The following is a 56,090-nucleotide window of genomic DNA, read 5'->3' on the forward strand; positions in this document are numbered from 1 at the left end:
CCACCTCGGGGTTGCTGCCGATGGCGATCACCGGGCCGACGCTGCTGAACGCCACGCCCTGCAGAATCGGCAGGCGCACGCCGAATTTCCAGAAACCGACGGTTTGCAACAGGGTGGCAATGCCGGAACAGAACAGCGTGGTGCTGATCAGCACCACCGTGTCGGCGTGGGACATTTTCAGGGCACTGGCAACAATCAACGGCACGGCGATGGCGCCGATGTACGAGACGGCCATGTGTTGCAGGCCGAGGGTGAGCATCTGTCGTACCGGCAGAATGCGGTCGACGGGATGCACGGTGGATGCGCTGTTCGATGGGGATGTGGCTGACGACATGGGGAAACACCTCTGGCTGTTTTTATGCGGTAGAGAGGGGTATTCGTCTGATGCCTCGGACCTGGGAACACTGAAGATCCCTTGTGGGAGCGAGCCTGCTCGCGAAAGCGTTGTGTCAGTCGACATCACTGTTCAATGGCCCACCGCATTCGCGAGCAGGCTCGCTCCCACAGGTTTTGCAGCGTTTCGCTGATCGGCATCAGTCATTCGTGCTGCGAAGCCGCCATCCACCGGCTCCGATGCCTTGTTTCAGCCTGCCAGGCAGGCGGCGAAGCCCTGGTTCAGCGCCGCGCGATCCAGGTCGCGGCCGATGAACACGATCTTGCTTGAGCGCGGCTCCGTGCCCCATGCGGTCGAGGCACGGAACTCCACCAGGCTGTGCACGCCTTGCAGCACGTAGCGCTGGTCTTCGTTGGCCACCGCGAGTACGCCTTTCATGCGATAAAGATTGTCGGCCTGAGAGGAGCGCAGCTCGCTGATCCAGCGATGGAACGCCATCAGGTTGACCGCGCCGTCCACGGCGATGCCTACCGATGACACGCTTGGGTCGTGTTGGTGATCCTGCTCTTCAATAGAGTGCTCTGCGTGATGCTCATGGTCGTGGTGATCGTGATCATGCTGGTCCGCGCCGATTTCCATCAGCTTCTGCGTGCATTCAAACGCACCGATACCGAGGATTTTGCTCAGGTCGATTTGCGCATGGGTCGAGGTCACCAGATCCGCTGTGGCGTTCAAACCCCTGATCTTGCCGCGCAGGGTTTCCACCTCGTCGCTGCTGACCAGATCGACCTTGTTGATGACAATCCGGTCGGCGCAAACAATCTGATCCACCGCCTGATTGTCGACGCCGTCCAGCTGCAAATCCTCCAGGTGTTGGGCGATGTGCTTGGCGTCGACCATGGTCACGATCGCGTCGAGTTCGACTTCATCGGCGATCGGGTCATTGATGAAAAAACTCTGCGCCACCGGGTACGGATCGGCCAGGCCGCTGGTTTCGATAAGGATGTGATCAAGGCGCACCGGGCGCGCCACCAATTCGCGAACGATGCGCACCAGATCCTCGCGAACCTCGGCGGTGCAGCACACGCAGCCGTTGACCATTTCGTAGATTTCTTCGGTTTCCGAGCTGAGGACGAGGTCGCCGTCGATGCCGACTTCACCGAATTCGTTTTCGATCACAGCGATTTTGCGTCCGTGGTTTTCCTTGAGGATGTAGTTGAGCAGGGTGGTTTTACCGGCACCGAGGAAACCGGTGAGGATGGTCACGGGGATTTTGGTGTTGCGGGTTGGCGCGTTGAAAGGGGTGTTCATGGTGAGGCTCCTTATCTGTGTTTTTTGTCGGAGTACGATCAACTGTGGGAGCGAGCCTGCTCGCGAATGCGGTGTGTCATTGAGCGGTGATGCCGACTGACCCACCGCTTTCGCGAGCAGGCTCGCTCCCACAGGGTTCTGGGTGTTCTTGCCAGCGTCGCGCAGTGCCGGCATCAAGGCCAAACAAGTCGAGCACCCGACCAAGGCTGTGATCGACCATCTGCCCGAGGCTTTCCGGGCGGGCGTAGAAGGCTGGCACCGGCGGGGCGATGATCCCGCCCATCTCGGTGACGGCGGTCATGTTGCGCAGGTGAGCGAGGGTCAGCGGGGTTTCGCGGGCCATCAGCACCAGCGTGCGGCGCTCCTTGAGGGTGACGTCGGCGGCGCGGCCAATCAGCCCCGATGACGTGCCGGTGGCAATCTCCGCCAACGTGCGCATCGAACATGGCGCGACCACCATGCCGAGACAGCGAAACGAGCCGCTGGCGATCCCGGCGGCGACGTCGTCGGCGCGGTGGTAATGACTGGCCAGTGCGGTGACGTCGGCCAGTTTATAGTCGGTTTCGTGGGCCATGGTCAGGAGTGCGGCACGGCTGATGATCAGGTGGCTTTCGATGTCCAGCTCATTCAGCAATTGCAGTAAACGCACGCCGTAGATGAAGCCGGACGCGCCGCTGATGCCGACCACCATCCGTTGCCGGTTCACGATTCAAGCCCTTTGAGCAGAACCCGCGCGCGCTCCAGAACTTCCTGATCAAGCTGCGCCTTGATCCCGTCAAAACCCGAACCACGCGTGGCATCCAGGCCCATCCGCGAAGTCGTGCCATTGACCGAGGACGAAGGATCGAGCGGACTGCCCGGCAAACCATCAATGGTAAAAATATCCAGGTGCGGCTGGAAGTGCGTGGCCAGGGCCCACAGCACCTGACTGTCATCACTGATGTCGATATCGCTGTCTACCGCGATCACGGTTTTCAGGTACGGATCCCAGCCGAGCAGGGCCAGCATGATCTGCCGTGCCTCGCCGTCGCGGCTTTGGTCCAGTGCGACGTAGCAGTGAAAGTGCGTGCCGGAATTGGGGTAATGCACGGCGGTGACGGCGGGGAAGCGTGCCTTGAGTTTTTCGCTCATCTCGGCTTCGCGGGGCAGACGGGCGAGCGTCAGATGCTCGGCGTAGCGCCCGCCCATCACGTCGACCAGCCAGGCGTCTTTGCGCCTTAACAGGGTGTCGACGCGCAGCACATTGTTGGTCGAGCGATCCGAGGAATAACCGCTGAATTCGCCGAACGGGCCTTCCTCGGCATAAGCCGCCGGGTCGATGGCGCCTTCCAGAACGAACTCGGCATACGCTGGCACACCGATGCCGTAGCGCGGCGTTTTCACCAGTTCCAGCGGCGCGCCGAACAGTCCGCCGGCTACGGCGCGTTCATCGCTGCCGTACGGCAAGCGTGCAGCGGCGGCGAGCATGAACAGCGGATGTGCACCAACCACCATCGCCACGCGTAATTCTTCGCCACGTTCGCGGGCGGTTTGCAGCATCCGCCACAGATGACCGCGTGAATGCAGGCTGGTGGCGAGCGCCTGGCGGGCGTGGCGCATCGAGCGGTGGTAGCTCATGTTGGCGATGCCGGTCAGCGGGTCTTCGGCAACGATGATCGCGTTGGTGATGTACGGTCCGCGATCGCTGTCGAAATGCTTGAGCATCGGCAGCAGCGCCAGATCCAGCGCTTCGCCTTCGAACACTTCATCGAGGATCGGGCCGCTTTCCACGTAACGCGGTGCGATGGGCCGGTTGGCGCGGGTTTGAAAGGTTTCGTGCAACTGCGCAGGCGTTACGCCGAACAGGCGGGCGATGCGGGTTCGCGAGGCGAACAGGTTGGTTGCCACCGGTACGCCGAGGTTGCCGACGTGTTCGCAGATCAGCAGCGGATCGCGGCCCTGGGCGGCGAGGGCATCGACCAGGGCGGTGACGTCCTGATCGGCGGAAATGGCTTGGGTGACGGTCAGCACATCGTCCGGGTACTCACGGCGATAGGCGTCGATGAACACGTGGAAGTCCTGAGAATCACCGAGCGTCGAACGGGTCATGGTGTCACCTCGTAAAAAGCAGGCACGCAGGGGTGAGGGGGCATTCGCGCAGCCAGCCGTTGGCCTGCCGGTCGAGCGAAACGCCGGTTCATCTTCGTGCCTGTAAAGTCGCTGTGTTCCGGTCGTAACACTGAGCCCTGTGGGAGCGAGCCTGCTCGCGAATGCGGTAGGTCATTCAAAATTGATGGCGACTGACTCACCGCTTTCGCGAGCAGGCTCGCTCCCACATTGGGTTTTGTGTGTGGCTACAAGTACGTGGTGGTCAGGCGTATGTCGGCCTCGGCCAGATCCTTGGGCGGTGGCGTCGGTTCGATCCCGCACAACCGGGCAATGTTGTTGCCCAGATAGTCCTCGAGATGATCCTCATCAATCCCCAGGCCTTGCGGTGCCGGCGAGCACAACACCTCAAGTTCGCGCAGCCACATCCCCGGCTCGTTCGGCGGTGAGTCCGTGCCGAACACGATCTTGTTGCGCGGCAGTTCCTTGGCGAATTCGACGATCCGCGACTGGAAGCACCAGCCCGATTCGCAGTACACGTTCGGCGTGTCCATAGCCATCCAGAACGCTTCGAACGAGTAGTTGCCGCCGGTCTGGATACCGAAGTGACCGATGATGAAATTGACCATCGGGAATTCGCGGATGATCGGGTAGAACATCGTCGGAATCGTGTACGGGCCGTCGCCGGTGTGGATCAGCACGACAATGTTGTACTTGGCGCAGACCTTCATCGCCGGACGCAGCCAGTCGAGTGCGCGGTCCGGGCGATAGCCGTGCATGTTGGCGTGCAGCTTGAGCATCTTGAAGCCGTATTCCTTGATATGGAATTCCAGCTCCGCCGCACCGTTTTCCGGTCCCCAGCGCGGGTTGAAGTTGAAGTTGCCGATGAAGCGATCCGGGTACTTCACGCAGAGTTCGGCGACGTAGGACATGTAGTCGCGCACGCCCTCACGGCCCCGGCGGTTGCCGTCGCGATAACCGGTGTTGCCCGGTGGCGGCTGGATGAAACCCATGTCGATGCGGCGCGGCTTGCCGTTGATCATGTACGGGCCGTCCATCAACTTGAGCATGCGCTCGCCGGTGAACGGTTCGCCGGTGTGGCGCCAGGCCTCGTCGACCAGGTTGGTGGGGTGCAGATGGGTATCGATAATCATCGGTTCAGCTCCTGGCCAGTTGAGTGGTGACGGGGCGCTTGAGTTGCGCCTCTGCTTCGGAAACGGAACGCGGTGGCGGGGTTGGCTCGAGGCCGATCATCCGCGCGGTGTTGTTGCCCAGATAGTCTTCGAGGGTGTCCTCGTCGAGGTTCAGGCCTTGCGGCGGTTCGTGGCAGAGCACTTCGAGCAGGCGCAACCACATGCCCGGTTCGTTCGGCGGTGTGTCGGTGCCGAAGAGGATCTTGTGCGTCGGCAAGACCTTGGCGAATTCGACGATCCGCGATTGCAGGCACCAGCCGGATTCGCAGTAGACGTTGGGCAACTCCATCGCCCATTGCATCGGTTCGAACACGTAGACTCCGCCGGTCTGCACGCCGAAGTGGGCCATGATGAAATCGACGTTGGGAAACTCCTTGATCATCGGCACCCATTCCGACGGGATGCTGTATGGCCCGTCGCCGGTGTGCAGCTTGACCGGAATGCCCAGCTCGGCGCATTTCTCGAAGCACGGACGCACCCAGTCGAGGGCACGGTCAGGCCGGTAGGCGTGCATGTTGGCCTGCATTTGCACCATCTTGAAGCCGTGTTCCTTGACGTAGCGTTCGATCGCTTCGACGCCGTTTTCAACGCCGCAGCGCGGGTTGTAGACGAAGCAGCCGATGAAGCGATCCGGGTAGGTCTGGACCATTTTCAGGGTGTAGGCCATGTAGGCATCGATGGATTCACGGCCGGTGAGGTCACCGTCGGTCCAGGTGTAGATCGTGTTGCCTTGCGGTGGCTGGATGAAGGCTTTGTCGATACGGCGCGGCTTGCCGTTGACCATGTACGGGCCATCCATCATCTCCAGCAGACGCTCGCCGGTGAACGGGTCACCGTCATGCCTCCAGGCGAGGTCCACGAGATCCGTGGGATAGCAGCTGATATCGATGATCATTGCAGTCGATCTCCTGATAGCGGGGAAGGGAGCCTTGCGGCTCTCGGCATCCACGTCCCGGGCAATCGGCCGTTTCTATGCGCAAGACACGCGCATTCCCTCGCCTGTTCGCATCCGGCCCGGGTGGGTGGTTGCTGAGGGCGAGTATTGGAAAGGGGGGCGGGGTTCGTACAATATTAATTGGGTGGGGTGGTGATACTTCTGGGATATGGGTCTTGGATCAAGAGCCTTGCCCTCACCCCAGCCCTCTCCCGGAGGGAGAGGGAGCCTACGGAGGTGTCTTGCGGTTTACATCGACCTGAAAGACCCAGTCGATTATGGATTCACAGCTGAGCGTTCACGTCGGCGTAATTCGTCAATATTCCCCGATCGGTCCCCTCTACCTCTGGGAGAGGGCTAGGGTGAGGGCAGCATTCTCAAGCGTACTCAGAGCCAACTGTTTGATCGCTTCAACCACCGGCGCGACCCGCTCTGCCTGCCCATGCGGCCACACCGCGTAGAGGTTGTAATGCGCCGCAATCTGCGCCTCGTTCAGCGCCACCAACCGCCCACTGCGCAACGCATCAGCGGCCAGTAATCCACGCACCAGTCCCGCGCCAACCCCGGCCTCAGCCGCGGCAATCAGGTTCGCCGCATTATCAAAAATCACCCGCGCCGGCGGTTCGACGGGCGGCATTCCGGCCGCATCCAGCCACGGAATCCAGGAGCGTCGCGTATAGCCCAACAGCGGCAGTTCGAGGATTTGCGCCGGGCTCAACGGCACCTGTAAACCGTAGCGCTCAAGCAACGCCGGCGAAGCCACCGCCAACACCCGGTCGCCGCAAATCTGCGTCATCTCACAGTCATCCCAATCGCCATAGCCATAACGCAACGCCAGATCGACCCGCTCAAACGTACTGCGATCACTGCGCGGCATCGACAGCAGCGTCACCTCGTAATCCGGCAGTCCATCGAGCAACTGCGGCAAGCGCGGATTGAGCCAGCTCTGCGCCAGTTCACTGTCGACATCCAGGGTCAGGCGTTGCGCCACGCTGCGGTTCTTCACCGAAGAGATCGCCCGGTCGATTTGCGCCAGGCCATCCGACAACACACTGGCAAACAACTGTCCGGCGTCAGTCAGGTTGCTGCCGCCGCCTTCACGGACGAACAGCGGCTGGCCAATGAAATCTTCCAGCGCGCGGATCTGCTGGCTGATCGCGCTGTGCGTGAGGTCGAGCTTGCGCGCCGCACTGGAGAAACTGCCGCTGCGCGCCGCGTGGATAAACGCGCTCATGGACTGCACCGACGGGTATCGCTTGTACATGTTGTTAGTCCTGCTTACAGCGGTTGGCAGAAATCGTCGCTGGCCGCGTGTTGCTCAGGGTTCCAATAATCGGTCACCAGGCCCGCACAAAGACGGGCCGCTCTTTTGGAGCCTGACAATGATTGCATTCACGGTTAACGGCGAACGACGCGAGCTGGATGAAGCGTCCTCCTCCATGCCCTTGTTATGGGTACTGCGTGATCAACTGAAACTCACCGGCACCAAGTTCGGTTGCGGCATGGGCCTGTGCGGTGCCTGCACCGTGCACCTGGACGGTGTCGCGGTACGTTCCTGCCAGTTGCCGGCGGCCGCCGTCGCGGGCCACAGCATCACCACCATCGAAGGCCTGTCGCCGACGGAAAACCATCCGCTGCAACTGGCCTGGGTCGCCGAAGATGTGCCGCAATGCGGCTACTGTCAATCCGGGCAGATCATGTCCGCCGCTGCGTTGCTCAACACCGGTGCGGCGGTGACCGACGATTCGATCCGCAATGCGATGTCCGGGAATATCTGCCGCTGCGGCACCTACGGGCGCATCAACAAAGCGATCAAACGTGCGGCGAATGCGCCGAAGGAGGCGTGATGAGCCTCATCGACGATACCCGCCTCGAACTGCCACGGCGGGTTTTTCTCAAGCAAGCGGCGACGGTTGCTTCAGGCTTGGCGATTGCCCTGTATTTGCCCGGCGGCATGGCGGCCACTGACCCGAAAGCCCCGGCACCGGCCAGAGAATTCGAGCCGAATGCCTGGGTGCGCATCTTTCCCGACGGTACGGTGAAACTGGTGGTGCACAAGCACGATTCCGGCACCGGCACGCAAACGGCGCTGGCCGCGTGCGTGGCGGAAGAGCTGGACGTCAACCCGATGACCGTACAGGTGATCACCCCGGAAGATCCGTTTTTCGAAACCTATATGCATCCGGTCTGGAAGGTCTTTTCCACGGGCGGCAGCACCAGCGTTTCCCTCGAATACGATCGCTTGCGCATGGCCGGTGCTACGGCGCGGGCGCTATTGATTACGGCGGCAGCCAAGCAGTGGAAAGTCAGCCCTGACAGTTGCACCACCGAAGAAGGCCGAGTCGTCCACACCGCGAGCCAGCGCAGCCTCGGTTATGGCGAACTGGTCGGCGTCGCGGCGAATCTGTCCGCCCCGAGCAACGTCACGCTGAAGGATCCGGCGCAGTTCAAATACATCGGCAAACTGCGCCACAAGCGCGATGCGGCGGCCAAGGTCTGCGGGCGGTTCAAGTACAGCATCGACGTGCAATTGCCGGCCATGCTGGTGGCGGTGATCCAGCGCGCGCCGGTGGTCGGGGCAACAGTGCTCAGCGTCGATTCTGCTGCGGCTCTGAAAGTGCCGGGCGTGCGCAAAGTGCTGGCGATTCCGGGGCGGCCCAATGTACTCGGCGGCAATCTGGAAGGTGTCGCCGTGTTGGCAGATACGTTCTGGGCAGCGCAGCAGGGCCGCAAGGTGCTGGAGATCAAATGGAGCGATTCGCCGCTGGCCGGGTTCGACAGTGAGCAATTGTTCAGCGCTCAGGCCCGAGCCATCGGCGATCCTCAAGCGCAAACCGTCAAAGCCATGACCCACGGCGATGTCGCCGGGCAATGGGCGGGCGCGGCGAAGCTGATCGAAGCCGATTACACCATGCCCTACAAGGTGCAAAACCCGCTGGAGCCGATCTGTATCACCGCACAGGTCAAGGACAAGGCAATCACTTACTGGGGCGGCGTGCAGGTGCCGTCCTCGGCGCTGGAGGCAGCGCAAACCGTGTGCGGGATCGACAAGGCCAACGTGACCATTCATGAGCTGGTCTCCGGCGGCAGCTTCGGTGCACGGGAGGCGAAATACTGGTTGTTTGAAGTCGCGTATCTGGCGCAGAAAACCGGTGTGCCGGTGAAGCTGCTCAACAGCCGCGAAGATGAAATGCACGCGCTGTTCAATCATCCGGCGACGCTGCATCGGGTCAAAGGCGCGCTCGACGCCCAGGGCAAACTCAGCGCGCTGCAACTGCACGCGGTGTCACCGGCCTCACCGGAACAGTGGGAGCCGGGCTATTTCGAACGCCCCGACAAGATGGATTACAGCACCACGGAGGCGATCACCGCGTGGGACTTCGCCTACCGTCCGCCGCATCTGGAGCTGAACTGGGTCAAGCACGAAAGCAACGTGCCCAGTGGTTGGTATCGCTCGGTGAGTTTCATCCCGAATGTGTTCGCCGTGGAAAGCTTCATGGATGAACTGGCTCACGCTGCCGGTGAAGATCCATTGGCATTCAGGCTGGCCAATATGCAGGAGCGGCCACGGCACGTGGCAGTGCTGAAGCAAGCGGCCGAGCGCGCCGGTTGGGGCAAACCGTTGCCACCCGGCACGGCCCTGGGGATCGCGACCAATCAGGGTTACACCAGTTTTATCGCGGTGGTTGCGCGAGTGGCGACGGTTGACGGCAAGGCCCAGGTCGAGAAGCTCACCTGCGTGGTCGATTGCGGTTTGGCGGTCTCGCCGGGCGGTGTCGAAGAGCAGATTTATGGCGGCTTGATGTGGGGTTTCGGCCATGCGTTGTTCGACCGCCTCGACATCAAACAAGGCCGGGTGGCGCAGAGCAATTTCCACGACTACCGCGTCACGCGCATGTCCGACATGCCGGCCACCGATATCCTCGTACTGGATGGCGAACCAGACAAACCGGGTGGCGTCGGTGAGTTGGGCAGTCCATCGGTGGTGCCGGCCATCGCCAATGCCCTGTTCGCGCTGACCGGCGTGCGCCAACGTTCGACGCCATTGAACCTGGGGTAAACCGCCATGGATTTGCGTCTGCTGCGGTACTTCATGGCGTTGGCCGATGAGTTGCACTTCGGTCGCGCTGCCGAACGCCTGCACATCTGCCAGCCACCGTTGAGCCAGCAGATTCGCCTGCTGGAGGAGGAACTGGGCACGCCGCTGTTCGAGCGCAGTCATCATCGGGTTGAACTGACGGCGGCGGGGCAGATGCTCAAGGAGCAGGCACCGCTGGTGTTTGAACAGCTTGAGCGGGCGCTGGACCTGACGCGACAGACCGGACGCGGGCAACTGGGCGAGCTGGAAATCGGCATGATCAGTTCGGTAATGGTCGGCGTGCTGCCCAAGGCCCTGCATCTGTTTCGTGAGCGCTATCCGCAGGTCAACTGGCGTCTGCATGAAATGACCCCGGCGGCACAGGTCAAGGCGTTGAAGGAAAAACGCATCGATGCCTGTGTGTTTCGTGTCGGTTACGACGATCCGCAGTTGCGCAATGAACTGCTGATCTACGAGCCGATCCATGTGGTGATGCCGGCGGATCATCCGCTGGCTGATCGCGAGGTGCTGGCGCCGGCGGATCTGGCGCAAGAGCCGTTCGTGGCGCTGGAGTTGAAGCAGTCGCGGTTCGCCCATTTTCTGTATCAGTGCTGCATTCAGGCCGGGTTCACGCCGCAGATCAGGCAGCAGGTGATCGAGGTGCAGACCTTGCTGAGCCTGGTGCGTGCCGGGTTTGGCGTGGCGCTGTTGCCGGCGTCCATCGAGCAATTGGCCCCGGCGGGGTTGGTGTTTCGGCGCTTGACCCCGGCGCTGCCGGAGGTGCCGTTGTATGCCACTTATCGGGCGGACGATGCTTCGCCGGTGCTCAAGCTGTTTCTCGACACCCTCCGAGAACTCAGCGGCAACCCCAAACCCCTGTAGGAGCTGCCGAAGGCTGCGATCTTTCGACTTTGATTTTTTACAGATCAAGATCAAAAGATCGCAGCCTTCGGCAGCTCCTACAGAGGGATTTGGTGTGTGTGAAAAGGGTGGCACGATCACAAACCCGTGCGGTCGTACTCTTCACATGGCGTATCACTTGTGGAGATCCAATGAGCCAGGAAGTCCTGACCACCGAAACCAATCGCCGCCAGTTGCAGCAGATCATTGCCGGGCTGTCCGACGGGGTGATTCTGCTGGAGCTGGATAAGAGCATTCTCTGGGCCAACGAAGCGGCACTGGCCATGCACGGTGTCAGCCGGATCACCGATCTGGGCCACAATGCCGACGAATACGCCAAAAAATTCAATCTGCGCTATCGCAACAATCACTCGATCAGCGCCGAAAACTATCCGATCAGCCGGGTCGCGCGCTGTGAAAGTTTCAGTGACGTACTGATCGAAGTGTCCCCGATCGACGACCCCGAGCGCATCTGGGTGCACAGTGTGCGCAGCATGATCCTCACCGATCGCGAAGGGCAGCCCGAGTCGCTGGTGCTGATCATGAGCGACGTCACTGACTGGGCCAATGCCGAGCAGCGCTTCGAAAGGACGTTCAACGCCAATCCGGCACCGGCGGTGATCTGTCGTCTCAGCGACCTGCGCTACATCAAAGTCAATCCGGGGTTTCTGGAGATGACCGGGTACACCCGTGAGCAAGTGATTGGCACTTCCTCTTATGAAATCGATATTTTTGAGCAGGCCGAACACCGGGATCTGGCGATCCAGCGTCTGCGCGACGTTGCGACCATCCCGCAAATGCAGGCTGAACTGCGCCTGCCCGATGGCAGCAGCAAGCAAGTGATCGTCGCCGGCCAGCCGCTGACGCTCAACGATGAGGATTGCATGCTGTTTTCCTTTGTCGACATGGAGTTGCGGCACAAGGCCGAGGTGGCGCTGCGCCAGAGTGAGGAACGTTTTGCCAAGGCCTTTCGCCTGACGCCGGTACCGATCCTGATCTGCAGTGCCGACGAGCAACAGGTGATCGACGTCAATCAGGCGTTCCTCGAAACCCTGGCCTATGACAGCGAGGACGTGCTCGGCAAAACCGTCACGCAGCTGGATTTCATCGATGACGGCGGCGCGCGCACACGGTTGTTGGCCGCGCTGGCGAAAAACGGTCGGGTGGATCGCGTGGATGTGCGGGTGCGCAGGAAGGATGCGGACCTGCTCGAGTGTGCGCTGTCCGCCGACACCGTGAATATTCAGGATATGCCGTGTTATTTGCTGGTGTTGATGGACATCACCGAGCGCAAGCGCACCGAGCTGGAGCTGGTGGCGGCGATTGAGGAAGTGATGAAAGACGCTTCCTGGTTCAGCCGTACGTTGATCGAGAAACTGGCCAATGTGAAGAAGGTCAATTCGCCGCAACTGCCCAGCGTGTCGTTCACCGATCTGACGGCGCGCGAGCGTGATGTGCTGGGGTTGATCTGTGAAGGGCTGGCGGACAAGGAGATCGCGGCGCGACTGAAACTGGCGCCGAATACGGTGCGCAATCATGTGGCGACGGTGTATTCCAAGCTGGATGTGCACAGCCGCAGTGAGGCGATTGTCTGGGCGCGGGAGCGTGGGCTGTTTTCCGGGGAGCGGGGCGCCAAGGGCCAGCGCTGAGGTGCAAATGCACTAGTTCGACAGGTGCAAATTGAGGTGTTGGCGGTCGACGGCTGTTCTTAGTCTGGCGGGGTGCGATACGAGTCTTTTCGGCTCGGGATCGCGGCCCTTCGCAGTCGTTAAAGGAACAGTCTGATGATAAATCTTGCGCAGTTGCGCGCGCAGCTTGAGCGCAGTTTTTCGCCGCTGGCGTGTGAGTGTCTGGTGGATGGGGATCATTCGCTGACCGTGAAGCTTTATCACCCGGTGTCGGGGCAGGTCGATCTGGTGATCAGTGGGCTGAAACTTAATGCGCTGCGCACGCCGGAGTCGGTGGAGGCGTTGATTGAAGAGTTGCGGTATGAGCTTGAGAGCAATTCTTTGCGTTCTGCTCGGGATCCGGATTTGGCTTAGGCGTTTTAGGCTTGGCGGCCTTTGGGCCGGCCATGCTTTTGGGGGTTTGGGGGTATATCCGTTTCTTCGGGTGTTGCTGAGTAGGGTTCCGCCCTTACGGCGGGTCACTTTTTCCAGACGCCGAAAAAGTAACCAAAAAGGCTTGCTGGTATGACTCACCCACATAGGTAACAAAACAGTTCAAGCACATAGGTAACAGTTTTTAACTGGCACTGGTCGATTCCGAGGATCTGACCATGCCGTGGCGAGAGCTGAAACCTATGGACCTTAAAGTGATGTTCATCGCCGACTATCTGTCCGGTCGGCTCAACTTCAGTCAACTCTGTGCGGCTCACAGCATCAGTCGCAAGACTGGCTACAAGTGGGTGGCCCGCTACAACGCGGACAGCATCAATGGCTTGGCGGAGTGCAGTCGCAAGCGTCATTCTCAAGCACAGGCTGTGCCGTTTGCGGTCAAAGAAGCCATTCTTGAGCTGCGGCGCCAAGGTCAAACCACGCCGGGCCCGAAAAAGATCCAGACAGCCCTGCAAGAGCGGTTTCCAGATCAGCCGCCGCCCTCCAAAACCACGATCTACAACGTGCTTAAAAAAGCGGGGCTAGTGGTGTCTCGACGGTTGCGTCAGCGTGTCGCTGTCTATCCAAAACCACTCCAGAAAGCCGACCTTCCTAATCAGCTCTGGAGCGCTGATTACAAAGGCCAATACCTGACAGGAGACGGTGTCTGGTGTTACCCGTTGACGGTAATGGATCACGCCAGTCGATTTTTACTGGCTTGTGAAAGTATGCCGAGCACGACTTTCAAGGACGCCAAAGCCACCTTCGAACGGTTATTTAAGACGTATGGGATGCCTGAGCGGATCCGCACTGATAACGGTGTCCCTTTTGCCAGCGGCGGGCGTGCGGGGTTATCACAATTATCCATTTGGTGGGCTCGTCTAGGCATCATTCATGAGCGGACTCAACCTGGGCGACCTGAGCAAAACGGACGGCATGAACGCATGCACCGCACGCTTAAAAGTACATTGCCAAGACCGCCGGAAATTGAGTGGGGAGCTCAGCAGAAGCATTTTGATCTGTTCATGCAGCACTATAATCATGAGCGTTTTCATGAGGCATTGGGGCAGAAAACCCCGGCCTCTTGCTACATCAGCTCTTCACGGGTATTTCCGAGAAAGTTGCCGGAGATGAAATACCCCAGCCATGTTGAGGCATACCGAACGGACTCCAACGGCGTAGTGAACAAAGGAAGGCTCAGAATCTATGTGGGCTATGTCCTGAAACATCAGATAGTCGGATTGGAGAGCATCAGCGAGGGTGTTTGGGACATCATCTTTGGGCCTGTTCTACTGGGACGTGTTGATGAACGAGACGCTAAGGATGGTTATCTGACGCTCAAAGTAATCAAAAATAAGTGATCAGGTGTTACCCATGTGCCTGAACTTAACTGTTACCTATGTGGTTGTCCCGTTCATGCTCCTACGTTCGGCCCGCTCGCTGAGGCTCGGGGTTCCTTCGTTCCGGGATTGATCCGGGCGCAGCGCCTACGGTTTGCTTCGCTGCACCTCCTCTCGCTGTGTTTGGCTTCGCCAAACGGTCGCTGCGCTCCCACCCCCGGATCAATCCCTCCACTCAGCCTTCCGATGTCGCCCGTAGATCAAGATCAAAAGCCGCAGCCGAGCTAACGCTCATCCTGTTGAGTGGTGAGGGGCAGAAGCGGTGCGGGGTGGGCGCTGCCTGCTTTTGCTTTTTTGTAGGAGCGAGCTTGCTCGCGAAGGCGGCCTGACAGCCGACCAATGGTCTAGCGGATGTACTCAATCCCAATGTAGGAGTGAGCCTGCTGGCGATTGCGGCTTGGCAGCCAACCCATCTTTGCCAGGTGTACTCAGGTCAACTGTGGGAGCGAGCTTGCTCGCGAAAGCGGTCTTACGGCCAACCAATCCTTTGCTGGATGCACCCAACTCCACTGTAGGAGCTAGCCTGCTGGCGATTGCGGCTTGGCAGCCAACCCATCTTTGCCAAGTGTACTCAGGTCAACTGTGGGAGCGAGCTTGCTCGCGAAAGCGGCCTGACAGCCGACCAATGATCTAGCGGATGTACTCAATCCCAATGTAGGAGGGAGCCTGCTCGCGATTGCGGCTTGGCAGCCAACCCATCTTTGCCAGGTGTACTCAGGTCAACTGTGGGAGCAAGCTTGCTCGCGAAGGCGGTCTTACGGCCAACCAATTCTTTGCTGGATGCACCCAACTCCACTGTAGGAGCTAGCCTGCTGGCGATTGCGGCCTGGCTGGCAAAGCGGATCTCCGTCTGCCAACCCGCTCAAACCGCAACGCAAAATCGACAGCCATAACCACCCAATCCGGCCAATTCACTGGCGCTTGCAGGGGCCTCGGCTATAAAGAATGAGTGGTCAGGTCTTCCGTGGTCGGTTGGGTCGCGGAAGTTGCTCTTCCATTCATCGCGGGTCGTCCTATGAACAATCTTGGGAAACGCGTGTTGCCGTTGGCTTTTTTTGCCGTTTTGCTGGCGGGTTGTGCCAGTCCTCCACCCCCTCCACCGGTTGCGCCACCTCCGCCACCGGAACGTACTTGCCAGGTGCTCGAAAACACTGAAGTCGCCGGTGACGTGTACGCCGACGGGCAGGTTACTCGACACATCACGACCACCCGTTGCGTCACGCAGTAGCGCCTGCGGGGCGTAGGTCTCGGGTTGAGCGGATTGTGCTGGTCGCCGACCTGGCCGGTACGGCGGTGTTTGCCGTGGAAGGTGCCATTGCGGCGATGCGCAGTCAGCTCGACCTGCTCGGGGTGATGGTGATTGCGTTTATCGTCGCCCTCGGCGGCGGGGTCACCCGTGACTTGCTGATTGGTGCGACGCCACCCAATGCCGTGGCCGACTGGCGCTACCCGGCGCTGGCGTTTTTCATGGGCGGGTTGGCGTTTGTCTTTCATGAGCAGGTGCTGGGCTGGTCCGGTTCAACGTTGATTGTGCTGGATGCAGCGGGGTTGGCGCTGTTTGCCGTGGCCGGTGCGCAAAAAGCGCTGAACTTCGGGATTACGCCGTTTGTGGCGATGCTGATGGGTACGATCACTGGCGTTGGTGGCGGGGTGATTCGCGACATTGTGCTGGCGCGGATACCGGTGGTGTTGCAGGTGGATTTGTATGCGAGTTCGGCATTTTTAGGCGCGGCGGTGTTGATCGTTGCTCGCAAGCTGGGCGTTTCACCGGTAGCGGCGGCGTTGCTGGCGGGGGCGGTGTGTTTGACGTTGCGTTTGCTGTCGGTGCATTTCGGCTGGCAACTGCCCAAAGTCATTGCCTGATACACAAATCCCTGTAGGAGCTGCCGAAGGCTGCGATCTTTTGATTTTTAGAAACAAGATCAAAAGATCGCAGCCTTCGGCAGCTCCTACAGGGACAAGATCAGTTCAAGTCCCGAGTGGGATCAGGACAGGAACCCACCGTCCACATTCAGCGCAACCCCGGTGGTGTAGCTCGACGCATCGCTGGCCAGGTACAACACCGCACCGGCCATTTCACTCGGATCCGCCACGCGCTTGAGCGGGATCTGCGTCAGTGCCTGCTTGAGGATCGCATCGTTCTTCACCAGTGCCGAGGCGAACTTGGTGTCGGTCAGGCCCGGTAGCAAGGCATTGCAGCGGATGCCGAACTGCGCGCATTCCTTGGCAAATACCTTGGTCATGTTGATCACCGCCGCCTTGGTCACCGAGTAGATGCCCTGGAAGATCCCCGGCGAAATGCCGTTGATCGAGGCGACGTTGATGATGCTGCCACCACCGTTTTCGCGCATCAGTTTGCCGGCTTCCACCGACATGAAGAAATAGCCACGAATGTTCACATCGACAGTCTTCTGGAAGGCACCGAGGTCAGTGTCCAGCACATTGCAGAACTGCGGATTGGTCGCGGCATTGTTGACCAGAATGTCGAGGCGACCGAACTGTTCCTTGATCCCGGCGAACACTTGGGCAATCTGTTCCATTTCACCGATGTGGCAGGCCACTGCGGTGGCTTTGCCGCCCGCAGCAATGATCGCATCGGCAACGTGTTGGCAGCCGTCGAGTTTACGGCTCGAGACGATCACGTGGGCGCCTTGCTGGGCGAGCAGTTTGGCGATGGCTTCACCGATGCCACGGCTGGCGCCGGAGACGAAAGCGATCTTGCCGTCGAGGTCGAACAACTGAGTCTTGGACATAAGGGTTCCTGGGTGGGGGCCGTCAGAGGCTCGATTTCGCAATGACCTGCAAGCTCATCTGCTCCAGCAGTTTGTTCATGTGAATGAACTGCGCGAAGCGTTTGTCCTGGGTCTGGCCGTGGTAGAAACGGTAGTAGATCTGCTGCACGATGCCGGCCAGGCGAAACAGGCCGTAGGTGTAGTAGAAGTCGAAATTGTCGATCTGGATGCCCGAACGTTCGGCGTAGTAATCGACGAACTCGCGGCGGGTGAGCATGCCCGGCGCATGGCTCGGCTGGCGGCGCATCAGTTGCACCGGCGCCGGGTCGTCCGCCTGAATCCAATAGGCGAGGGTGTTGCCCAGGTCCATCAGCGGGTCGCCGAGGGTGGTCAGTTCCCAATCGAGCACGCCGATGATCTGCATCGGGTTGTGCGGGTCGAGGATGACGTTGTCGAAGCGATAGTCGTTGTGGACGATGCTTGAAGTCGGGTGGTCGGCGGGCATCTTGTCGTTGAGCCAGGCTTTCACGGCTTCCCAATGCGGCGCGTCCGGGGTCAGGGCTTTTTCGTAGCGCTCGCTCCAGCCTTTGATCTGACGGGCGACGTAGCCTTGCGGCTTGCCCAGATCACCGAGGCCACAGGCGCTGTAGTCGACGCGGTGCAGTTCGACGAAGCGGTCGATGAAGCTTTTGCACAAGGCTTCGGTTTTCGCCGAGTCGAGGCCCAGTTCCGGCGGCAGCTCCGAGCGCAGGATGATCCCCTTGACCCGTTCCATCACATAGAACTCGGCACCGATCACTGATTCGTCGGTGCAATGTACGTAGGCTTTCGGGCAATACGGGAAGCCGTCGCGCAATTGATTGAGGATGCGGAATTCGCGGCCCATGTCGTGGGCAGACTTGGCTTTGTGGCCAAACGGTGGGCGGCGCAGGACGAACTCCTGTTCCGGGTATTCCAGCAGGTAGGTCAGGTTCGACGCACCGCCGGGGAACTGGCTGATCGCCGGCAAGCCGCTCAGGCCCGGAATGTGCGCCTTGAGGTACGGATCGATCAGGCTGGCATCGAGTTCTTCGCCAGAGCGGATACGGGTGGACTGGTCAGTAAGCGCCATGCTTATCCCTTCTGCTTATTTTGGAGGCCAGACATCATTGGCTAATCTAATGGTGCACTCGGGCAGTCACAAGCCCAGGTCGGTCTTATAGGTTAGCGTGTTGCCGGATAATCAGCGTTCCGAATAAGCGCGACAGCCCCTGTGCAGGAGCTACCGCAGGACTGGGGTTGTGGTCAGTGCACGCGTTGGTTGTCGAGCCTTGGAGGAAGTGCGATCGGTGTGAGTACCGGTTGCCCGGAGAAAAATGCCGTGAGGTTTTTGCCCACCAGTTCCACGGTGCCCTGAGTCGCTTCCGGAGACAGGCCGGCAACGTGCGGTGTCAGCAGCACATTGCTCAGGGTCTTCAGCGCATCCGGCACTTGCGGCTCGTGATCGAACACATCCAGCGCGGCGCCGGCAATCCGGCGTTGTTCAAGGGCCGTGATCAGATCCGCCGTGGCGATCACACTGGCGCGGGCAATGTTGACGATAAAGCCTTTCGGCCCCAATGCATCGAGTACCGCGCGGGTGATCAGATGCTGTGTACCGATGCCGCCCGGCGTGGCGACGATCAGGAAATCCGAGGCCCGCGCCAGTTCGGTCGGCGTCGAGCAGAACGCGTAAGGCACATCGTTGCGTAGCTGGCGGCTGTGATAGCTGATCTGCATGTCGAAGCCGAGATTTGCGCGTTTGGCAATCGCCATGCCCACCGCGCCCAGCCCGAGAATCCCCAGCCGTTTACCGGCCAGCGATGGCCGCATGATCTTCGGCCATTCACCCCGGCGCACCGCAGCGTCGCAACGCGGAATATCCCGTACCAGCGCCAATAACATGGCCATCGCGTGGTCGGCCACCGACGAGGCATTGACCCCGGCGCCGTTGGTGACGGTGATGCCGCGGTCGCTCGCGGCCTGCAGGTCGACGTGCTCGTAGCCGGCGCCAATGACCGTGATGATTTTCAACGCCGGCAGGGCGGCAATTTCGTCGGCGGTCAGGCCCAGCGGGCCACGGGTCAGCACCGCGTCGATGCGGCTACCGTGGGTAGCGATCGCTTGCGCACGTTCGGCGGGTGTGGGGGCGAGGATCAGGTGAAAGCCCTGATGTTCGAGAATCGGCAAGTAGTCATTGATGGTTTCAACCAGTACCAGAACGGTTGCGGGCATTGCGCGGCTCCTGTGAACGTCGGGGTCGGGGCATCAAATGTGTTTCAGAGTGCTGATTCCAGAGCGGTTTGGCAATGCTGGCCGCTATCCCGCATCAGGCAGTGTAGGAGCTGATGTGGGGAGCGGCCTGGCGCTTCGTCAGAAGCTGACGTCGGCACAGTTGATCAGTCGGGCGAAGGCCGCGCCGAGGGTGGCGTTGTGATGGTCAATGATGGCTTGGGCTGGCAGCGCTGGCGTGTCCATGCAAGTGTGGGCATCGGCGACCAGCAGCGGTTTGAAACCTGAATCGGCGGCGGCGCGGCAGGTGCTGTCGATGCAGAACTGGCTTTTCATGCCGACTATATATAGGTCGTCGACTTGCGCGGCGCTGAGTTGCTGCGCCAGCCCGGTAGCGTGGAAGGCGTTGGGGCGGGATTTATCGAAGAGGGTGTCGATTTCAGCGTCCAGTTCAAGCGCTGGCAGCAATTGCCAGAAGGGGCTGCCGGCGGCGATTGGCGAACCCTGCGGGCCGGTGTGGCGCACGGCGAAGATCGGCACTCGATGCTGGCGAGCCTGAGCGATCAGGTGGCGGATATTGGCGAGCACCCGTTCGCCGTCGTGGGGCGTTTCCGGCCCGTGGAACAGACCGACCTGCATATCGATGATCAACAGTGCTGCGGGCATGGTGGTTCTCCTTGATTGCTGCAGATGCCGCACGGACGGGAGAAACAACAAGGCCCCGTCCATTGCTGGCGGGGCCTTGGGTTTGCTGCGCTGGAGTTACCTCACGCGCCAACACCACGACCCGCCGGTGGCGGTTGTGGTGGTAGGGGTGAGTTGCAGCGCGCAAAGGTTCATGGGCCGATCATGCTGGCGCCGTCGCGCCACTGTCAACTGGCGTATTGAGCGATGCCTTTACCGAATGACCAGTTTTCCTTTTTTACTTCCACCAGGTTGATGAACACGTCTTCGAGGCGGATGCCCAATTGCGTGTTCAGGTTATGGGCGATGGTCTGGTACAGGGCTTTTTTCTGCTCCAGGGTTCGACCTTCGTTGAGGCTGATCTGGATGATCACCAGACGCTCACTGCGCTGGATGCCCAGGTATTGCGGGTCGAAGATGAAATGCTCGCCGTCGTGTTCGGCGAGGATCTGGAAGTTGTCATGCTCCGGGACATTGATCGTGCTGCGCATGGCGGCGTAGATCTGCTCGCCGATGCGTTTGGCGAAAGTGGGATCGGTGTGCTGTTTGATGTCGACGCGGACGAGGGGCATGGGCAGAGACTCCGGGGTTCAGGGGACTCATTGACGCTAGAACATCTCGAGTAAATTGAAAGGATGGGGGATGACCTCGCCGCTGTTTTTGTATGAGGCGACCTACGAAATTCGCGGATTTTGCCTACGAATTCGGCAGATCCATCTGCTATCCGGCGAACCGTTAACGCGAAATCATGGGACAGCAATGGGAGGTGGTCCAGGGTGGAAAAGCTTCCCTTGCGTTAACCGCCAGCAGCCAAGGAAGGTTCATGCATCTTGATGACCACAAAAATGTGGAGCTCGAAAGGCTACAGACGGAAACCCAAAAGCTCGGCGCGGAGAGGCGCAAGTTCCTGGCGGAGGAAGCAAAACTGAAACTTGAGACTTTTTTGTATCCCGTTGTGGTGGGGGCTGGGGCATTGACTGCGATCGCCACCGCCGTAGGGTTGTATTTGAAGCTGTAAGAGTGCGCGGCAGGTTGCCGTTGCGCCTACGCGTTGACCCAGAGCACCAAGAAAAGGGAAGGAGGCAGTATGAGCACAGAGGAAAGCAGAGCCAGGATAGACCGTCTGTATCAAGAGGAGTTTGAGTTCAGAGAAGCCATGAAGCCCTTTCGCAAAGCCGAAAGGCGTGAAACGGTTTTGCTATTTAGTCTTGGAATGTTGATGGGCGCGGTGGGGATCGTTTTCGTGATGATGTTGGCCCGAGCCATCTGAATACCGTTGCACATGCCTGTTAACGACAGCGTGGATACTCATGTACGACAGATGATTTCTCAAAAACGACACCCCTCTGATCTGCTCCGCACAACCATTCCTCAGCTAAGTCTTTGCTTCTGCTCATTTATCGCGGAGAATCGCGCCCCTGTTTCGGCCGGAGCATGTCTGTCGGTTTTTTCCGACGCGTCCTGACCGAGTGGCAAGTGACCGGAATGCGGAGATCCGACCGGATGAATGATCAGGCCAATAGCGTCGAAGAGCGCTTTGACGCAGCAGCACCCGCTGAACTTTCGAGCTGGAATCGCCAGGACACCACCTGGATGTTGGGACTGTTTGGGACGGCCATCGGCGCCGGTACCCTGTTTTTGCCGATCAACGCAGGGCTGGGTGGCTTCTGGCCGCTGGTGATCCTCGCGCTGCTGGCCTTCCCTATGACGTTCTACGCACACCGTGGCCTGACCCGCTTTGTGCTCTCCGGTCGCGAAGGCGCCGACATCACCGACGTGGTCGAGGAGCATTTCGGCATCAAGGCCGGTGCGCTGATCACCTTGCTGTACTTCTTCGCGATCTTCCCGATCCTGCTGATCTACAGCGTCGGTCTGACCAACACGGTCGCCAGTTTCCTCGAACACCAATTGCACATCACACCGCCGCCGCGCATCTGGCTGTCGTTGGTGCTGATCCTCGGCCTGCTGGCCGTGGTGCGTTGCGGCGAGCAGGCGATCGTCAAGGCGATGAGCCTGATGGTGTACCCGTTCATCGTCGCGCTGTTGTTCCTCGCGGTGTACCTGATTCCGCACTGGAACGGCGGCATCCTCGCCACCGCTTCGCAGGTGCCGGCACCGTCGGCGTTGCTGCACACCTTGTGGCTGGCGATTCCGGTGATGGTGTTTTCGTTCAACCACTCGCCGATCATCTCGGCGTTTGCAGTGGATCAGAAGCGTCGTTACGGCGCTAACGCCGACCAGCGCAGCTCGCAGATCCTCTGCCGTGCCCACCTGTTGATGGTGGTGATGGTGCTGTTCTTCGTCTTCAGTTGCGTGCTGACCCTGTCGCCGGAACAACTGGCCGAGGCCAAGGCGCAGAATCTGTCGATCCTGTCGTACCTGGCCAACCACTTCAGCAATCCGACCATCGCTTTCGCCGCGCCGTTGATTGCGTTTGTGGCGATCTCCAAGTCGTTCCTCGGTCACTACATCGGTGCCAGCGAAGGCCTGAAGGGCTTGATCATCAAAAGCGGCAAGCGTCCGGGCGCCAAGGCACTGGATCGCATCGTCGCGGCGTTCATGCTGGTGATCTGCTGGATTGTGGCGACGCTGAACCCGAGCATTCTGGGCATGATCGAAACCATCGGCGGCCCGGTGATCGCGGCGATTCTGTTCCTGATGCCGATGTACGCCATCCGTAAGGTGCCGGCGATGGCCCGCTATCGTGGTCAGGCGTCGAACGTGTTTGTCACCGCCGTGGGCCTGGTGGCAATTTCGGCGTTGATTTATTCCCTGACGGCGTAAGCCAAAGCCTCGGATACTCAGCTACAGTGGCCGCTGTGCGTGATGCGCACAGCGGTTTTTTTTCGTCTGGAGACAGTGGATTGTCGAGCGCCCCGCAACTCGTTGAACAACCCGATCGCTGGCGGGATGTACTCGCCGGTCTGTCGATCGCCGGGCTGTTGCTGCCCGAAGCGGTGGCCTATTCGACCATCGCCGCGCTCGCGCCCCAGGCCGGGGTGATCGCCCTGTTTGCCGGGTTGCTCTGTTATGGGCTGTTTGGCACCAGTCGTTTTGCCATTGTTTCGGCGACATCATCTTCAGCAGCCGTACTGGCGGCGGCTACGGCAACGCTGGCCAATGGTGACCCGCAATTGCGCGCGACGCTGGCGGTCGGCCTGGTATTGGTCACGGGCGCGCTGTTTGTGCTGGCCGGGATCTTTCGTCTGGGCAGCGTTACGGCGTTCATTGCCAAACCGGTGTTGCGCGGGTTTGCCTTCGGCTTGGCGCTGACGATCATTCTCAAGCAGGTCGCCAGTGTGGTCGGCGTGCATCTGACCGACGCCAATCTGGTGCGCTTCGCCCCACAGTTGCTGGCGCAATTGCCGCAGTGGAACTGGCCGGCGGCGGCTGTTGCGGCAGTGGCATTGATTCTGTTGGCGGTGTTTTCGCGGTTGCCACGATTGCCCGGTGGTTTGCTGGTGGTGGTGATCGGCATCGCTGCCGGACAATGGCTGAACCTGCCGGCGTACGGCGTGAAGATGATCGGCATTATCGACCTCAGCCTGGAAGTGCCCAACCTGCCGGTATTACCGTTCGCCGACTGGCTGCGACTGGGGGAGGTGGGGTTTGCGCTGGTGATGATTCTGTACGCGGAGTCTTACGGCTCGATCAGTGCGTACGCGCTCAAACATGGTGACCGCGTGACGTCCAACCGCGATTTGCTGGCGCTGGGCGCGTCGAACCTGTTGTCCGGGTTGTTCCATGGCATGCCGGCGGGGGCGGGCTATTCGGCGACGTCGGCGAATGAAGCGGCGGGCGCCACATCACGTTGGGCCGGCGCGGTGGCGGCATTGGTGGTGCTGATCATCGTGCTGACCGTGTTGCCGTGGATCGCTTTGACCCCTGAGCCGGTATTGGCGGCGATTGTCATGCACGCGTTGGGTCGCGGTTTGAGTCTGCAGCCATTGGGGCGTTACTTCATCTGGCGTCGCGATCGCGTGCTGGTGCTGTGCGCGGTGGCCGCGGTGCTGGTGCTCGGCGTGCTGGACGGTTTGCTGGTGGCGGTGGCGATCAGTGTCTTGCTGATGCTCAAGCAGATGTCCTCGGCGGACATTCAAGTGCTCGGACGAATTGATGGCGGGCATGACTTCGTTGATCAGCAGCGCCATCCGACGGCAATCACCGAGCCGGGGGTGTTGATCGTACGGCCGGGCGAGGCGTTGTTCTTTGCCAATGTCGAGCGGATCCTCGGTGCGGCGTTACGCTTGATTCGGCATGCGGATGCGCCGGTGCACACGGTGATTTTGAGTCTGGAGGAAACGCCGGATCTGGATGGCACCAGTATCGAGGCGATGCAGGAGTTTTTCCTGCGTGTGCATCAGGAGGGCAAGCGGCTGATTCTGGCCCGACTCAAGCATGGGGCGTTGGTGGTGCTGGAGGCGTTGCCCGAAGTGTCGGCCAATGGCGTGACGCTTAGCGGGCTGAGCGTTGATGGCGCGGTCCGGCAAGCCCTCAAACTCAACACATAATCCCTTGTAGGAGTGAGCCTGCTCGCGATAGCGGTGTGTCAGTCGATACAAATGTATCTGACACACCGCTATCGCGAGCAGGCTCACTCCTACAGGGGACGGTATTCCAAGGCATAAAAAACGCCGCACATCTGACGATGGGCGGCGTTTTTCAGCGCGTTGCAGCGTTAGGCTTGAACGACCGGGATGTTGGCGTTCGCAGCAGCTTCACGGAACTCGGCGATCTGGTCGAAGGACAGGTAGCGGTAGATATCGGCCGCCATGCTGTCGATCTTGCCAGCGTATTCCATGTACTCCTCGACGGTCGGCAGGCGACCCAGGATCGAAGCCACGGACGCCAGCTCAGCCGAAGCCAGGTAGACGTTCGCGCCGTCGCCCAGACGGTTCGGGAAGTTACGGGTCGACGTCGACACCACGGTGCTGTTCGGCTCAACGCGTGCCTGGTTACCCATGCACAGCGAGCAGCCTGGCATTTCCATGCGTGCGCCAGCCTTGCCGTAGATGCCGTAGTAGCCTTCTTCGGTCAATTGGTGAGCGTCCATTTTGGTCGGCGGCGACAGCCACAGACGGGTTGGCAGCTGACCCTTGACCTGATCCAGCAGTTTACCGGCAGCGCGGAAGTGACCGATGTTGGTCATGCACGAACCGATGAACACTTCGTCGATCTTCTCGCCAGCAACGCTGGACAGCAGACGGGCGTCGTCCGGATCGTTCGGCGCGCACAATACCGGCTCGCTGATGTCGGCCAGATCGATTTCGATGATTTCGGCGTATTCGGCGTCGGCATCGGCTTCCATCAGCTCAGGGTTGGCAACCCAGGCTTCCATCGCTTGGGCACGACGTTCCAGGGTACGCGCATCGCCGTAACCTTCGCCGATCATCCAGCGCAGCAGGGTGATGTTGGAGTTCAGGTACTCGGTGATCGACTCTTTCGACAGCTTGATGGTGCAACCGGCAGCCGAACGTTCGGCCGAGGCGTCGGACAGTTCGAACGCCTGCTCCAGGGTCAGACCTTCCAGGCCTTCGATTTCCAGGATGCGGCCGGAGAAGGCGTTTTTCTTGCCTTTCTTCTCGACGGTCAGCAGACCGTTCTGGATAGCGAAGTACGGAATGGCATGAACCAGGTCACGCAGGGTGATGCCAGGTTTCATTTTGCCTTTGAAGCGCACCAGGATCGATTCCGGCATGTCCAGCGGCATAACGCCGGTGGCCGCAGCAAACGCAACCAGGCCAGAACCGGCCGGGAACGAAATGCCCATCGGGAAACGGGTGTGCGAGTCACCACCGGTACCGACGGTGTCTGGCAGCAGCATGCGGTTCAGCCACGAGTGGATGATGCCGTCGCCCGGACGCAGGGAAACGCCGCCGCGGGTCATGATGAAGTCAGGCAGGGTGTGGTGGGTGGTCACGTCGATCGGCTTTGGATACGCCGCGGTGTGGCAGAAGGACTGCATCACCAGATCAGCCGAGAAGCCCAGGCACGCCAGGTCTTTCAGTTCGTCACGGGTCATTGGACCGGTGGTGTCCTGAGAACCCACGGTGGTCATTTTCGGTTCGCAGTAGGTGCCAGGACGGATGCCTTTGCCTTCTGCCAGACCGCAAGCCTTGCCGACCATTTTCTGCGCCAGGGTGTAACCCTTGGTGCTTTCAATCGGTGCATCAGGCTTCTTGAACAGGTCGAACGGTGGCAGACCCAGTTCGGCGCGAGCCTTCTCGGTCAGGCCACGGCCGATGATCAGCGGAATACGGCCGCCGGCACGCACTTCGTCCAACAGGACCGGGGTCTTCATTTCGAAGGTGGTCAGGACTTCGTCGGTGCCGTGTTTGCAGACTTTGCCAGCATGCGGATACAGGTCGATCACGTCGCCCATGTTCATGTTGGAAACGTCGAACTCGATTGGCAGTGCGCCAGCATCTTCCATGGTGTTGTAGAAGATCGGAGCGATTTTGCTGCCGAAGCAGAAACCGCCAGCACGCTTGTTCGGCACGTAAGGGACGTCATCGCCGAAGAACCACAGCACCGAGTTGGTGGCCGATTTACGCGACGAACCGGTACCGACCACGTCACCGACGTAGGCGATCGGGAAGCCTTGACCGCGCATTTCTTCGATCTGCTTCATCGGGCCGATGGCGCCCTGCTGATCAGGAACGATGCCGTCACGGGCCATTTTCAGCATGGCCAGGGCGTGCAGCGGGATGTCTGGACGCGACCAGGCATCTGGAGCAGGGGACAGGTCGTCGGTGTTGGTTTCGCCGGTGACCTTGAACACGCGCAGGCTGATCTTGTCGGCCAGGGTCGGACGGTTCTTGAACCACTCGCCATCAGCCCAGGATTGCAGCACGGCTTTAGCGTGAACGTTGCCGTTCTTGGCTTTTTCCGCGACGTCGTGGAACGCATCGAACATCAGCAGGGTGTGCTTGAGTTGCGCGGCAGCGACTGGCGCCAGCTCGGCGTCGTCCAGCAGTTCAACCAGAGTGACGATGTTGTAGCCGCCCTGCATGGTGCCGAGCAGTTCTACAGCGCGCTTTTTGTCCAGCAGAAGGGAGGATACTTCGCCCTTGGCCAGTGCAGACAGGAAGCCGGCTTTGACATAGGCCGCTTCGTCCACGCCTGGTGGAATGCGATTGGTGATCAGGTCAACGAGAAATTCTTCTTCGCCAGCCGGAGGGTTTTTCAGCAGCTCGACCAGGCCTGCTGTTTGTTCGGCGTTAAGCGGCTGGGGAACGATACCCAGGGCTGCACGCTCTTCGATATGTTTGCGGTAGGCTTCAAGCACAGTTATTACCCTCATCAGTGGTCCCAAATGGGTGTCCGGGACGCTCATCCCGAAATTGCCGTACTCATGCTCCTCACGACGTTGTGGGTCGTTTGGCCAGAATTACCGGCAATTCCTTACAGAAGCTGCTTTCAAAGTTTTACGCCTGCAGAACGGGGAGCTGATGAGGGTTGGCGCTGGATTTTTCCCCGCTGGAAAAATCCCTCGCCAACACCGCTCTGAAGGAACGACTGTGCTCGTGACGCTTTGAAAACAGCTTCTAACGGACATTGGCGCCTTAAAAGGCTGGCTGATTCTACGGCAAAAAAAATTTAAAGGTAAGTCGGGCTCTATTGGACTTTCGTGGCAATGCGCGTGGCCGGGTCAAACGCGCGGTGTGTCTGAGACCCTGATGTTTGAGGGGTGATCAATGCCTGACAAAGGGCTAACATGCCGACCTGTTCCGCGTTTCAGTGTTTTGCCTATCTTATGCCCAATCAGACCATCAAGACCCCCTGCGTCGGCCTCTGCTCCACTGTTTACGGTGATCTGGTGTGCCGTGGCTGCAAGCGTTTCCACCACGAAGTGATCCACTGGAATGGGTACAACGAGGAGGAAAAGCGCGCGGTGTGGTTGCGCCTGGAGCAATTGCTGTCACAAGTGATGGCAGGCAAGGTCGAGATTTTCGATTCGGCGCGCCTGCGCGAGCAGCTGGAACAACGCAAGATCCGCTTCGTACCGCATCAGTCGGAATATTGCTGGGCGTATCAGCTCATCGCCCGGGGGGCGCGAGTGATCATTAATCTGGAAGCGTACGGAATGGTGTTGCTGCCGGAGTTTCGCGACTGGAACCTGCCGGAATTGCGCGATGCCATTGATCGGGAATTCTTCCTGCTGTCGGAAGCGCACTACCAGCGCTACATCGCACCGGGCTTTCTCAAAGACGCCTTCGGCGCCTGAACATCAAAAGATCGCAGCCTTCGGCAGCTCCTGCATGGAAATGCGTTCTACCTGTAGGAGCTGCCGAAGGCTGCGATCTTTTGCACCTAATGTTTCACCGCCAACTCCACCAGATGATCCTCAACTTCCTGCGGCTTGAGCACCAGCACATCGCTCTCCAGCGCATCCAGCACCACTTCCGCCGTATTGCCGATCAACGCCCCTGACAGCCCGGTCCGTGCCACCGTGCCAATCACGGTGACTGCCGCCTGCAGCTTGTGCGCCATGAACGGAATCAACACATCCGCCGGGCCTTCTTCGATGTGCAGATGCTCATCATCGACATCGAATTCCGCCTGAAACGCTCGGCATTGCTCGCGATAACGTGCCGCGATGGTTTCGCTCAGTTGCAGCGTCGGGTCGGCAGCCGAGAGCATCGGCGATGGATGCGCCGCGATTACATGCAGATGCGCCTTGGCCAGACTGGCAATGTCATAGCCATGATCAATAATCGTTGTGTGCAAATGCCGGTGTTCACCATCGGCATTGCCCACATCCACCGCCGCCAGAATCACTTTGTCCTTCCAGGAACCTGCGGTTTTCACCAGCAGCACCGGGGTCGGGCAGTGACGCAGCAGTTTCCAGTCCGCCGGGGTCAGCAGGGCTTTTTTCAGTGAGCTGTCGGGGAAGTGCTGCTTGATCACCAGCCCGCAGCCCTCGGCCTGCTGCACATCGATGATGGTTTCGTGCAGGCTCTCATTCCACGCCTGTTCGGTGGTCACGCTGTAGCCGTCGGCCAGCAGCGCGGCTTTGAGTACGCTGAGCATGCCGGCGTGGTCGTGTTTCTTGTCGCACACCAACAGGTGCAGGTGGGCCTGGGTCACGCCGGCGATCAACTTGGCGCGCTTGAGCGCCAGGCTTTCCGGATGTTCGGGTTCAATGACCACCAGAATGCTGCGAATGGCTTGCATGAGCGGAGTCTCCAGCAAAGAAAAGGCACGGCGTTGCACAACTATAGTTGCTGCTCATGAGGCTGCGACTTGATGCATATCAACGGTGGTGGCTGGTGGTCTGCGGGCAGGCCGGTATAATCGGCGCCCTTCGCTCGAACACCTTTACCGTGAGCCCCATGATCCTTCCCGAAATCCACGAATTCCTTGGCTGCCGCACGCCAGACGCCTGGGTCCAGGCCGCCCTGGCCGATCAGGAAACCCTGCTGATCGACCACAAGAACTGCGAGTTCAAGGCTGCCAGCACCGCGCTGAGCCTGATAGCCAAGTACCATTCCCACGTCGACCTGATCAACATGATGTCGCGTCTGGCCCGGGAAGAACTGGTGCACCACGAACAGGTCATGCGCATCATGAAGCGGCGCAAGATCGAACTGCGCCAGCTTCACGCCGGCCGTTATGCCTCGGGCTTGCGCAAGGTGGTGCGTAGCCATGAGCCGGTAAAACTGGTCGATACGCTGGTGGTCGGCGCGTTTATCGAAGCGCGCAGTTGCGAGCGATTCGAAGCCCTGGTGCCGCACCTGGACGAAGAGCTCGGCAAGTTCTACTTCGGCCTGCTGAAAAGCGAGGCACGGCATTTTCAGGGTTATCTGAAACTGGCCTATCAGTATGGCGATGCGAAGGATATTGCTCAGGTCATCGAAAAAGTCCGCGCCGCCGAGCAGGAGCTGATCGAGTCGCCGGATGAAGAATTCCGCTTCCACAGCGGCGTGCCTGCCACCACATGACTCCGTGTAGGAGCTGCCGAAGGCTGCGATCTTTTGCTTTTGAAGAAGCCGGATCAAAAGATCGCAGTCTTCGGCAGCTCCTACAGATGAAGCGATCAGCGTGTGAATGTTAAAAACTCTTAAGAGTATGAAACATCACCGAAAACCGGCCCCTGCGGCCGGTTTTTGCTGCCCGCCATAAACGCCTTGCCCGCGATTGCCGCCATAATGCCGACCACTTTACAGATGGGCGGCAGACGTCGTTATGGATAACCTGGGTTTTGGCAAAGTCCTGCTGGTGGAAGACGATGAGCGTCTGGCGGCGCTGATCGCCCACTTCCTCGAACAACACGGCTACGAGGTGCGCACCGTGCTGCGCGGTGATCTGGCCGTGGCTGCCTTTCTGGAATTCAAGCCGAAAGTCGTGGTACTCGACCTGATGCTGCCGGGGCAGAGCGGTTTGCACGTGTGCCGCGAGATTCGCAGCGTGTCGGACACGCCGATCGTGATTTTGACCGCCAAGGAAGATGATCTCGACCACATTCTCGGTCTGGAGTCCGGTGCCGATGACTACGTGATCAAGCCAATCAAGCCGCCGGTGTTGCTGGCCCGGTTGCGAGCGCTGCAACGGCGACAGGTGCCGGACAGCAACGTGGTGAGTTTTATGGAGTTTGGCCAGTTGAGCGTTGACCGCAGTTGTCGCGAAGTGCGGCTGGCGGGCGAGGTCATCGAAATGACCACCATGGAATTCGAGCTGCTGTGGTTACTGGCCAGCGCCGCCGGCAAGGTGCTGTCGCGTGACGACATCCTCAATCGCATGCGCGGGATTGCCTTCGACGGCCTCAACCGCAGCGTCGACGTGTACATCAGCAAGTTGCGCAACAAGCTCAAGGACAACCCCCGCGAGCCGATGTGTATCAAGACCGTGTGGGGCAAGGGTTATCTGTTCAATCCGTTCGCGTGGGAGCTGTAGATGCTGCGGTTATTTCTCGGGCTGTTTCTGGTCATGACGATTGGTCTGGTGCTGGCCTTGCAGACGGTCGAGCGAACCTTTGATGCCTTGCTCGATTATCAGATGCGGGACTACAACCGCGAAGCCGTGCGGGGGCAGGCGTGGACGTTGGCTCAGCAGTTGCGTGACCTCGACGGCGCGGCCCGGGAAAACCAGCTGGAAACGATTCGCCCGCATTATGGCTTGGGACTGACGCTGGTCGACGCCTCTGAACTGACACTGAGCGAAACGGAAAAAGCCGAGTTGGCCAAAGGGTTGCTGGTGATCCGTGACAAGTACACCCAGTACATTTCCGCGATTGACGATGGCCCGCAATTACTCAGCATCCGCTTGCCGGCAGAGCCGAGTCTGATGCCGTTCTACATCGCCGCTGCCTACCTGATGATTGCCGTGCTGATCGGCATCGTGCTGTTTTTCTGGGTGCGTCCGCACTGGCGCGATCTGGAAAAGCTGCGCCTGGCCGCCGAGCGTTTCGGCGACAACGATCTGGCGGTGCGCATTCAACTGTCGAAACGCTCGAACATCCGCGATCTGGCCGAGCACTTCAATCTGATGGCCGCACGCATTGAAGGGTTGATCGCCAATCAGCGAGAACTGACCAACGCCGTGTCCCATGAACTGCGCACGCCGATTGCGCGGCTGTCGTTTGAGCTCGACCAGCTCAAACAGCAGCCGGACGCCAGCCAGAACCGCGAGCTGATTGCCGACATGTACGCCGACCTCGGCGAGCTCGAGGAAATGGTGTCGGAACTGTTGACCTACGCCAGCCTTGAGCGCGGCGCAACGGTGATCAAGCGTGAAAACATTCAGGCTGCCAATTGGCTCGACAGCGTGGTCGGCAGCGTCGCGCTGGAGGCCGAAGCGGCCGGGGTGCAGTTGCTGATCGGTGATTGCCGGCTCGATACCGTGCGCATTGAGCCGCGATTCATGGCGCGTGCGGTGATCAATCTGCTGCGCAACGCCATTCGTTACGCCGAGCAGCGGGTTGAGGTGACACTGGAGCGCACGGGCGATTATTACCAAGTGCGAGTCAACGACGATGGGCCGGGGGTGCCGGTGGACGGGCGCGAGAAGATCTTTGAACCGTTTTCGCGGCTGGACGCGAGCCGGGATCGCCGCACCGGCGGGTTTGGTTTGGGCCTGGCGTTGGTGCGGCGGGTCTCGCAGTCCCATGGCGGGCAGGTGGAAGTGGGCGATTCGCCTTGGGGTGGAGCGTCGTTCCGGATGACCTGGGCGCACCTGGATTAATGCCGCGATCTGTGCCGGCCCCTTCGCGAGCAAGCTGGCTCCCACATTGGATTTGTGAACAGCACAGATCCTTTTGGGAGCCAGCCTGCTCGCGATGGGGCCATCCGTGGCGCCGCCAATTCAAGGTTTATTAACGATCAGAAATCCCACTTGGTCGTCAGCATCAGATTGCGCGGCTCACCGTAGAACGTGGTGTCGAAGTTGCCCAGACCCGTCAGGTAACGCTTGTCGAACACGTTGTTGGCGTTGACCGTGAAGCTCAGGTGCTCGTTGTACTGATAGCGGCTCATCAGGTCGACGAGGGTGTAGCCGCCTTGTTTGATCCGCGTGTAGTCGCCCGCCGGGGCGCTGTAGATCTTGCCGTAGAACGCACTCTGCCAGCTCACGCCGCCACCGACGGTGACCTTGTCGAGCACGCCTGGCAAGCGGTAGGTGGTGAAGGTGCGCACCGTATGCTCGGGTTTGGTGGTCGACAGCGGATAACCGTACATACGCTGCTCATCGGCATCACGGGTGCGCGCGTAGGTGTAGCCGGCGGAGACGTTCCAGCCTTCGGCCAGTTCGCCGGCCAGTTCGAGCTCCACGCCTTTGGTGGTGGCGCCGTCGGTGGCTTTGTAGATGCCTTCGTTGGTCACCGCGTTGGTGCCGATCGACTCGGCCACGCCGTCCTGCTCGATGCGGAAGAACGCCAGGCTGGCGTTGAGACGACCGTCGAAATACGCCGCTTTCAAACCGGTTTCATAGCTGTCGCCTTCGACCGGGGCCAGGGTCGAGCCGTTGGCGTCCTTGTAGGTTTGCGGCTGATAGATGCGGGTGTAGCTGGCATACAGCGAGTAGGTATCGTCGAGGTCATAGATCGCCCCGGCGTAAGGCGTGACCACGCCATGTTCCTTGTAGCTGGTGTGGGTGTCGTCGAGACCGGCACCCGGGTTGTAACGGTAGTCTTCGTTGTATTTGAAAGTGCTCAGGCGGCTGCCGAGGATCACCGAAAGATCGTCGGTCGGACGCAGGCGCGTGGCCAGATAAATGCCGTTCTGGCTCTGGGTGCGTTCGTATTTGCCGTTCTTCGGGAAGTCCTGTTTCGGCAGATTGCCGTCCCAGTCGTAGATGCTGCCGGGGACTTCGGAAAAAGCGCTGGTGTCGTAGGTCGCGCCGGTCTGGCGCGAGTGCGAGGTCATGACCCCGGCGATCAGTTCATGTTCGCGACCGCCCAGGGTGAACGGGCCGGAGACGTTGACGTCTGCGGTGTTCTGCACGCGGTGACCTTCCCAGCGGCCCCAGTACATGAACATGCCTTCACCGCTGGCGCGGTTCGGATTACCGCCGCTGGCCGAGGCCAGGCGCGTATCGTGATCGGTGGTTTTCTGGTCGAGGCTGACCTTGAATTTCCAGTCATTGGCCAGCGCCTGCTCCAGGGATGCGAAGTAGGTGATGTTGTCGAAATCGCGGCGGCTCCAGTCGGCGGCAGAGTTGAAGTGGCGGCCGAAATCAGTGCGCCCGCCATCGGCGAAATACACCGGGTTGCCGGTCCACGACGAGCCGCGTGGCGTCGTGCTGGATTTGTCGACGCCAAAGGTCAGCAAGGTGTCGTCGCTGAGGTCAGCTTCGAGGATGCCGTAGAACAGGTCTTTGCGCTGGCTGTAGTGATCCAGGTAGGAATTCTGATCGGAATAGGCGCCGACGAAACGTCCGCGCACGTTGCCCGACTCCGTCAGCGAACCGGAAATATCACCCACGGTGCGATAGGCATCCCATGAGCCGACCGTGCCGCTGAGCGACGCTTTGAACGCTTTGGTCGGCTTCTTGCGGATCAGGTTGACCGTGGCCGACGGGTCGCCGGAACCGGTCATCAGGCCGGTCGCGCCCTTGATGATTTCAATGCGGTCGATGCTGGCGGCGTCATCGCCGTTGTTCGGGTTCTCGCCGTAGACGCCATCGTAGGGAATATTGATGCCGTCGTACTGGAAGTTGGTGATCGCCAGGCCGCGCGCGGAAAACTCGGTACGGTCGCTGTCGTACTTCTGCATGGAAATGCCGGGGGTATTGCGCAGTGCATCGCCGATGCTTTGCACGCCGCGATCGTCCATTTGCTGGCGAGTGATGACGGTCACCGACTGCGGGGTTTCGCGGATCGACAGCGGCAAGCCAGTGGCCGAAGACATGGCGCCGGTGGTGTAAGCGCGAGTGTCTTCGGTGGTGGCGCCCAGGCCTTGAGCGGAAATATTGGTGGCGCCCAGTTGCAGGGTCTGGTCGGTTTTTTCAGCGGCGTTGGCAGAAATGCTCAGCAGGGCCAGTGCCAGTGGGCACAAGGCAAAACGGAAACGGACGTGCGACATGGAGATCCCTTTGCATCGAATCGATCGGTAGTTGAAGTGCTTCTGAGGGGTTAACCGAACGAATGCGGGAAAAGGGAACTGCGCCGAATCAAGAACGATGAAAAAACCTGTGGGAGCGAGCTTGCTCGCGAAAGCGCCGGGTCAGAAATATCAATGCTGACTGACCGGACGCCTTCGCGAGCAAGCTCGCTCCCACAGGGATTTATGTTTGCCATGGATCTATCGGGTCAAGTTCAGGCGTTCATGCCACTGGGCGATGGACTCTTCGGGGTAGACGTCGAACTGTTGGTCTTTGGTTTTGGCCTCGACTTCCACCCATGGCGCTTTCGAGCCGAGCATCAGATGCGTGTGCTCCGGCGGCACCGGCAACGGTGTGTCGATGGCCGATGCAAACGGGTGGATCAGCTCAGGCCACTCCGGGCTGAACAGCCACAACCCGCTGCCGCACAGTGAACAGAAATGCCGCTCGGCGGTGCTGCGATGAGCGCGCTGGTCACCGGCGTCTTTCATCTTCGCGTGATAGACGCTGATGTGTTTGCGTCCGCGCACCTTGAGGCTGGTCGCGTCGCCGCCGAGGTTGATCGCATAACCGCCGCCGCCCTGAGTCTTGCGGCAGATCGAGCAATAGCAGCGTTGATAAGGGTAGGGGTGGGCGCTGGTCAGGCTGAATGTGACCTCGCCGCAATGGCAGGAGCCTTCGAGGTGCATGGGTGCTCTCGCGTTTTGAATGTGCGCTTGAGCCTAGAACATGCAGTGCGATGGCGGCCGGTGTGATTCGACGGGCGGGCGCAGCGTCTAGCCCCAGTGTCCCCGCAATCCCATGGGGCGAGACTTCGGAACCCGGCATGCAAGCGCTGTTGAACGAGATTCTTGACGCTGTCCGCCCGTTGATCGGGCAGGGCAAGGTGGCTGACTACATTCCTGCCCTCGGCACCGTGCCGGCGAATCAACTGGGCATCGCCGTGTACGGCAACGACGGCGAGATGTACTGCGCCGGTGACGCCGAGACGCCGTTCTCGGTGCAGAGTATTTCCAAGGTGTTCAGCCTGGTGCAGGCGATCGATCATTCCGGCGAAGCGATCTGGGAGCGCCTCGGTCACGAGCCGTCCGGGCAACCGTTCAACTCGCTGGTGCAACTGGAATTCGAGCGCGGTCGGCCACGCAACCCGTTCATCAATGCCGGCGCGCTGGTGATCTGCGATATCAACCAGTCGCGCTTTGCTGCACCGACCCTGTCGATGCGCGATTTCGTCCGGCGCCTGTCCGGCAATCCGCAGATCATGATCGACGGCAAAGTCGCCGACTCCGAATACCAGCATCGCGCGCGCAATGCGGCGATGGCGTATCTGATGCAGTCGTTCGGCAATTTTCACAACGATGTCGAAGCGGTGCTGCGCAGCTATTTCAGCCACTGCGCATTGCGCATGAACTGCATTGATCTGGCCCGGGCGTTCTGCTTTCTGGCCAACGACGGTTTTTGCAAACACAGTGGCGAACAGATCCTGACGCGTCGGCAAACCCAGCAGGTCAACTCGATCATGGCCACCAGCGGGCTGTATGACGAAGCGGGCAACTTCGCGTACCGCGTCGGCTTGCCGGGCAAGAGTGGCGTCGGCGGTGGGATTGTCGCGGTGGTGCCGGGGCAGTTCACGGTTTGCGTGTGGTCGCCAGAGCTGAATGCCGCCGGCAATTCACTGGCGGGGATGGCGGCGCTGGAGATGCTTAGCGCGCGGATTGGCTGGTCAGTCTTCTGACCCGTCCGCCAAACACTAAAAAACCCTGTGGGAGCGAGCCTGCTCGCGAAGGCGTCAGGTCAGCCAACATTGATGTCTCAGATCCACCGCTTTCGCGAGCAGGCTCGCTCCCACAGGATGTTGTTGTCCACAAGGGTTTTGTGTTGCCTGGGGAGAGGGTGTTCCTATACATTTTCCGGCCGCCCCCTGCATGGTGAATCCGCTTCATGTCTCTTGCGCTCGAACGTCTAGTCGCTGGCACGCCGATCCCTTTCGCCGGTAACCGCGTCACCGTGGTCAGCCCCGAACTGGCTGCGCGCTTTCAGCCCGGTGACCACCTGCTGGTCGAGCAGGTCAGTGGCGAGTTGCTGCTGATCCCCGTGGCGGATCAGCAAGCGGCGTCTGTGGCGATCGAGCACGCAGCAGCAGCATTCACCGCGCTGTCGACGGTGTCCGATGAGGCGATCAGCCAGTTTTTCGACCTGTTCGCGCAACGACTGGAAACCCCCGAGTGCTGGGCGCAGATCGAAGTCGCCAACCTTGCCGACATCGAACGGGCCAAGGCGCGCGGCCGCTCCACCACCCGACTGCTCGCTGATGAGCGCATGCGCCGCGACATGATCGCCGGCCTGCGCGCCTGGCGTGATGCGGCCGCCACCCGCGGCAAAGTCATCAGCAGCGTCGAGCACGACGGCTGGAAGGTCGAGCAAGTGGTTTCGCCTCTGGGCATCGTCGCGTTTGTTTTTGAAGGTCGGCCGAACGTGTTTGCCGACGCGGCCGGTGTCTTGCGCACCGGCAACACCGCCGTGCTGCGCATCGGCAGCGATGCCTTGGGCACTGCGCAAGCTATCGTCACTCACGCCTTGAACCCGGCGCTGGCCGACGCCGGTCTGCCGCCGGGCGCGGTGTCCTTGGTGGAAAGCGTCAATCATGCCGCCGGTTGGGCGATGTTTGCTGATCGACGTTTGTCGTTGGCTGTCGCGCGCGGTTCGGGTCGTGCGGTCAGTCAGCTGGGCAGTATTGCCCAGCAGGCCGGCACCGCCGTCAGCCTGCACGGCACAGGTGGTGCGTGGTTGATCGCGGACCGTGCTGCGGACGCCACACGCTTTGCCGCCGTGGTGCGCAACTCGCTGGACCGTAAAGTGTGCAACACCCTCAACGTGTGCCTGATCCAGCGTGATCGCGCGGCGGAACTGGTGCCGTTGTTTCTCGATGCGCTGCAACAAGCCGGCATTGCGCGTGGCCAGGGCTGCAAGTTGCACATCGTCGAAGGCAGCGAAGGCTGCTTGCCGAGTGAGTGGCAGAACGCGACGGTCGAGGTCTATCGCGCCGAGGGTTATCAGACCGAAGCACTGGCTGAGCCGTTGGCGGAGTCGGCGTTGGGCCGCGAGTGGGAATGGGAAGAAACCCCGGAAGTCAGCCTGATGATCGTCGACGACCTGGATCAGGCGATTGCGCTGTTCAACCGTTACAGCCCGCAGTTCACCGTGTCGTTGATCAGCGAAGATGCGCAGGTTCAGGAGCATTTTTACAACGCAGTCAACGCGCCATTCGTGGGCAATGGCATTACCCGTTGGGTCGATGGGCAGTACGCACTGAACAAGCCGGAACTGGGCCTTTCGAACTGGGAGAGCGGGCGCTTGTTTGCGCGTAGTGCGATTCTTTCCGGTGACGGGGTGTTCACTGTTCGTAGCCGCATGACCCAACTCGACCTCACCGTAAAACGCTGATCCCGTGTAGGAGCTGCCGAAGGCTGCGATCTTTTGATCTTTGATCGTTCCCACGCTCCAGCGTGGGAACGCAGCCCGTGACGCTCCGCGTCACTGGACGCAGAGCGTCCCCGGAGGCATTCCCACGCAGAGCGTGGGAACGATCAGTTGCTCAGGCGGCTGCGGTGGCGTTTGCCTGAATTGCGCAAGTCGCCGGTTGCTCGGCCAGCGGCACAAACGTGCGGCGGTCGGCGGACAGCGCATCGATCGAACCGGTCTCGATGTCATACACCCAGCCATGCAGATTCAGCAGGCCTTTCTCCTGGGCCAGACGCACGCTCGGGTGGGTCTGAATGTTCGCCAGTTGCGCGATCACGTTCTCGCGCACCATCGAACTCAACTTCGCCGCGTCATTGGCATGCGGCCGCGACTCGTTAACCACTTTCGCCGACTCGGCATGCTGCAACCAGCCGCTGACGGCGGGCAGGTGATCCATGCATTTACACTGGGCGATCGCAGTCATCGCGCCGCAGTCAGAATGCCCGCAGATCACAATGTCGGTCACCCCAAGCACCGCCACCGCGTACTCCACCGTCGCCGAAACCCCGCCCGGATGCGGGCTGTAGGACGGCACGATATTGCCGGCATTGCGGATCACGAACAGCTCGCCGGGTTCCTGCTGGGTCAGCAGTTCCGGCACGACACGGCTGTCGGAACAGGTGATGAACAAGGTGCCGGGCTGTTGCGTGGTCGCCAGGTGTTTGAACAGTTCGGTGCGTTGCGGAAACGCTTCGTTCTGGAATTTCAGGAAGCCATCAATCAGGTTTTTCATGGTGTTGTCCTCTTAGTTCGAGCAACCGCTGCCGAATTCGCTGTATTGAAGAATGTGTTTGCGGCCGTGGCTGTCCAGATACGTCATCTCGACCGGAACCACGCCACACACATCGGCAACCGGGGTAATGCTCAGCACCTGGGTGATATCCAGTTGCATGCCGTAGCGGTAGGCGACGGCCTCGTCAGCGGCAAATGCCGGGACGGAAAAACCGCCGAGCAGGGCCAGAATCAACAGAATTTTTTGCATGGGGCAGCCTCCAGATGCGGTTGGTGACGGGTAGCCATAGGAGAGGGGTTGGCCCGCACGCAGGCTGCGGGCCGGAGCGGATCAGAACGGACGCAGAGGTAGGAACTTGCCGTCGAGGGTGACCACGGCGCGGGAGCCGCCTTCCGGGTCTTCGACTTTCTTGATGTCGAGTTTGAAGTTGATCGCGCTGATGATGCCGTCGCCGAACTGTTCGTGAACCAAGGCTTTGAGGGTGGTGCCGTAAATCTGGATCATCTCGTGGAAGCGGTAGATGGTCGGGTCGGTCGGCACACCGCTGAGGCTGCCACGCAGCGGGATGATCTGCATCGCCGCGACGTCTTCAACCGACAGTTCAAGCTTGTCGCCAACCACTTGGGCGGCGGTTTCCGGCAGCGGGTGCTGGCCGAGCAGGGCGGCGGTCACGAAAGCCAGGCTCAGGCCGGTGCCGTCGGCAAGATCCTGCCACGACAGATCTTTGCGTGCCTTGGCATCGAGAACGCGGGTGGTCAGGGCCAGGCTGGTGTCGTTGTAGGCGTGGGACTGTTGCATGGTGTCACTCCTTTCAGGGATTGGCTTGCTGTGTGGGATTGATCTTCTGCCGATTCATCCATAGCGTCCAAGACCGATATACAATGCCTTACATAAGCCCTGCCTATAGATGGTGTTTCCCATGCTGCTGCGACATTTGCGTTATTTGCTGGCCGTTGCCGATCACGGCGGCTTCACCCGTGCCGCCGAGGCACTGCACGTGTCGCAGCCGACCCTGTCGCAACAGATCCGCCAACTGGAAGAAACCCTTGGGGTGAACCTGTTTGATCGCACCTCGCGTACGGTCAAACCGACGGACGCCGGCGCGGCCTACATCGAATGCGCGCGACGGGTGCTGGTGGAGCTGGAGGCGGGCAAGCGCGCATTGCATGACGTGAAGGATCTGTCTCGCGGGAGGTTGCGCCTGGCGATGACGCCGACGTTCATGGCGTATCTGGTCGGGCCGTTGGTGCGTGACTTTGCCGCGCGCTATCCGGGGATTCATTTGCAGATTTTCGAGCTGTCGATGGATGACATCGAGGCGGGGTTGGCGGATGACTCGCTGGATATCGCGATTGCGTTTACGCCGGTGCGCAGTCCTGATATCGAGTGTATTCCGGCGTTTACCGAGACGTTGGGGATCATGGTCGGGCGCGAGCATCCGCTGTATGACAGCAACTCGGTACTGACGCCGGGTGATATCGCTTCGCTGGACTTTGCCTTGTTGGCGCCGGACTTCATCACGCGGTTATCGGTGGACGAGTATTTCCGCCAACACGGGATTACGCCGCAGGTGCGGATCGAGGTGAATTCGGTCAGCACCTTGCTGGAAGTGGTGCGTCATGCGCCGCTGGCGACGATGCTGCCGCAGGCGATTGCGACGCAGGATCGCGCGTTGCGCAGGCTACGAGTAGAGAGTGAAGCGCCGCAGCGTGGGGCGGCGGTGTTGCGGCGGCGCAATAATTATCACAGTGCGGCGGCGGTGGCGTTTGTGGAATTGGTGTTGGGCATGGGAAGCCCCTCAACCTAACCCTCCCGAAACGTCGGACCGCCCGGAGGGAGAGGGGACTGACCGAGGGATATTGGAGTAATACGCCGACCTGAGAGTGTTTTGCTGAATCCATATTCAGCTCGGTGTTCCGGGTTGACGGATGGCTTGAGATCACTCGGTCGGCTCCCTCTCCCTCGGGAGAGGGCTGGGGTGAGGGGCTACAATTCCAGTCACGCCAAATCAATGCAAGCGAACAAAAAAAGGCCTGCTTCCTTTAAGGAAGCAGGCCTTTCAATTATTTAATTACTAACTCAGCAGAACCGATCAATCACCCGAACTTCGTTGTTGTTCTGCATCGAATCCCACGCCTGTTTCAGCGTTTGCAGAACATTACCGATGAAGTCCTTGTCGGCCGCGGCTTTCTTGCCAACATAACCGTGGCCGCGGCGGTACATCTTCAGGCGGGCCAGCAGGTTCTGATGGTTGCGGTCGAACTCTTCTTCGCCAGCATGAGGCGCCAGGCAGTCAATATGCACCTGCCCCGACTTGCTGATCCACAGAATATGGCTGTCGTGGCTGTCTTTCTGCGCAGCGAACATACGAGCCAGTTCTTCGATAGTAGGTTGATTGTTCAGATTCATAATGTTGCCCCTTGACCAGTCTGGTGATCTTTCAAAGTTGATTCGCTAATACAGGTAGCCCATCGGTTAGTTGATCCCTGGCACCGAAACCAGGACGTCAGCGCTCGCCCGTGTGAAGTACGGGGTCGTGCATCTGTTGCATGTAGTCGTGTTGAATAACTGCTACGCAATAGCGTCACAACGAGGAGAAGCAGCGAAAACCGGGAGGCTCCTTGACGACCTTTACAGTGTCGACCACAAGCATCTTGAGAATTTTCGCCAGCGCTTCTCGTCCTTGTACTGGACGTTCAGGCCAGGTCAGCTTCTTCAATCTGCCTTGTGGGCAGCGTGTATCCGGAAAAAACAACTCGGCGGTCAGACGAGTTTGCTCAAGCGTGTTACCCATGTTCCCGATCGGGGAACGTCTTCATCATGCAAAAGCAAAACGACGCCGTCAACGGTTTTGTAGTGATTATTTTTGAGCACTACATATTGTCGGACAAAGCTGTTTTGGAATGAGAAAGAATCCGTTCAGGCAACGGAAAACGGCGTGCGCAGGCGGTAGAACGTGCACGGATAGCCGTCCACTTCGCGCTGCTGGCGGGTGAAGTCGCCGCCGCTCAATTCAGGGATGAGCCCGGCCCAGAAGCGTTGCGCAGGCAGGTTGGCGTCGATGTGGAAAATTTGCCATTGACCGCCGATCCGGCTCAAGAGGGCAGAGATGACAAACTGCGCGACGCCTTGGCCACGAAAGCGCCGGGCGATGAAGAAATTACCGATGTTATGGTCGGCTCCGGCGATATGGATTTCGCTATCGACGGTGACGAAACCGGCAAGTTCGCCGTCGACGCGAATCAGGAACGGTCGAGTGGCCGGTTGGCGCCAGTAGTCGGTTTTCGGCTGTATGGAGAAGAAACCGTGATCAGCCAGCTTCAGCGGCAGCCATTCGCTGAAGTCATACATGTAGAACTGCATGAGGTTTTCGATGATCTCCAGTTCATCGCGCGGGGCGGAGTGCAGTTCGATATTGGCCATGCGCCGGGTTCCTGAAAGTGATGAGCCTTGCAGAAACAGTAGCGGGTTTTATTTGGCAGCTGGTTTCGCCGTGCGTTTGGTGGTGCCTGTGGTTTTGCTGCGCGTCGATTTACGTTTCTTCTTCCACGGTGCCGCCGCTTTACCGGCCGGTGGCGGGCCGCTGATGGTCAGGTTGAGGCTGGAACAGCGCGTCACTTGCTTGCTCATCCACGCCGCTTGTTTGGTGACGAATTCTTCCAGACTCATTTCGCCGCTTTGCACCATGTCCAGCGCCTGCTCCCAGATCGCCGTGGTGCCGGGATCGGCAATCGCGCGGGGCACCGCATCGATCAGGCTGAACGCGGCCGGGGTGGCGGCGAGGGCCTTGCCGTTTTTCACCAGATAGCCACGATCCAGCAACCCCTGAATGATCGACGCGCGGGTGGCCTCGGTGCCGATCCCGGTGGTGTCCTTGAGCTTCTGTTTGAGCAGCGGATCTTCCACCAGTTTGGCGACGTTTTTCATCGCCTTGATCAGATCGCCCTCGGTGTAAGGTTTGGGCGGTTGCGTCCATAGATCCTTGAGCTTCACAGCGGCGATGGCGCATTCGACACCCTGGCTCAGGGCCGGCAAGGTTTGCGGCGCGGGTGCTTCGCGGCCCTTGGCCGGTGCCAGTGCCTCGGGCAGTGCGCGTTTCCAGCCCGGCTCGATGATCTGCTTGCCGACCGCACGCAAGGCTTCGCCGGCGCAATCGAAATCGGCCTGGGTGCGATCGTATTCATGATTGGGCAGGAACTGCGCCAGATAGCGTGCGCGGATCAGCGTGTACACCGAGCGGTGCTTGCCGCTCAAGCGATCAAGGTTCTTCGCCGCAGCGGTGGGGATAATGCCGTGGTGAGCGCTGACCTTGGCATCGTTCCATGCCCGGGATTTGCGTTGCGGCTCCAGAAACCCGTTGAGCGCCTCAAGGCCCGGATCGGCCTGCCGCAATGCCGCAAGAATCCCCGGCGCCTCGCTGTGCTGGCTTAGCGGCAGGTAGCCGCAATCGCTGCGTGGGTAGGTGATGACCTTGTAGGTTTCGTAGAGCGCCTGGGCGATGTCGAGGGTTTCCTGCGCGCCGAGGCCGAGTTTCTTCGAGCAGACTTCCTGCAAGGTGCCGAGATCGAAGGGCAGGGGCGCCACTTCGCGCATGCGCTCGGTTTTCAGCTTGACCACCCGGGCACTGGCAGCGCCGCTGATCGCCGCCGCCGCTTGCTGGGCCAGCGCCTGATTGAGGCAGCGTTCCTGATCATCACAGGCATCCGACGGCGCGCGCCATTGCGCGGTAAACGGGATGCCGTTGTGCAGCAAATCGACGTCGATCGCCCAGAATGGCACCGGCACGAAATCGGCGATGCTGCGATCGCGATCGACCACCAGCCGCAAGGTTGGCGTCTGTACGCGGCCGACCGGCAACACGCCTTGATAACCCGATTGACGTCCCAGCAGCGTAAACAGCCGGCTCATGTTCATGCCGATCAGCCAATCCGCCCGCGAACGGCCCAGCGCCGAGTGATACAGGCTGAACGTCTCGGCCCCCGGTTTCAGGGCGGCCAGGGCCTTGCGGATCGAGGCTTCGTCCAGCGCCGACAGCCACAATCGGCGGATCGGCCCGCGATAACGACAATGCTCGACCAGTTCCCGGGCGATCATCTCGCCCTCACGGTCGGCGTCGGTGGCGATGATCAGTTCGCTGGCTTCGCCAAGCAGGCGCTTGACCGCTTTGTACTGGCTGGCCGTGCGCGGTTTGACGGTCATTTTCCACTTGTCCGGGATGATCGGCAGATCGGCCAGCACCCAGCGCTTGTAGCGTGCGTCGTAGGCATCCGGTGGCGCGGTTTCGAGCAAGTGGCCGATGCACCAGGTCACCGTGACGTCCGTTCCCAGCCAGCAGCCGTCGCCCCGACGCCTGGCGCCGAGCACGGCCGCAATGTCTTTGGCCTGGGAGGGTTTTTCACAGAGGTACAGCCGCATAACCACCATCGTCGATCAAGGTCGGAACAGGTGCACAGAATGGCCGGACTTGGCCTCAGGGGCAACTTTTATCTGTATGGATATACAGATAAAAAACATTACAGCACGTGACGGGTAATACCGGGACGCAGGCCCGGCTATCGAGAAATTGATTAGCGCCCGGTTGGCGCGTGTGTCAGGTTTTTCGCCGATTCAAAACACGCGAGTGACAGGACGATCTCGCCAGAAGATCGCCGTGGTCTGTCGACACTGACTACTCAGAAACAAGGAAGTCCACCATGGCTCAAGCCAAATCCAACACCACCAGCGCCTTCGATCAAGTCGATACCTTCAGCCACCTGTATGACCGTGGCGTCGGGCTGGTCAACGGCAAACCTTCATTCACTGCCGATCAGGCCGCTGACGAAATCCTGCGCAAAGGCCTGTCGTGGGGCGACAAGAACGCTGATGGCAAGATCGACCTCAGCTATACCTTCCTGACCGAGAAACCGGCGAACTACAACGTCAAACTGGGCAACTTCAGCGAGTTCAGCGCCCAGCAAAAGGCGCAAGCCGTGCTGGCCATGCAGTCCTGGGCTGACGTCGCCAACGTCACGTTCACTGAAGGCAAGGGTGGCGATGGCCACATGACCTTCGGCAACTACGATGTCAGCACCGGAGGCGCGGCATTCGCTTACCTGCCGAGCGGCGGCGGTTATGACGGCCAGTCGTGGTATCTGATCAACGATCAGTATCAAGTCAACAAAACCCCGGACACCAACAATTACGGGCGCCAGACGTTGACCCACGAGATCGGCCACACCCTCGGCCTGTCGCACCCGGGCGCCTACAACGCCGGCAACGGCAACCCGACCTACAACGACGCAAAATATGCCGAAGACACTCGCGGCTACAGCCTGATGAGCTACTGGAGCGAAGCCAACACCGAGCAGAACTTCAGCAAGGACGGCAGTGGTGCGTACGCTTCGGCGCCATTGCTGGATGACATCGTCGCGGTGCAGAAACTGTATGGCGCCAACTACGCGACCCGCGCCGATGACACCACGTACGGGTTCAACTCCAACGCCGAGCGCGATTTCTACAGCGCCACTTCGGCGTCCTCCAAAGTCGTTTTCTCGGTGTGGGATGGCGGCGGTAATGACACGCTGGACTTCTCCGGCTTCAGCCAGAACCAGAAGATAAACCTCAATGAAGGCTCGTTCTCCGATGTCGGCGGCTTGGTCGGCAACGTCTCCATCGCTCACGGCGTGACCGTGGAAAATGCCATCGGCGGTTCAGGCAATGACCTGCTGATCGGCAACGCCGTTGCCAACGAACTGGTCGGCGGTGCCGGTAATGACATCATTTACGGTGGTGGCGGTGGCGATACCTTGTGGGGCGGTGCAGGCGCAGACACCTTTGTATTTGGCGCTGCCAGCGACTCGACCATGACCGCGCCGGACTGGATCATGGATTTCACCAGCGGCCTGGACAAGATCGACCTGTCGGGGATCGCCGGTTTCGCCACGGGCGCGGCGTCGCTGAACTTTGTTAGCGGTTTCACCGGGCATGCGGGCGACGCGATCCTGACCTACTTCGCGCAAACCGATCAGACCAGCCTGATGGTTGATCTGACGGGGCAGGGTTCGGTGGACTTTGCTGTGGGTGTGGTGGGGCAAGCGGTGGCGACTGATATTGTTGCGTGATGCCTGAAAGCGGCCCTCACCCTAACCCTCTCCCAGTGGGAGAGGGGACCGATTGGGGGATATTGGCGAAATTCACCGACTTGAACGATTGGCTTTGAATCCATAATCGACTCGATTTTTCAGGTCGATGGATTTCGCCAGACAACTCGGTCAGTTCCCTCTCCCTCCGGGAGAGGGCTGGGGTGAGGGGCCTTTGAGTTTAAAGAGCAGGGCCGTTCGGCTGTAAACCCACCCCAACCAGAACCGATGGGCTATACCTGAACCGGTCTCTTCGCCGTCTTCAGGAGAAGCCCCATGAAAAGCCCCGGACCCAGCCCCGTCATTGCTCTCGAACAACTTCCCGGCTGCCTGATAGTGAAATTTCACGGCATCCAGGTCGCCGCATCCTCCCACGTATTGATCCTCAACGAAGCCAACTACCCGCCGGTCTATTACGTCCCTCGCGAAGACATCGATGAAAAGTACTTCGCCCGCACCGATCACACCAGTTATTGCCCGTACAAGGGCGACGCTAACTACTTCAGCCTGCAAGTGCCGGGGCATGAAGGGGGGAATGCAGTGTGGACTTACGAGAATCCGAAAGTGTCAGTGGCGCCGATCCGCGACTATGTGGCGTTTTATCCGGATCAGGTGAAGTTTGAGGTGATCAAGGCAGATGCCTGAGCAAAAAAACGGCGAGGGTAATAGCCCTCGCCGATTGATTTGTCTGCTTGAGTTTCAGTTCTTGTCGAGATCGATATTCTTCGTCTCACGCAAACAGATCATCCCCACCACCAGGCTCACCCCAGTAATCAGCACCGGGTACCACAGCCCGTAAAAGATGTCCCCGGTGTACACCACCAGGGCAAACGACACCGTCGGCAGGAACCCGCCAAACCAGCCGTTGCCGATGTGGTACGGCAGCGACATCGAGGTGTAGCGAATGCGTGTCGGGAACAGTTCGACCATCAGCGCTGCCAACGGGCCGTAGCACATGGCCGAGATGATGATCAGCGCCACGATCAGAGCGACGATCATCGGTTTGTTGATCTGCTGCAAGTCGGCCTGTTGCGGGTAGCCGGCCAGGGTAATCGCACCGCGCAGTGCGGCCTCGTCGAAGCCATCGAGTTTGACGTCGCCGACGCTCACTTGCACGGCGCTGCCCGCCGGAGCGGCGGCGCTGGAGTAGGGCAGGCCTTGCTTGACCAGGAAGGTTTTGACCTTGTCGCACGGGCTGTCGAATTTGGCTTTGCCCACCGGGTCGAACTGGAAGGTGCAGGTCGCCGGATCCGCCAGTACGGTGATCGGCGCCTGACGGCTGGCCTGATCGATCGCCGGGTTGGCGTAGTGGGCGAGGGATTTGAAGATCGGAAAGTACAGCGCCGTGGCCAGCAGCAAGCCAAGCATCAGCACCGGTTTGCGCCCGACCTTGTCCGACAGCCAGCCGAAAATGATGAAGAAGGGTGCGCCGATGACCACGCTGATGATCAGCAAGGTGTTGGCCACCGCCGGGTCCATTTTCAGGAACTGGGTGAGGAAGAACAGCACGTAGAACTGCGCCGCGTAGAAGGTCACCGCTTGCCCGGCGTTGATGCTGAACAGGGCGATCAGCACGACTTTGAGGTTTTCCCATTTGCCGAAGGATTCGCGGATCGGTGCTTTCGAGGTTTTGCCTTCCTCTTTCATTTTCAGATAGGCCGGCGACTCGTGCAGGCTCAGGCGGATCCAGGTGGAAATGCCCAGCAGGACGATCGACAGCAGGAACGGAATGCGCCAGCCCCAGACTTCAAACTGATCGCCGGTGAAGTAGCGGCAACCGAGCACCACCAGCAGCGACAGCAACAGACCGAGGGTGGCTGTGGACTGAATCCAGCTGGTGTGGAAGCCGCGTTTGCCAATCGGTGCATGCTCGGCCACGTAGGTCGCCGCGCCGCCGTATTCACCGCCAAGCGCCAGGCCCTGAAGCATGCGCAGCACCACCAGAATGATCGGCGCGGCGATGCCGATGCTGGCGTAGGTCGGCAGCAGACCGACGCAGAACGTCGCCACGCCCATCAGGATGATTGTTGCGAGAAAGGTGTATTTGCGCCCGATCATGTCCCCCAACCGACCGAACACCAGCGCCCCGAACGGCCGCACGATAAAGCCTGCGGCGAAGGCCATCAGGGCAAAGATGAACGCTGTGGTGTCGTTGACCCCGGCGAAAAACTGTTTGCTGATCACCGCCGCGAGGGCGCCGTAAAGGAAGAAGTCATACCACTCGAACACCGTCCCCAGTGATGAAGCGAAAATGACTTTTTGCGTGGCATTGCTGGTCTCGGCGCTGCTCGCAGCGCCCAGCGGCTGAGCGTGTTCTGACATATCGGTATCCCTCACAGTGATTGTTTTTGTTGTTCCACTGGTGTTGCGTGTCCGGGTGATGCCTTGAATCAAACGCGGTTCCTTGTAGGAGCTGCCGCAGGCTGCGATCTTTTGATCTTGCTTTTGATCTGGAACATCCAAAGTCAAAAGATCGCAGCCTTCGGCAGCTCCTACAGAGTTTGGGCCAGCTCCAATTTCGGGGTGCTGCTCCTGGTGTTGGGGTTGAGGATCAACTGAGCAGCCTTCTCGGCAATCATCAGCGTAGGCGAACAGGTGTTGCCCGAGGTGATGCGCGGCATGATCGACGCATCGGCAATCCGCAAACCGGGCACGCCGTGCACACGCAGCTGTGCGTCGACCACCGCATCGCCGTCATTGCCCATGCGGCAAGTGCCGACCGGATGGAAAATTGTGGTGCCGATCTTCGCCGCCGCTTCGTGCAACTGCTCTTCGCTTTGCAGACTGTCGCCTGGCAGATACTCGACCGGTTTAAACGCTTGCAGGGCAGGGGCGCTGACGATGCGCCGGGTCAGACGAATCGCATCTGCCGCTACCCGTAAATCTTCAGGATGGCTGAGGTAGTTGGGTTGAATCAGCGGCGCTTCCTGCGGATCCGCCGAACGAATCTCGATGCGTCCACGACTCTGCGGACGCAGATCGCACACCGACGCGGTAAAGGCCGGAAAGCTGTGCAACGGCTCGCCAAAGCGCTCCAGCGACAGGGGCTGCACGTGGTACTCAAGGTTCGCCGAAGTCTGCTCCGGCCCTGAGCGCGCAAACGCGCCCAACTGACTGGGCGCCATCGACAGCGGCCCGCTGCGGTCATACAGATAACGCAGGCCCATGCCCATCTTGCCCCACACGCTGCCGGCGATCTGGTTCAGCGTGCGGGCGTTTTCCAGTTTGTAGATCAGGCGCAGTTGCAGGTGATCCTGCAGGTTGCCGCCGACGCCCGGCAACTCATGAATCACGCCGATGCCCAAACGTTCGAGCAGCGGACGCGGGCCAATCCCGGAGCGCTGCAGAATGCTCGGCGAGCCGACCGCGCCGGCGCACAGGACGATCTCCTTGCGCGCCTTGAACTGTTTGCTCTGGCCTTCATGCCGCGCGCTGACTTTTGATGCACGGCCGTCCTCGAGCAACACCCGATCCACCTCAACCCCGGTCAGCACCGTCAGATTCGCCCGGTCACGCACCGGTTTCAAAAACGCCTTCGCCGCGTTCCAGCGCACGCCGGCTTTCTGATTGACCTGGAAGTAGCCGCAGCCCTCGTTGTCGCCCCGATTGAAGTCGTCGATGCTGGCGATGCCGCTCTGCTCGGCGGCACTGCGAAACGCATCCAGAATCGGCCACGACAGGCGCTGCTGCTCGACCCGCCATTCACCTTTGGCGCCGTGGAACTCAGCAGCACCGGCAAAGTGGTTTTCGCTTTGTTTGAACAGCGGTAGCACATCGTTCCAGGCCCAGCCCGGATTGCCCTCGGCCGCCCAGCCATCGTAGTCGTTGGCCTGGCCGCGCATGTAGATCATGCCGTTGATGGACGAACAGCCACCCAACACTTTGCCGCGCGGATAGCTCAGCGCGCGGCCGTTGAGGCCCGGTTGTTCTTCGGTCTTGAAGCACCAGTCGGTACGCGGGTTACCGATGCAGAACAGGTAACCGACAGGAATGTGAATCCACGCATAGTTGTCGCGCCCGCCGGCTTCGAGCAACAGCACGCGCTGCTGCGGATCCGCTGACAGCCGATTGGCCAGCAAGCACCCGGCAGGGCCGGCGCCGACCACGATGTAGTCGTATTCATCGAGGGAAGTCTGCATTCCCTGACCTCGCTTTTTGTTTTTATTGTCGGACACTCTAGTTGTTAGCTTTCGTCAAAAGAATGTTAGTTTTTGCGCAGCCGCTGTGCGTTTTTAAACAGCCTGCATAGACCATAGCCGACAAGGACAACCCATGTTCGACTGGAACGACCTGCGGTTTTTTCTCGAGCTGCAACGCAGCGGCCGCCTGCTCACCGCCGCCCGCCGTCTCAACACCACCCACGCCACCGTCGCTCGCCACATCGAAGCCATCGAAAAAAGCCTCGGCACCGCGCTGTTCGTCCAGCACGCGCAAGGCTATGAAATGACCCCGGCGGGGGAGGCGCTGCTTAAACATGCTGAGGCGATGGAAAACGTTGCGTTGCTGGCGCAGGAAGAGATCACCCAATCCACCGCGCCGCTGGGCAAGATCCGTGTCGGCGTCACCGAAGGGCTGGGCATCAAGTTTCTTGCCAGTCGCATGATCGGGCTGTTCGAGCGTTACCCGGGGCTGGAAGTGGAACTGGTCGCGGTGCCGCGCTTTGTCAGCATCCTCAATCGTGAGGCGGAAATCAGCATTCATCTGGAGCAGCCGGCGGCGGACATGCTGGTGACGCGCAAACTCACGGATTATCGCCTCGCGTTGTACGCCAGCCAACGCTATCTCGATAAAGCCCCGCCACTGCACAGCCGCGAAGACCTTGGGCGGCATGCATGGATCGGTTATGTGGACGATTTGCTGTTCAGCCAGGAATTGATGTTTCTCAACAGCTTCTGCCGCAGCCCTCGGGTTGTATTCCGTAGCACCAGCGTCATCGCTCAGCAGGAAGCGGCGCGGTCGGGATTGGGCATTGCGGTGCTGCCTTGCTACATGGCCGAGTCGGATCCGCAACTGGTGCCGTTGCTGACGGATGAAAGTATCGAGCGCAGTTACTGGATCAGCACGCGGCGCGAGCTGCATAAGTCGGTGCGGCTGCGGGTGGTCTGGGATTATGTGGTGGGGTTGTGTGAAGCGGAGCAGGGGTTGTTGCTTAACCTTTGAGATCAAAAGATCGCAGCCTTCGGCAGCTCCTACACCGATTTCTGTAGGAGCTGCCGAAGGCTGCGATCTTTTGATCTTGTTTGACCGTATATATGGATATACGTATATTCGAATTTCCGTATGTATTGAGTCCGTTCCATGATCACCCCCACCGAAGTCTTCAAGAGCCTCGCCGACGAAACCCGCGTCCGCGCCATGCTGCTCATCGCCGAACAAGGTGAACTCTGCGTCTGCGAGCTGATGTGCGCACTCGGCGACAGCCAACCGAAAATCAGCCGCCATCTCGCGCAACTGCGCAGCAATGGCCTGCTGCTCGATCGGCGTCAGGGCCAATGGGTCTATTACCGTCTCAACCCGGATCTGCCGACGTGGGTGCGCGAAATCCTGCAAGTGACGTCCAAGGCCAACGCCGATTGGCTCAAGGACAACGCCGCCCGCCTGCAAAACATGAATGGCCGCCCGGTTCGCGAAGCCGCCTGCTGCTGAGAGAGAAAAAACCATGCGAATTCTGTTCATGTGCACGGCCAACAGCTGCCGCAGCATCCTTTCTGAAGCCATGTTCAATCACCTGGCGCCTGCCGGATTCGAAGCGGTGAGTGCCGGCAGTTTCCCCAAAGGTCAGGTGCTGCCGCGCAGCCTGTCGACGCTGCAGCAGGCCGGCATTGCCATTGATGGTTTGCACAGCAAAGGCAACGACGCCTTCGCAAGCAACCCGCCAGACATCGTCATCACCGTGTGCGACAAAGCCGCTGGCGAGACTTGCCCGGTGTATTTCGGCCCGGCGCTGAAATCCCACTGGGGGCTGGAAGATCCGTCCGAAGTGAAGGGCGACGAAGCCACTGTCGACGCGGCCTTTCACGCGACCCTTATGCGCATCGGCCAACGCTGTCAGGCCTTCCTCGATCTGCCTTTCCACTCGCTCAGCCGCGATCAACTCAAGGCTGAGCTCGACCGAATCGGCACGCTTTAAGGAGGATGTATGTCCGAACTGCCCAACCTCGATCTCAATCTGTTCGATAACGCCGAACCCTCGCAACCGGACGCGCACAAACCGCGCATCCTGCTGCTCTACGGCTCGACCCGCGAACGCTCGTTCAGCCGTTTGCTGGTAGAGGAGGCCGCGCGCCTGCTCGAACACTTCGGCGCCGAAACGCGCACCTTCAACCCGTCCGGTCTGCCACTGCCCGACGACGTTCCCGTTGATCACCCCAAGGTGCAGGAACTGCGCGATCTGGTGCTGTGGTCGGAAGGGCAGGTGTGGTGCTCGCCGGAACGGCACGGCGCAATGTCTGCCGTGTTCAAGGCGCAGATCGACTGGATCCCGCTGGAACTTGGCGCGGTACGCCCGACTCAGGGCAAGACCCTGGCGGTGATGCAGGTCTGCGGCGGTTCGCAGTCGTTCAACGTGGTCAACCAGTTGCGCGTCCTGGGCCGCTGGATGCGCATGTTCACCATCCCCAATCAATCCTCGGTGCCGAAGGCCTACATGGAATTCGACGATGCCGGGCGGATGAAGCCGTCGCCGTTTTATGATCGCGTGGTGGATGTGATGGAGGAGTTGGTGAAGTTCACCGTGCTGCTGCGTGATCAACAGGCGCATCTGGTCGACCGTTACTCCGAGCGCAAGGAAAGCGCCGGGCAGTTGATGGCGCGGGTCAACCAACGCTCGATTTGAGGCCGTGCCTCGACGAGGGGCGGTGGACTCAACTCTGCGACGGCTCGCGGGTGCTGCGTTGCCCGGCGGTGCGCGGTTGCCCGTCAGGAATCGACAACGTCGCGCGCAGGCCGCCTTCAGCGCGGTTGACCAAGGTGATTCGTCCGCCCAACTGCGTGGCGATGGTGTTGACGATGGTCAGCCCCAGCCCCGCACCCTGGGCATTGCCGCGACTGTAGAAGCGCTCGAACAACCGCGCCCGGTCCGCTTCATCGATGCCCGGTCCTTGATCGTCGACGCTCAAGTGATAGAAACCCTCGTCCTGGCTGAGCAGCACGGTGATCACGCCGTGCTCGGGGGAGAAGTTGGCGGCATTGGTGATCAGGTTGTTCAGGGCGATGTCGATGGTGTCGGGGCTGGCCATGATGTTGAACGGCTGTGCGCTGTCTTCGAAGGCCAGCTCCAGGTGTTTGCTCAGCAACCAAGGCGTCAGTTGCACCAGGCTATTGCGCACGGTTTCGCTGAGGTCGATGCGTTGCAGCGGCGGCGGATTGGGTTTCGGCTCCAGGCGCGCCATGGTCAGCAACTGGTTGACCAGGCGACTGGTGCGGTCGACCCCGGCGATCAGAAACGCCAGCGATTCGCGGCGCTCCTGCTCGGTGCCGGCCTCCTGCAGGTTTTGCGCATGCACCCGCAGCACCGCCAGCGGCGTGCGCATTTCGTGGGCGGCATCGGCGATAAAACGCCGTTCACGGCCAAGCACTTCCTGGATCTGCGCGAGCATGCGATTAAGCGCCGCCTGCATCGGTTCCAGCTCACTGGGCAGCGGCGCCAGTTGCAAGGGTTCCAGCGAACCGCTGTGACGGGCGCGCAGGGTCTCGGCCATGTTCGCCAAGGGCTTGAGACCCCAGCCGATGGCCAGCCAGACCATCGCCGCCAGCAGCAAGCTGCCGACCACGTTCGGCCACAGCGTGTGGCGGACGATGCGGTCGACCAGATCGGCGCGCACATCGTCGCGCTCACCGACCCAGATGCGCAGGTTGTTTTGCGGGTCTTCGAGGAGAAAGGCGCGCCAGTGACGACTGTTCAGATCCACCACATCGCTGAAGCCGGGCTGCGTCGGCGGCGCCTTGAAGGACGGTGCGCTGGCGGTGTGCACCAACACATCACCGGCAGGATTCCACACCTGAAAGGCAATTTTGCGTTCGTAAGGATGACCGTCGCCACGCGGCACCGCTTCGCCCAGCGCCGAGTTGAATGCCTGGTACAGTTCGGCGTGCTGTTTGCTGGCCAGTGGCATGCGCATCACGCCTTGCAACAGACGCGCGTTCTGCGCCAGTTGCGCGTCGTAGACCTCGGCGATTTCGTGGTTGCTGTCATGCAGGTTGAAGGTGCTGAGTACCGCGAGGCCGGCCAGCAACAGGCCGATGATCAGGGTCAGCGTGCGGCGGCGGATCGAGGTCATCGACGCTCCTCCACCAGATAACCGACACCGCGAATGGTGCGGATCAGGTCGGTGGAAAATTTCTTGCGCAGATGGTGGATGTGCACCTCGAGGGTGTTGCTTTCGGCTTCTTCGTTCCAGCCGTAAAGCAGTTGCATCAGTTGATCGCGGGTCATCACCCGACCCGGCGGTGACAGCAGTTCGTGCAGCAACTGATATTCCTTGGGCGTCAGGGCCACGGGCTGGCCCTGATAGCTGACTTGCTGGGTGCCGGGGTTGAGGCTGATGCCGGCGTGTTCGATCAACGCGTGGGCGCGCCCGGCACTGCGGCGCAACAAGGCGCGCAAGCGTGCCTTGAGCTCGTCCAGATCGAACGGTTTGATCAGGTAGTCGTCGGCCCCGGCGTCGAGCCCGGCGATGCGGTCCTCGGTGGCATCGCGAGCGGTAAGAATCAGCACCGGCAGATTCGAACCGCTGTCACGCAGGCGGCGCAGCACTTGCAGGCCGTCCATGCGCGGCAGACCGAGATCCAGCACGGCGACATCGAAGGTTTCGCTGAGCAGCGCATGCAACGCGCTGCTGCCGTCCTTGAGCCAGTCGACGGTGTAACCCTCGCGGCCCAGCGCCTGATGAATGCCTTCACCCAGCGCCACGTCATCCTCAACCAGTAATAAACGCACGCGGACTCCTGTCAGTCGAGTTTCTTGTTCACGTCCACCAGCAGGGCGGCGATCTCTTTGCGGCGCCCGGCATCGGCACTTTCGCGGCCCGGGCGCGGCGCGGCTTGCTGGGCTTTGAGCAGCGCAGCTTTGGCTTCAGCGTAGCGCTTCTGACGGTAGAGGTGATCGCCCCAGAAGTACAGGCTGTCGATGCCATCGGGGTTGAGTTGCAAGGCTTGCTTGAGCAGTTGCTCGGCCTTGTCGCTGTCGCCGAAACCGATGGGCCAGCCGGGCACACGGTCATACAGCGCGGCGAGGCTGGTGTAGGCCGAGCCTTGCAGGGCTTTGGGGTCGAGGCTCAGGGATTTCTCCAGGTCGGCCTTGGTGTCCTTGGCTTTGCCCAAGGCTCCGAGGCCGCCTTCGGCACCGGCCCAACTGCTGGTGACGATGCCTTTCCAGATCCACGCTTCGGCCACCGCCGGGCGCTGCGTGGTGAACGCGTTGGCCTCGCTGGCCAATTGCTCGAATGCGGCGGCGCGCTGTTTTTCCGCCACTTCATATTGGATGTGCGCCCAGCTCTGCTGGATGCCTTCGAGACGTTTCTGGTCGGCCGGTTCCAACGCCCAGACGCTTTGACTCAGGACGGCGAGCAACAGGCATGCGGATAGTTTTTTCATGGCTTTGGCGACTCGTTGTCAGGTTTTTCACTGAGGCGGCGGATCAGCGGCAACTGCTTGCGCAGGCCTCGATCGACCAGATGCGGCAGCAGGTTGTTCAGGCGGACGAAGAAGCGTTCCGGCCAGCCCAGATAGAGGTCGCGGCGATCACCTGCTATCGCATGGATCACCGCCGAAGCCACGGTTTGCGGATCGTCGACGTTGGCCTTGAGTGCATCGTTCAACGCTTGCGCGGCGGCGCTGTTCATCGAGGTACGCGTGGCGCGGGGCGCGACGTACAGCACGCTGACGCGAGTGTCGGCGAGCTCGCGGCGCAACGCCTCGGAAAACCCGCGCAAAGCGAATTTGCTCGCGCAATAACTGGCGTAACCGGGGTAGCCGATCGAGCCATAGGTCGAGCCGACGTTGACCACCATCGCGCTGTCGGCCTGCTTGAGCAACGGCAACAGCAGTTTGGTCAGGCACATCGGCGCACTGATGTTCACTGCAAGCATCGCGTTGATGTCGCTGTCATCCAGCTGTTCGAGCATGGCGAAGTGATTGACCCCGGCGGCGTTGATCAGCAAGTTGATGCCGCCGATGGCTTCG

General features: G+C 60.3%; 53 protein-coding genes and 1 pseudogene (2 of these 54 running past the window's edge). 24 read left to right on the forward strand and 30 right to left on the reverse strand.

Annotated features, from left to right (window positions below; all coding sequences use genetic code 11):
• The 8 genes and pseudogenes from P3G59_RS11670 to P3G59_RS11705 all read right to left on the reverse strand — a co-directional run.
• Nucleotides 1-334 carry the start of a nucleobase:cation symporter-2 family protein gene (locus P3G59_RS11670; protein ID WP_277761652.1) on the reverse strand. Its footprint begins 1,034 nt before the window's first position, so the window shows 334 of its 1,368 coding nt (coding positions 1-334); the start codon lies at nt 332-334; its stop codon lies off the left edge, out of view.
• Nucleotides 335-583: 249 nt separating this feature from the next.
• On the reverse strand, nt 584-1,645 hold the full coding sequence (locus P3G59_RS11675) for a GTP-binding protein (protein ID WP_277761653.1): 1,062 nt from the start codon (nt 1,643-1,645) through the stop codon (nt 584-586).
• A gap of 76 nt (nt 1,646-1,721) precedes the next feature.
• Nucleotides 1,722-2,336, reverse strand: coding sequence for a UbiX family flavin prenyltransferase (locus P3G59_RS11680; protein WP_277762137.1), 615 nt, complete (start codon nt 2,334-2,336; stop codon nt 1,722-1,724).
• Between the two features lie 11 nt (nt 2,337-2,347).
• A complete protein-coding gene (locus P3G59_RS11685) occupies nt 2,348-3,733 on the reverse strand; it encodes a UbiD family decarboxylase (RefSeq protein ID WP_277761654.1) in 1,386 nt (461 codons plus the stop codon).
• A gap of 134 nt (nt 3,734-3,867) precedes the next feature.
• Nucleotides 3,868-3,960, reverse strand: a pseudogene (locus tag P3G59_RS11690) (metal ABC transporter ATP-binding protein); the annotation flags it as partial.
• Nucleotides 3,961-3,978: 18 nt separating this feature from the next.
• Nucleotides 3,979-4,884 carry an amidohydrolase family protein gene (locus P3G59_RS11695; protein ID WP_007952854.1) on the reverse strand — a complete coding sequence of 302 codons (906 nt, stop codon included), beginning with the start codon at nt 4,882-4,884 and terminating at the stop codon, nt 3,979-3,981.
• Between the two features lie 4 nt (nt 4,885-4,888).
• The gene (locus P3G59_RS11700) at nt 4,889-5,818 is read right to left on the reverse strand and encodes an amidohydrolase family protein (RefSeq protein WP_162436822.1); all 930 of its coding nucleotides are present in this window, start codon (nt 5,816-5,818) and stop codon (nt 4,889-4,891) included.
• Nucleotides 5,819-6,197: 379 nt separating this feature from the next.
• Complete coding sequence (locus P3G59_RS11705; RefSeq protein ID WP_277761655.1) at nt 6,198-7,121, reverse strand: LysR substrate-binding domain-containing protein; 924 nt, start codon at nt 7,119-7,121, stop codon at nt 6,198-6,200.
• Between the two features lie 118 nt (nt 7,122-7,239).
• On the opposite strand from P3G59_RS11705, the gene P3G59_RS11710 reads away from it, so the two are divergent.
• The 7 genes from P3G59_RS11710 (at nt 7,240) to P3G59_RS11740 (ending at nt 16,194) form a co-directional block, all read left to right on the forward strand.
• Nucleotides 7,240-7,704: a (2Fe-2S)-binding protein gene (locus P3G59_RS11710; protein WP_159815707.1), complete on the forward strand. Its 465-nt coding sequence runs from the start codon at nt 7,240-7,242 to the stop codon at nt 7,702-7,704.
• Complete coding sequence (locus tag P3G59_RS11715; RefSeq protein ID WP_277761656.1) at nt 7,704-9,917, forward strand: molybdopterin cofactor-binding domain-containing protein; 2,214 nt, start codon at nt 7,704-7,706, stop codon at nt 9,915-9,917. Before P3G59_RS11710 ends, P3G59_RS11715 begins: the two co-directional genes overlap by 1 nt.
• A gap of 6 nt (nt 9,918-9,923) precedes the next feature.
• A complete protein-coding gene (locus P3G59_RS11720; protein ID WP_277761657.1) occupies nt 9,924-10,817 on the forward strand; it encodes a LysR substrate-binding domain-containing protein in 894 nt (297 codons plus the stop codon).
• Between the two features lie 170 nt (nt 10,818-10,987).
• The gene (locus P3G59_RS11725; protein ID WP_277761658.1) at nt 10,988-12,484 is read left to right on the forward strand and encodes a helix-turn-helix transcriptional regulator; all 1,497 of its coding nucleotides are present in this window, start codon (nt 10,988-10,990) and stop codon (nt 12,482-12,484) included.
• Nucleotides 12,485-12,619: 135 nt separating this feature from the next.
• On the forward strand, nt 12,620-12,877 hold the full coding sequence (locus tag P3G59_RS11730) for a DUF1652 domain-containing protein (RefSeq protein WP_277761659.1): 258 nt from the start codon (nt 12,620-12,622) through the stop codon (nt 12,875-12,877).
• Between the two features lie 236 nt (nt 12,878-13,113).
• On the forward strand, nt 13,114-14,292 hold the full coding sequence (locus P3G59_RS11735) for an IS481 family transposase (RefSeq protein WP_277758418.1): 1,179 nt from the start codon (nt 13,114-13,116) through the stop codon (nt 14,290-14,292).
• A 1,302-nt stretch (nt 14,293-15,594) separates the two neighbouring features.
• A complete protein-coding gene (locus tag P3G59_RS11740) occupies nt 15,595-16,194 on the forward strand; it encodes a trimeric intracellular cation channel family protein (protein ID WP_277761660.1) in 600 nt (199 codons plus the stop codon).
• A 122-nt stretch (nt 16,195-16,316) separates the two neighbouring features.
• On the opposite strand, the gene P3G59_RS11745 is transcribed toward P3G59_RS11740, so the two are convergent.
• The 5 genes from P3G59_RS11745 to P3G59_RS11765 all read right to left on the reverse strand — a co-directional run bounded on the left by P3G59_RS11745 (nt 16,317) and on the right by P3G59_RS11765 (nt 20,569).
• Nucleotides 16,317-17,084 carry an SDR family oxidoreductase gene (locus tag P3G59_RS11745; RefSeq protein WP_007911074.1) on the reverse strand — a complete coding sequence of 256 codons (768 nt, stop codon included), beginning with the start codon at nt 17,082-17,084 and terminating at the stop codon, nt 16,317-16,319.
• Nucleotides 17,085-17,106: 22 nt separating this feature from the next.
• A complete protein-coding gene (locus tag P3G59_RS11750) occupies nt 17,107-18,174 on the reverse strand; it encodes a phosphotransferase family protein (protein ID WP_277761661.1) in 1,068 nt (355 codons plus the stop codon).
• A gap of 173 nt (nt 18,175-18,347) precedes the next feature.
• Nucleotides 18,348-19,316, reverse strand: a complete 969-nt coding sequence (locus P3G59_RS11755; RefSeq protein WP_277761662.1) for a 2-hydroxyacid dehydrogenase — start codon at nt 19,314-19,316, stop codon at nt 18,348-18,350.
• A 138-nt stretch (nt 19,317-19,454) separates the two neighbouring features.
• Nucleotides 19,455-19,979: a cysteine hydrolase family protein gene (locus P3G59_RS11760; protein WP_277761663.1), complete on the reverse strand. Its 525-nt coding sequence runs from the start codon at nt 19,977-19,979 to the stop codon at nt 19,455-19,457.
• 206 nt (nt 19,980-20,185) lie between these two features.
• Entirely contained in the window at nt 20,186-20,569 is a 384-nt protein-coding gene (locus P3G59_RS11765) for a tautomerase family protein (protein WP_277761664.1), read from the reverse strand.
• A gap of 251 nt (nt 20,570-20,820) precedes the next feature.
• Between P3G59_RS11765 and P3G59_RS11770 the strand changes: the two genes are divergently transcribed.
• The 4 genes from P3G59_RS11770 (at nt 20,821) to P3G59_RS11785 (ending at nt 24,508) form a co-directional block, all read left to right on the forward strand.
• The gene (locus P3G59_RS11770; protein WP_277761665.1) at nt 20,821-21,015 is read left to right on the forward strand and encodes a hypothetical protein; all 195 of its coding nucleotides are present in this window, start codon (nt 20,821-20,823) and stop codon (nt 21,013-21,015) included.
• A gap of 69 nt (nt 21,016-21,084) precedes the next feature.
• Complete coding sequence (locus tag P3G59_RS11775; RefSeq protein ID WP_277761666.1) at nt 21,085-21,267, forward strand: hypothetical protein; 183 nt, start codon at nt 21,085-21,087, stop codon at nt 21,265-21,267.
• Between the two features lie 233 nt (nt 21,268-21,500).
• Nucleotides 21,501-22,781, forward strand: a complete 1,281-nt coding sequence (locus P3G59_RS11780; protein WP_277761667.1) for a serine/threonine transporter — start codon at nt 21,501-21,503, stop codon at nt 22,779-22,781.
• An 80-nt stretch (nt 22,782-22,861) separates the two neighbouring features.
• Entirely contained in the window at nt 22,862-24,508 is a 1,647-nt protein-coding gene (locus tag P3G59_RS11785) for a SulP family inorganic anion transporter (RefSeq protein ID WP_277761668.1), read from the forward strand.
• A 167-nt stretch (nt 24,509-24,675) separates the two neighbouring features.
• On the opposite strand, the gene acnB is transcribed toward P3G59_RS11785, so the two are convergent.
• Nucleotides 24,676-27,285 carry a bifunctional aconitate hydratase 2/2-methylisocitrate dehydratase gene (acnB, locus tag P3G59_RS11790; RefSeq protein WP_277762138.1) on the reverse strand — a complete coding sequence of 870 codons (2,610 nt, stop codon included), beginning with the start codon at nt 27,283-27,285 and terminating at the stop codon, nt 24,676-24,678.
• Nucleotides 27,286-27,753: 468 nt separating this feature from the next.
• Here acnB and P3G59_RS11795 point away from each other — a divergent pair, with 468 nt between their 5' ends.
• Nucleotides 27,754-28,224: a DUF1289 domain-containing protein gene (locus tag P3G59_RS11795; protein ID WP_038366489.1), complete on the forward strand. Its 471-nt coding sequence runs from the start codon at nt 27,754-27,756 to the stop codon at nt 28,222-28,224.
• Nucleotides 28,225-28,310: 86 nt separating this feature from the next.
• Here the strand turns inward: P3G59_RS11795 and P3G59_RS11800 are convergent, their stop codons facing one another.
• Nucleotides 28,311-29,174, reverse strand: a complete 864-nt coding sequence (locus tag P3G59_RS11800) for a universal stress protein (RefSeq protein WP_277761669.1) — start codon at nt 29,172-29,174, stop codon at nt 28,311-28,313.
• Between the two features lie 158 nt (nt 29,175-29,332).
• Here P3G59_RS11800 and miaE point away from each other — a divergent pair, with 158 nt between their 5' ends.
• The 3 genes from miaE (at nt 29,333) to P3G59_RS11815 (ending at nt 32,180) form a co-directional block, all read left to right on the forward strand.
• Nucleotides 29,333-29,941: a tRNA isopentenyl-2-thiomethyl-A-37 hydroxylase MiaE gene (gene miaE, locus P3G59_RS11805; protein WP_277761670.1), complete on the forward strand. Its 609-nt coding sequence runs from the start codon at nt 29,333-29,335 to the stop codon at nt 29,939-29,941.
• A 244-nt stretch (nt 29,942-30,185) separates the two neighbouring features.
• Nucleotides 30,186-30,893 carry a winged helix-turn-helix domain-containing protein gene (locus P3G59_RS11810; protein ID WP_277761671.1) on the forward strand — a complete coding sequence of 236 codons (708 nt, stop codon included), beginning with the start codon at nt 30,186-30,188 and terminating at the stop codon, nt 30,891-30,893.
• Nucleotides 30,894-32,180 (forward strand): ATP-binding protein, encoded by a 1,287-nt coding sequence (locus P3G59_RS11815; RefSeq protein ID WP_277761672.1) that lies wholly within the window; start codon nt 30,894-30,896, stop codon nt 32,178-32,180. It begins immediately after the preceding gene.
• A gap of 137 nt (nt 32,181-32,317) precedes the next feature.
• Here the strand turns inward: P3G59_RS11815 and P3G59_RS11820 are convergent, their stop codons facing one another.
• Nucleotides 32,318-34,516, reverse strand: a complete 2,199-nt coding sequence (locus P3G59_RS11820; protein WP_277761673.1) for a TonB-dependent siderophore receptor — start codon at nt 34,514-34,516, stop codon at nt 32,318-32,320.
• Between the two features lie 219 nt (nt 34,517-34,735).
• Entirely contained in the window at nt 34,736-35,224 is a 489-nt protein-coding gene (locus P3G59_RS11825; RefSeq protein ID WP_277761674.1) for a GFA family protein, read from the reverse strand.
• A gap of 137 nt (nt 35,225-35,361) precedes the next feature.
• On the opposite strand from P3G59_RS11825, the gene glsB reads away from it, so the two are divergent.
• On the forward strand, nt 35,362-36,270 hold the full coding sequence (glsB, locus tag P3G59_RS11830; RefSeq protein WP_007911001.1) for a glutaminase B: 909 nt from the start codon (nt 35,362-35,364) through the stop codon (nt 36,268-36,270).
• 206 nt (nt 36,271-36,476) lie between these two features.
• On the forward strand, nt 36,477-37,979 hold the full coding sequence (locus tag P3G59_RS11835; RefSeq protein WP_277761675.1) for an aldehyde dehydrogenase family protein: 1,503 nt from the start codon (nt 36,477-36,479) through the stop codon (nt 37,977-37,979).
• Nucleotides 37,980-38,130: 151 nt separating this feature from the next.
• Here P3G59_RS11835 and P3G59_RS11840 read toward each other — a convergent pair whose 3' ends face one another.
• The 3 genes from P3G59_RS11840 to cynS form a co-directional block, all read right to left on the reverse strand.
• Entirely contained in the window at nt 38,131-38,790 is a 660-nt protein-coding gene (locus tag P3G59_RS11840; protein WP_277761676.1) for a carbonic anhydrase, read from the reverse strand.
• Between the two features lie 12 nt (nt 38,791-38,802).
• Nucleotides 38,803-39,039: a DUF2790 domain-containing protein gene (locus tag P3G59_RS11845; protein WP_277761677.1), complete on the reverse strand. Its 237-nt coding sequence runs from the start codon at nt 39,037-39,039 to the stop codon at nt 38,803-38,805.
• Nucleotides 39,040-39,120: 81 nt separating this feature from the next.
• On the reverse strand, nt 39,121-39,588 hold the full coding sequence (cynS, locus tag P3G59_RS11850) for a cyanase (protein WP_277761678.1): 468 nt from the start codon (nt 39,586-39,588) through the stop codon (nt 39,121-39,123).
• A gap of 121 nt (nt 39,589-39,709) precedes the next feature.
• Between cynS and cynR the strand changes: the two genes are divergently transcribed.
• Entirely contained in the window at nt 39,710-40,597 is an 888-nt protein-coding gene (gene cynR / locus P3G59_RS11855; protein WP_277761679.1) for a transcriptional regulator CynR, read from the forward strand.
• A gap of 272 nt (nt 40,598-40,869) precedes the next feature.
• Here cynR and P3G59_RS11860 read toward each other — a convergent pair whose 3' ends face one another.
• The 4 genes from P3G59_RS11860 to P3G59_RS11875 form a co-directional block, all read right to left on the reverse strand.
• Nucleotides 40,870-41,199, reverse strand: coding sequence for a hypothetical protein (locus P3G59_RS11860; RefSeq protein WP_034152457.1), 330 nt, complete (start codon nt 41,197-41,199; stop codon nt 40,870-40,872).
• Nucleotides 41,200-41,374: 175 nt separating this feature from the next.
• Nucleotides 41,375-41,584 (reverse strand): hypothetical protein, encoded by a 210-nt coding sequence (locus P3G59_RS11865; protein ID WP_277761680.1) that lies wholly within the window; start codon nt 41,582-41,584, stop codon nt 41,375-41,377.
• 125 nt (nt 41,585-41,709) lie between these two features.
• Complete coding sequence (locus P3G59_RS11870) at nt 41,710-42,213, reverse strand: GNAT family N-acetyltransferase (protein ID WP_277761681.1); 504 nt, start codon at nt 42,211-42,213, stop codon at nt 41,710-41,712.
• Between the two features lie 48 nt (nt 42,214-42,261).
• A complete protein-coding gene (locus tag P3G59_RS11875) occupies nt 42,262-44,205 on the reverse strand; it encodes a DNA topoisomerase III (RefSeq protein WP_277761682.1) in 1,944 nt (647 codons plus the stop codon).
• A 278-nt stretch (nt 44,206-44,483) separates the two neighbouring features.
• Here P3G59_RS11875 and P3G59_RS11880 point away from each other — a divergent pair, with 278 nt between their 5' ends.
• Nucleotides 44,484-45,890 carry a serralysin family metalloprotease gene (locus tag P3G59_RS11880; protein WP_277761683.1) on the forward strand — a complete coding sequence of 469 codons (1,407 nt, stop codon included), beginning with the start codon at nt 44,484-44,486 and terminating at the stop codon, nt 45,888-45,890.
• Between the two features lie 294 nt (nt 45,891-46,184).
• Complete coding sequence (locus P3G59_RS11885; protein WP_277761684.1) at nt 46,185-46,553, forward strand: DUF427 domain-containing protein; 369 nt, start codon at nt 46,185-46,187, stop codon at nt 46,551-46,553.
• A 54-nt stretch (nt 46,554-46,607) separates the two neighbouring features.
• On the opposite strand, the gene P3G59_RS11890 is transcribed toward P3G59_RS11885, so the two are convergent.
• On the reverse strand, nt 46,608-48,230 hold the full coding sequence (locus P3G59_RS11890) for an MFS transporter (RefSeq protein ID WP_277761685.1): 1,623 nt from the start codon (nt 48,228-48,230) through the stop codon (nt 46,608-46,610).
• 170 nt (nt 48,231-48,400) lie between these two features.
• Complete coding sequence (locus P3G59_RS11895) at nt 48,401-50,047, reverse strand: GMC family oxidoreductase N-terminal domain-containing protein (RefSeq protein WP_277761686.1); 1,647 nt, start codon at nt 50,045-50,047, stop codon at nt 48,401-48,403.
• Between the two features lie 133 nt (nt 50,048-50,180).
• On the opposite strand from P3G59_RS11895, the gene P3G59_RS11900 reads away from it, so the two are divergent.
• The 4 genes from P3G59_RS11900 (at nt 50,181) to arsH (ending at nt 52,743) form a co-directional block, all read left to right on the forward strand.
• A complete protein-coding gene (locus P3G59_RS11900) occupies nt 50,181-51,068 on the forward strand; it encodes a LysR family transcriptional regulator (RefSeq protein ID WP_277761687.1) in 888 nt (295 codons plus the stop codon).
• A 138-nt stretch (nt 51,069-51,206) separates the two neighbouring features.
• Nucleotides 51,207-51,554, forward strand: a complete 348-nt coding sequence (locus P3G59_RS11905) for a metalloregulator ArsR/SmtB family transcription factor (protein WP_277761688.1) — start codon at nt 51,207-51,209, stop codon at nt 51,552-51,554.
• A gap of 13 nt (nt 51,555-51,567) precedes the next feature.
• Nucleotides 51,568-52,038: an arsenate reductase ArsC gene (locus tag P3G59_RS11910; RefSeq protein WP_277761689.1), complete on the forward strand. Its 471-nt coding sequence runs from the start codon at nt 51,568-51,570 to the stop codon at nt 52,036-52,038.
• Between the two features lie 9 nt (nt 52,039-52,047).
• The gene (arsH, locus tag P3G59_RS11915; protein ID WP_277761690.1) at nt 52,048-52,743 is read left to right on the forward strand and encodes an arsenical resistance protein ArsH; all 696 of its coding nucleotides are present in this window, start codon (nt 52,048-52,050) and stop codon (nt 52,741-52,743) included.
• 28 nt (nt 52,744-52,771) lie between these two features.
• Here the strand turns inward: arsH and P3G59_RS11920 are convergent, their stop codons facing one another.
• The 4 genes in view from P3G59_RS11920 to P3G59_RS11935 are tightly spaced (at most 11 nt apart) and all read right to left on the reverse strand, a layout consistent with a single transcriptional unit that may run on beyond the window.
• Nucleotides 52,772-54,187, reverse strand: a complete 1,416-nt coding sequence (locus P3G59_RS11920) for an ATP-binding protein (RefSeq protein WP_277761691.1) — start codon at nt 54,185-54,187, stop codon at nt 52,772-52,774.
• Nucleotides 54,184-54,846 (reverse strand): response regulator, encoded by a 663-nt coding sequence (locus P3G59_RS11925; RefSeq protein WP_277761692.1) that lies wholly within the window; start codon nt 54,844-54,846, stop codon nt 54,184-54,186. Before P3G59_RS11925 ends, P3G59_RS11920 begins: the two co-directional genes overlap by 4 nt.
• Before the next feature lie 11 nt (nt 54,847-54,857).
• Nucleotides 54,858-55,502: a tetratricopeptide repeat protein gene (locus P3G59_RS11930; protein ID WP_277761693.1), complete on the reverse strand. Its 645-nt coding sequence runs from the start codon at nt 55,500-55,502 to the stop codon at nt 54,858-54,860.
• A protein-coding gene (locus P3G59_RS11935; RefSeq protein ID WP_277761694.1) for an SDR family oxidoreductase crosses the window boundary here: on the reverse strand, nt 55,499-56,090 show its 3' portion. 218 nt of this gene lie beyond the right edge of the window; 592 of the gene's 810 nt are visible here — the last part of the coding sequence; its start codon lies beyond the right edge, outside the window; it ends in the stop codon at nt 55,499-55,501. Before P3G59_RS11935 ends, P3G59_RS11930 begins: the two co-directional genes overlap by 4 nt.

Source organism: Pseudomonas sp. A34-9 (assembly GCF_029543085.1).
Lineage (GTDB): Bacteria > Pseudomonadota > Gammaproteobacteria > Pseudomonadales > Pseudomonadaceae > Aquipseudomonas.

Bases quoted from the DNA above. Each gene is read 5' to 3' on its own strand.
- P3G59_RS11710 (WP_159815707.1), top strand. From the start codon at position 7,240: ATGATTGCATTCACGGTTAACGGCGAACGACGCGAGCTGGATGAAGCG.
- P3G59_RS11770 (WP_277761665.1), top strand. From the start codon at position 20,821: ATGCATCTTGATGACCACAAAAATGTGGAGCTCGAAAGGCTACAGACG.
- P3G59_RS11825 (WP_277761674.1), bottom strand. From the start codon at position 35,224: ATGCACCTCGAAGGCTCCTGCCATTGCGGCGAGGTCACATTCAGCCTG.
- P3G59_RS11875 (WP_277761682.1), bottom strand. From the start codon at position 44,205: ATGCGGCTGTACCTCTGTGAAAAACCCTCCCAGGCCAAAGACATTGCG.
- P3G59_RS11755 (WP_277761662.1), bottom strand. From the start codon at position 19,316: ATGCCCGCAACCGTTCTGGTACTGGTTGAAACCATCAATGACTACTTG.
- P3G59_RS11685 (WP_277761654.1), bottom strand. From the start codon at position 3,733: ATGACCCGTTCGACGCTCGGTGATTCTCAGGACTTCCACGTGTTCATC.
- P3G59_RS11725 (WP_277761658.1), top strand. From the start codon at position 10,988: ATGAGCCAGGAAGTCCTGACCACCGAAACCAATCGCCGCCAGTTGCAG.
- P3G59_RS11680 (WP_277762137.1), bottom strand. From the start codon at position 2,336: ATGGTGGTCGGCATCAGCGGCGCGTCCGGCTTCATCTACGGCGTGCGT.
- P3G59_RS11840 (WP_277761676.1), bottom strand. From the start codon at position 38,790: ATGAAAAACCTGATTGATGGCTTCCTGAAATTCCAGAACGAAGCGTTT.
- glsB (WP_007911001.1), top strand. From the start codon at position 35,362: ATGCAAGCGCTGTTGAACGAGATTCTTGACGCTGTCCGCCCGTTGATC.
- P3G59_RS11905 (WP_277761688.1), top strand. From the start codon at position 51,207: ATGATCACCCCCACCGAAGTCTTCAAGAGCCTCGCCGACGAAACCCGC.
- P3G59_RS11910 (WP_277761689.1), top strand. From the start codon at position 51,568: ATGCGAATTCTGTTCATGTGCACGGCCAACAGCTGCCGCAGCATCCTT.
- P3G59_RS11695 (WP_007952854.1), bottom strand. From the start codon at position 4,884: ATGATTATCGATACCCATCTGCACCCCACCAACCTGGTCGACGAGGCC.
- cynS (WP_277761678.1), bottom strand. From the start codon at position 39,588: ATGCAACAGTCCCACGCCTACAACGACACCAGCCTGGCCCTGACCACC.
- P3G59_RS11795 (WP_038366489.1), top strand. From the start codon at position 27,754: ATGCCCAATCAGACCATCAAGACCCCCTGCGTCGGCCTCTGCTCCACT.
- P3G59_RS11865 (WP_277761680.1), bottom strand. From the start codon at position 41,584: ATGGGTAACACGCTTGAGCAAACTCGTCTGACCGCCGAGTTGTTTTTT.
- P3G59_RS11810 (WP_277761671.1), top strand. From the start codon at position 30,186: ATGGATAACCTGGGTTTTGGCAAAGTCCTGCTGGTGGAAGACGATGAG.
- miaE (WP_277761670.1), top strand. From the start codon at position 29,333: ATGATCCTTCCCGAAATCCACGAATTCCTTGGCTGCCGCACGCCAGAC.
- P3G59_RS11900 (WP_277761687.1), top strand. From the start codon at position 50,181: ATGTTCGACTGGAACGACCTGCGGTTTTTTCTCGAGCTGCAACGCAGC.
- P3G59_RS11745 (WP_007911074.1), bottom strand. From the start codon at position 17,084: ATGTCCAAGACTCAGTTGTTCGACCTCGACGGCAAGATCGCTTTCGTC.
- P3G59_RS11860 (WP_034152457.1), bottom strand. From the start codon at position 41,199: ATGAATCTGAACAATCAACCTACTATCGAAGAACTGGCTCGTATGTTC.
- P3G59_RS11930 (WP_277761693.1), bottom strand. From the start codon at position 55,502: ATGAAAAAACTATCCGCATGCCTGTTGCTCGCCGTCCTGAGTCAAAGC.
- P3G59_RS11760 (WP_277761663.1), bottom strand. From the start codon at position 19,979: ATGCCCGCAGCACTGTTGATCATCGATATGCAGGTCGGTCTGTTCCAC.
- P3G59_RS11880 (WP_277761683.1), top strand. From the start codon at position 44,484: ATGGCTCAAGCCAAATCCAACACCACCAGCGCCTTCGATCAAGTCGAT.
- P3G59_RS11700 (WP_162436822.1), bottom strand. From the start codon at position 5,818: ATGATCATCGATATCAGCTGCTATCCCACGGATCTCGTGGACCTCGCC.
- P3G59_RS11885 (WP_277761684.1), top strand. From the start codon at position 46,185: ATGAAAAGCCCCGGACCCAGCCCCGTCATTGCTCTCGAACAACTTCCC.
- P3G59_RS11715 (WP_277761656.1), top strand. From the start codon at position 7,704: ATGAGCCTCATCGACGATACCCGCCTCGAACTGCCACGGCGGGTTTTT.
- P3G59_RS11895 (WP_277761686.1), bottom strand. From the start codon at position 50,047: ATGCAGACTTCCCTCGATGAATACGACTACATCGTGGTCGGCGCCGGC.
- P3G59_RS11820 (WP_277761673.1), bottom strand. From the start codon at position 34,516: ATGTCGCACGTCCGTTTCCGTTTTGCCTTGTGCCCACTGGCACTGGCC.
- P3G59_RS11750 (WP_277761661.1), bottom strand. From the start codon at position 18,174: ATGGCGCTTACTGACCAGTCCACCCGTATCCGCTCTGGCGAAGAACTC.
- P3G59_RS11705 (WP_277761655.1), bottom strand. From the start codon at position 7,121: ATGTACAAGCGATACCCGTCGGTGCAGTCCATGAGCGCGTTTATCCAC.
- P3G59_RS11780 (WP_277761667.1), top strand. From the start codon at position 21,501: ATGAATGATCAGGCCAATAGCGTCGAAGAGCGCTTTGACGCAGCAGCA.
- P3G59_RS11765 (WP_277761664.1), bottom strand. From the start codon at position 20,569: ATGCCCCTCGTCCGCGTCGACATCAAACAGCACACCGATCCCACTTTC.
- P3G59_RS11890 (WP_277761685.1), bottom strand. From the start codon at position 48,230: ATGTCAGAACACGCTCAGCCGCTGGGCGCTGCGAGCAGCGCCGAGACC.
- P3G59_RS11675 (WP_277761653.1), bottom strand. From the start codon at position 1,645: ATGAACACCCCTTTCAACGCGCCAACCCGCAACACCAAAATCCCCGTG.
- P3G59_RS11800 (WP_277761669.1), bottom strand. From the start codon at position 29,174: ATGCAAGCCATTCGCAGCATTCTGGTGGTCATTGAACCCGAACATCCG.
- arsH (WP_277761690.1), top strand. From the start codon at position 52,048: ATGTCCGAACTGCCCAACCTCGATCTCAATCTGTTCGATAACGCCGAA.
- P3G59_RS11815 (WP_277761672.1), top strand. From the start codon at position 30,894: ATGCTGCGGTTATTTCTCGGGCTGTTTCTGGTCATGACGATTGGTCTG.
- P3G59_RS11835 (WP_277761675.1), top strand. From the start codon at position 36,477: ATGTCTCTTGCGCTCGAACGTCTAGTCGCTGGCACGCCGATCCCTTTC.
- P3G59_RS11720 (WP_277761657.1), top strand. From the start codon at position 9,924: ATGGATTTGCGTCTGCTGCGGTACTTCATGGCGTTGGCCGATGAGTTG.
- P3G59_RS11730 (WP_277761659.1), top strand. From the start codon at position 12,620: ATGATAAATCTTGCGCAGTTGCGCGCGCAGCTTGAGCGCAGTTTTTCG.
- P3G59_RS11920 (WP_277761691.1), bottom strand. From the start codon at position 54,187: ATGACCTCGATCCGCCGCCGCACGCTGACCCTGATCATCGGCCTGTTG.
- cynR (WP_277761679.1), top strand. From the start codon at position 39,710: ATGCTGCTGCGACATTTGCGTTATTTGCTGGCCGTTGCCGATCACGGC.
- P3G59_RS11735 (WP_277758418.1), top strand. From the start codon at position 13,114: ATGCCGTGGCGAGAGCTGAAACCTATGGACCTTAAAGTGATGTTCATC.
- P3G59_RS11845 (WP_277761677.1), bottom strand. From the start codon at position 39,039: ATGCAAAAAATTCTGTTGATTCTGGCCCTGCTCGGCGGTTTTTCCGTC.
- P3G59_RS11775 (WP_277761666.1), top strand. From the start codon at position 21,085: ATGAGCACAGAGGAAAGCAGAGCCAGGATAGACCGTCTGTATCAAGAG.
- P3G59_RS11870 (WP_277761681.1), bottom strand. From the start codon at position 42,213: ATGGCCAATATCGAACTGCACTCCGCCCCGCGCGATGAACTGGAGATC.